This is a genomic window from Shimia aestuarii (assembly GCF_022814865.1).
GTDB classification, from domain to species: domain Bacteria; phylum Pseudomonadota; class Alphaproteobacteria; order Rhodobacterales; family Rhodobacteraceae; genus Shimia; species Shimia aestuarii_A.
The window spans coordinates 1-56,086 of the sequence record NZ_JAKVRD010000007.1; the positions used below are offsets into that span (position 1 = coordinate 1).

At 59.9% G+C, this 56,086-nt stretch carries 56 protein-coding genes (1 of these 56 cut by a window edge); 5 read left to right on the forward strand and 51 right to left on the reverse strand.

Annotation, left to right across the window (positions count from 1 at the left end):
- Positions 1-280: 280 nt before the first annotated feature.
- The 3 genes from MK745_RS08695 to MK745_RS08705 all read right to left on the reverse strand — a co-directional run bounded on the left by MK745_RS08695 (position 281) and on the right by MK745_RS08705 (position 5,927).
- A complete protein-coding gene (locus tag MK745_RS08695) occupies positions 281-2,443 on the reverse strand; it encodes a BapA/Bap/LapF family prefix-like domain-containing protein (protein ID WP_243612900.1) in 2,163 nt (720 codons plus the stop codon).
- Positions 2,444-2,772: 329 nt separating this feature from the next.
- Positions 2,773-3,765: a hypothetical protein gene (locus tag MK745_RS08700; RefSeq protein ID WP_243612901.1), complete on the reverse strand. Its 993-nt coding sequence runs from the start codon at positions 3,763-3,765 to the stop codon at positions 2,773-2,775.
- 296 nt (positions 3,766-4,061) lie between these two features.
- Entirely contained in the window at positions 4,062-5,927 is a 1,866-nt protein-coding gene (locus MK745_RS08705; protein WP_243612902.1) for a BapA/Bap/LapF family prefix-like domain-containing protein, read from the reverse strand.
- Positions 5,928-6,265: 338 nt separating this feature from the next.
- On the opposite strand from MK745_RS08705, the gene MK745_RS08710 reads away from it, so the two are divergent.
- Both MK745_RS08710 and MK745_RS08715 read left to right on the forward strand, forming a co-directional pair.
- Positions 6,266-8,215: a hybrid sensor histidine kinase/response regulator gene (locus MK745_RS08710; RefSeq protein WP_243612903.1), complete on the forward strand. Its 1,950-nt coding sequence runs from the start codon at positions 6,266-6,268 to the stop codon at positions 8,213-8,215.
- A gap of 148 nt (positions 8,216-8,363) precedes the next feature.
- Positions 8,364-9,005 carry a response regulator transcription factor gene (locus MK745_RS08715; RefSeq protein WP_243612904.1) on the forward strand — a complete coding sequence of 214 codons (642 nt, stop codon included), beginning with the start codon at positions 8,364-8,366 and terminating at the stop codon, positions 9,003-9,005.
- 26 nt (positions 9,006-9,031) lie between these two features.
- On the opposite strand, the gene MK745_RS08720 is transcribed toward MK745_RS08715, so the two are convergent.
- From MK745_RS08720 to MK745_RS08770, 11 genes are all read right to left on the reverse strand, one after another.
- On the reverse strand, positions 9,032-9,463 hold the full coding sequence (locus tag MK745_RS08720) for a hypothetical protein (protein WP_243612905.1): 432 nt from the start codon (positions 9,461-9,463) through the stop codon (positions 9,032-9,034).
- Between the two features lie 618 nt (positions 9,464-10,081).
- Entirely contained in the window at positions 10,082-11,416 is a 1,335-nt protein-coding gene (locus MK745_RS08725; RefSeq protein ID WP_243612906.1) for a BamA/TamA family outer membrane protein, read from the reverse strand.
- Between the two features lie 80 nt (positions 11,417-11,496).
- Positions 11,497-12,669: an HlyD family efflux transporter periplasmic adaptor subunit gene (locus MK745_RS08730; RefSeq protein ID WP_243612907.1), complete on the reverse strand. Its 1,173-nt coding sequence runs from the start codon at positions 12,667-12,669 to the stop codon at positions 11,497-11,499.
- A complete protein-coding gene (locus MK745_RS08735; protein ID WP_243612908.1) occupies positions 12,666-14,801 on the reverse strand; it encodes a type I secretion system permease/ATPase in 2,136 nt (711 codons plus the stop codon). The genes MK745_RS08730 and MK745_RS08735 overlap by 4 nt, the downstream gene beginning before the upstream one ends.
- A 17-nt stretch (positions 14,802-14,818) precedes the next feature.
- On the reverse strand, positions 14,819-16,117 hold the full coding sequence (locus MK745_RS08740; protein WP_243612909.1) for a TolC family protein: 1,299 nt from the start codon (positions 16,115-16,117) through the stop codon (positions 14,819-14,821).
- Positions 16,117-16,683 carry a hypothetical protein gene (locus tag MK745_RS08745; protein ID WP_243612910.1) on the reverse strand — a complete coding sequence of 189 codons (567 nt, stop codon included), beginning with the start codon at positions 16,681-16,683 and terminating at the stop codon, positions 16,117-16,119. Before MK745_RS08745 ends, MK745_RS08740 begins: the two co-directional genes overlap by 1 nt.
- Positions 16,684-17,041: 358 nt before the next feature.
- A complete protein-coding gene (locus tag MK745_RS08750) occupies positions 17,042-18,706 on the reverse strand; it encodes a hypothetical protein (protein WP_243612911.1) in 1,665 nt (554 codons plus the stop codon).
- A gap of 210 nt (positions 18,707-18,916) precedes the next feature.
- Positions 18,917-19,873 (reverse strand): Csu type fimbrial protein, encoded by a 957-nt coding sequence (locus MK745_RS08755; RefSeq protein WP_243612912.1) that lies wholly within the window; start codon positions 19,871-19,873, stop codon positions 18,917-18,919.
- Positions 19,870-22,206, reverse strand: a complete 2,337-nt coding sequence (locus MK745_RS08760) for a fimbria/pilus outer membrane usher protein (RefSeq protein WP_243612913.1) — start codon at positions 22,204-22,206, stop codon at positions 19,870-19,872. Before MK745_RS08760 ends, MK745_RS08755 begins: the two co-directional genes overlap by 4 nt.
- 67 nt (positions 22,207-22,273) lie before the next feature.
- Positions 22,274-22,726, reverse strand: coding sequence for a fimbrial biogenesis chaperone (locus MK745_RS08765; protein ID WP_243612914.1), 453 nt, complete (start codon positions 22,724-22,726; stop codon positions 22,274-22,276).
- Positions 22,723-23,217, reverse strand: coding sequence for a Csu type fimbrial protein (locus tag MK745_RS08770; protein ID WP_243612915.1), 495 nt, complete (start codon positions 23,215-23,217; stop codon positions 22,723-22,725). The genes MK745_RS08765 and MK745_RS08770 overlap by 4 nt, the downstream gene beginning before the upstream one ends.
- A gap of 637 nt (positions 23,218-23,854) precedes the next feature.
- Here MK745_RS08770 and MK745_RS08775 point away from each other — a divergent pair.
- Positions 23,855-24,529: a hypothetical protein gene (locus tag MK745_RS08775; protein ID WP_243612916.1), complete on the forward strand. Its 675-nt coding sequence runs from the start codon at positions 23,855-23,857 to the stop codon at positions 24,527-24,529.
- Between the two features lie 228 nt (positions 24,530-24,757).
- Here the strand turns inward: MK745_RS08775 and MK745_RS08780 are convergent, their stop codons facing one another.
- The 27 genes from MK745_RS08780 to MK745_RS08910 all read right to left on the reverse strand — a co-directional run bounded on the left by MK745_RS08780 (position 24,758) and on the right by MK745_RS08910 (position 47,740).
- On the reverse strand, positions 24,758-25,237 hold the full coding sequence (locus MK745_RS08780) for a hypothetical protein (RefSeq protein ID WP_243612917.1): 480 nt from the start codon (positions 25,235-25,237) through the stop codon (positions 24,758-24,760).
- A gap of 516 nt (positions 25,238-25,753) precedes the next feature.
- The gene (locus MK745_RS08785; RefSeq protein WP_243612918.1) at positions 25,754-26,008 is read right to left on the reverse strand and encodes a hypothetical protein; all 255 of its coding nucleotides are present in this window, start codon (positions 26,006-26,008) and stop codon (positions 25,754-25,756) included.
- A complete protein-coding gene (locus tag MK745_RS08790; protein ID WP_243612919.1) occupies positions 25,953-26,264 on the reverse strand; it encodes a hypothetical protein in 312 nt (103 codons plus the stop codon). Before MK745_RS08790 ends, MK745_RS08785 begins: the two co-directional genes overlap by 56 nt.
- Positions 26,264-26,560: a DUF6527 family protein gene (locus MK745_RS08795; protein ID WP_347813647.1), complete on the reverse strand. Its 297-nt coding sequence runs from the start codon at positions 26,558-26,560 to the stop codon at positions 26,264-26,266. The genes MK745_RS08790 and MK745_RS08795 overlap by 1 nt, the downstream gene beginning before the upstream one ends.
- Positions 26,557-27,108 (reverse strand): N-acetylmuramoyl-L-alanine amidase family protein, encoded by a 552-nt coding sequence (locus tag MK745_RS08800; protein WP_243612920.1) that lies wholly within the window; start codon positions 27,106-27,108, stop codon positions 26,557-26,559. Before MK745_RS08800 ends, MK745_RS08795 begins: the two co-directional genes overlap by 4 nt.
- A 215-nt stretch (positions 27,109-27,323) precedes the next feature.
- Positions 27,324-27,662, reverse strand: coding sequence for a hypothetical protein (locus tag MK745_RS08805; RefSeq protein WP_243612921.1), 339 nt, complete (start codon positions 27,660-27,662; stop codon positions 27,324-27,326).
- Positions 27,663-27,763: 101 nt separating this feature from the next.
- A complete protein-coding gene (locus tag MK745_RS08810) occupies positions 27,764-28,159 on the reverse strand; it encodes a hypothetical protein (protein WP_243612922.1) in 396 nt (131 codons plus the stop codon).
- Position 28,160: 1 nt separating this feature from the next.
- Complete coding sequence (locus MK745_RS08815) at positions 28,161-29,276, reverse strand: LamG domain-containing protein (protein ID WP_243612923.1); 1,116 nt, start codon at positions 29,274-29,276, stop codon at positions 28,161-28,163.
- A complete protein-coding gene (locus MK745_RS08820) occupies positions 29,273-29,575 on the reverse strand; it encodes a spike base protein, RCAP_Rcc01079 family (RefSeq protein ID WP_243612924.1) in 303 nt (100 codons plus the stop codon). The genes MK745_RS08815 and MK745_RS08820 overlap by 4 nt, the downstream gene beginning before the upstream one ends.
- 44 nt (positions 29,576-29,619) lie before the next feature.
- Positions 29,620-30,633 carry a hypothetical protein gene (locus tag MK745_RS19760; protein WP_279391773.1) on the reverse strand — a complete coding sequence of 338 codons (1,014 nt, stop codon included), beginning with the start codon at positions 30,631-30,633 and terminating at the stop codon, positions 29,620-29,622.
- Positions 30,630-33,857 carry a hypothetical protein gene (locus tag MK745_RS08830; RefSeq protein WP_243612925.1) on the reverse strand — a complete coding sequence of 1,076 codons (3,228 nt, stop codon included), beginning with the start codon at positions 33,855-33,857 and terminating at the stop codon, positions 30,630-30,632. The genes MK745_RS19760 and MK745_RS08830 overlap by 4 nt, the downstream gene beginning before the upstream one ends.
- Positions 33,854-34,255 (reverse strand): C40 family peptidase, encoded by a 402-nt coding sequence (locus tag MK745_RS08835; RefSeq protein ID WP_243612926.1) that lies wholly within the window; start codon positions 34,253-34,255, stop codon positions 33,854-33,856. Before MK745_RS08835 ends, MK745_RS08830 begins: the two co-directional genes overlap by 4 nt.
- Positions 34,255-34,764, reverse strand: coding sequence for a DUF1833 family protein (locus MK745_RS08840; protein ID WP_243612927.1), 510 nt, complete (start codon positions 34,762-34,764; stop codon positions 34,255-34,257). Before MK745_RS08840 ends, MK745_RS08835 begins: the two co-directional genes overlap by 1 nt.
- Complete coding sequence (locus MK745_RS08845; RefSeq protein WP_243612928.1) at positions 34,764-35,393, reverse strand: hypothetical protein; 630 nt, start codon at positions 35,391-35,393, stop codon at positions 34,764-34,766. The genes MK745_RS08840 and MK745_RS08845 overlap by 1 nt, the downstream gene beginning before the upstream one ends.
- Positions 35,390-37,651 (reverse strand): hypothetical protein, encoded by a 2,262-nt coding sequence (locus MK745_RS19875; protein WP_431978965.1) that lies wholly within the window; start codon positions 37,649-37,651, stop codon positions 35,390-35,392. The genes MK745_RS08845 and MK745_RS19875 overlap by 4 nt, the downstream gene beginning before the upstream one ends.
- Positions 37,652-37,789: 138 nt before the next feature.
- Positions 37,790-38,116 carry a hypothetical protein gene (locus MK745_RS08855; RefSeq protein ID WP_243612929.1) on the reverse strand — a complete coding sequence of 109 codons (327 nt, stop codon included), beginning with the start codon at positions 38,114-38,116 and terminating at the stop codon, positions 37,790-37,792.
- Positions 38,117-38,118: 2 nt separating this feature from the next.
- On the reverse strand, positions 38,119-38,505 hold the full coding sequence (locus MK745_RS08860) for a hypothetical protein (RefSeq protein WP_243612930.1): 387 nt from the start codon (positions 38,503-38,505) through the stop codon (positions 38,119-38,121).
- Positions 38,506-38,515: 10 nt separating this feature from the next.
- Positions 38,516-38,953, reverse strand: a complete 438-nt coding sequence (locus MK745_RS08865) for a hypothetical protein (protein WP_243612931.1) — start codon at positions 38,951-38,953, stop codon at positions 38,516-38,518.
- Positions 38,950-39,132 (reverse strand): hypothetical protein, encoded by a 183-nt coding sequence (locus MK745_RS08870; protein WP_243612932.1) that lies wholly within the window; start codon positions 39,130-39,132, stop codon positions 38,950-38,952. Before MK745_RS08870 ends, MK745_RS08865 begins: the two co-directional genes overlap by 4 nt.
- On the reverse strand, positions 39,132-39,455 hold the full coding sequence (locus MK745_RS08875) for a head-tail joining protein (RefSeq protein ID WP_243612933.1): 324 nt from the start codon (positions 39,453-39,455) through the stop codon (positions 39,132-39,134). Before MK745_RS08875 ends, MK745_RS08870 begins: the two co-directional genes overlap by 1 nt.
- Positions 39,452-39,802 (reverse strand): DUF2190 family protein, encoded by a 351-nt coding sequence (locus MK745_RS08880; RefSeq protein ID WP_243612934.1) that lies wholly within the window; start codon positions 39,800-39,802, stop codon positions 39,452-39,454. The genes MK745_RS08875 and MK745_RS08880 overlap by 4 nt, the downstream gene beginning before the upstream one ends.
- 103 nt (positions 39,803-39,905) lie before the next feature.
- A complete protein-coding gene (locus tag MK745_RS08885) occupies positions 39,906-42,470 on the reverse strand; it encodes a S49 family peptidase (protein ID WP_243612935.1) in 2,565 nt (854 codons plus the stop codon).
- The gene (locus tag MK745_RS08890; RefSeq protein ID WP_243612936.1) at positions 42,451-43,953 is read right to left on the reverse strand and encodes a phage portal protein; all 1,503 of its coding nucleotides are present in this window, start codon (positions 43,951-43,953) and stop codon (positions 42,451-42,453) included. The genes MK745_RS08885 and MK745_RS08890 overlap by 20 nt, the downstream gene beginning before the upstream one ends.
- Before the next feature lie 4 nt (positions 43,954-43,957).
- Positions 43,958-44,158, reverse strand: a complete 201-nt coding sequence (locus tag MK745_RS08895; protein ID WP_243612937.1) for a phage head-tail joining protein — start codon at positions 44,156-44,158, stop codon at positions 43,958-43,960.
- Positions 44,159-44,168: 10 nt separating this feature from the next.
- Positions 44,169-46,271, reverse strand: a complete 2,103-nt coding sequence (locus MK745_RS08900) for a phage terminase large subunit family protein (protein ID WP_243612938.1) — start codon at positions 46,269-46,271, stop codon at positions 44,169-44,171.
- Positions 46,271-46,960: a DUF1441 family protein gene (locus tag MK745_RS08905; RefSeq protein WP_243612939.1), complete on the reverse strand. Its 690-nt coding sequence runs from the start codon at positions 46,958-46,960 to the stop codon at positions 46,271-46,273. The genes MK745_RS08900 and MK745_RS08905 overlap by 1 nt, the downstream gene beginning before the upstream one ends.
- A 108-nt stretch (positions 46,961-47,068) precedes the next feature.
- Complete coding sequence (locus MK745_RS08910) at positions 47,069-47,740, reverse strand: hypothetical protein (protein WP_243612940.1); 672 nt, start codon at positions 47,738-47,740, stop codon at positions 47,069-47,071.
- 57 nt (positions 47,741-47,797) lie between these two features.
- On the opposite strand from MK745_RS08910, the gene MK745_RS08915 reads away from it, so the two are divergent.
- On the forward strand, positions 47,798-48,181 hold the full coding sequence (locus MK745_RS08915) for a hypothetical protein (protein ID WP_243612941.1): 384 nt from the start codon (positions 47,798-47,800) through the stop codon (positions 48,179-48,181).
- A gap of 208 nt (positions 48,182-48,389) precedes the next feature.
- On the opposite strand, the gene MK745_RS08920 is transcribed toward MK745_RS08915, so the two are convergent.
- The 10 genes from MK745_RS08920 to MK745_RS08965 all read right to left on the reverse strand — a co-directional run bounded on the left by MK745_RS08920 (position 48,390) and on the right by MK745_RS08965 (position 55,186).
- Positions 48,390-49,121: a DUF4637 domain-containing protein gene (locus MK745_RS08920; protein WP_243612942.1), complete on the reverse strand. Its 732-nt coding sequence runs from the start codon at positions 49,119-49,121 to the stop codon at positions 48,390-48,392.
- A 303-nt stretch (positions 49,122-49,424) separates the two neighbouring features.
- Complete coding sequence (locus MK745_RS08925) at positions 49,425-51,272, reverse strand: hypothetical protein (protein ID WP_243612943.1); 1,848 nt, start codon at positions 51,270-51,272, stop codon at positions 49,425-49,427.
- Entirely contained in the window at positions 51,262-52,473 is a 1,212-nt protein-coding gene (locus tag MK745_RS08930) for a DUF7146 domain-containing protein (RefSeq protein WP_243612944.1), read from the reverse strand. The genes MK745_RS08925 and MK745_RS08930 overlap by 11 nt, the downstream gene beginning before the upstream one ends.
- A gap of 277 nt (positions 52,474-52,750) precedes the next feature.
- Positions 52,751-53,068 (reverse strand): hypothetical protein, encoded by a 318-nt coding sequence (locus MK745_RS08935; RefSeq protein WP_243612945.1) that lies wholly within the window; start codon positions 53,066-53,068, stop codon positions 52,751-52,753.
- Positions 53,065-53,376, reverse strand: coding sequence for a hypothetical protein (locus MK745_RS08940; RefSeq protein ID WP_243612946.1), 312 nt, complete (start codon positions 53,374-53,376; stop codon positions 53,065-53,067). Before MK745_RS08940 ends, MK745_RS08935 begins: the two co-directional genes overlap by 4 nt.
- Positions 53,376-53,645 (reverse strand): hypothetical protein, encoded by a 270-nt coding sequence (locus MK745_RS08945; RefSeq protein WP_243612947.1) that lies wholly within the window; start codon positions 53,643-53,645, stop codon positions 53,376-53,378. Before MK745_RS08945 ends, MK745_RS08940 begins: the two co-directional genes overlap by 1 nt.
- Positions 53,642-53,950, reverse strand: a complete 309-nt coding sequence (locus tag MK745_RS08950; protein WP_243612948.1) for a hypothetical protein — start codon at positions 53,948-53,950, stop codon at positions 53,642-53,644. The genes MK745_RS08945 and MK745_RS08950 overlap by 4 nt, the downstream gene beginning before the upstream one ends.
- A gap of 81 nt (positions 53,951-54,031) precedes the next feature.
- A complete protein-coding gene (locus MK745_RS08955; RefSeq protein ID WP_243612949.1) occupies positions 54,032-54,451 on the reverse strand; it encodes a helix-turn-helix domain-containing protein in 420 nt (139 codons plus the stop codon).
- Positions 54,448-54,702 carry a hypothetical protein gene (locus MK745_RS08960; protein ID WP_243612950.1) on the reverse strand — a complete coding sequence of 85 codons (255 nt, stop codon included), beginning with the start codon at positions 54,700-54,702 and terminating at the stop codon, positions 54,448-54,450. Before MK745_RS08960 ends, MK745_RS08955 begins: the two co-directional genes overlap by 4 nt.
- A gap of 148 nt (positions 54,703-54,850) precedes the next feature.
- Entirely contained in the window at positions 54,851-55,186 is a 336-nt protein-coding gene (locus MK745_RS08965; RefSeq protein ID WP_243612951.1) for a hypothetical protein, read from the reverse strand.
- A 119-nt stretch (positions 55,187-55,305) separates the two neighbouring features.
- Between MK745_RS08965 and MK745_RS08970 the strand changes: the two genes are divergently transcribed.
- On the forward strand, positions 55,306-56,086 hold the 5' portion of the coding sequence (locus MK745_RS08970) for a hypothetical protein (RefSeq protein WP_243612952.1). It continues 44 nt past the right edge of the window; the window shows 781 of its 825 coding nt (coding positions 1-781); its start codon is at positions 55,306-55,308; its stop codon lies off the right edge, out of view.

The following is a 56,086-nucleotide window of genomic DNA, read 5'->3' on the forward strand; positions in this document are numbered from 1 at the left end:
TGCCCCGTCAGAACCTCAACCTGCCTTAACTTCGTGACAATCTCTTCCGGCTTCGGTCGCTTGTTGGCCATGTGTTTCCTCCGTTTTCCTAAACATAGCGGAGGACCACTTCAGTGGGGGAGGATCAAAGCCCTTCAGCCCTCCCTTATTTCGGTGGATCTGTATATCAGATCCATTTTGTTCTTGTCCCCCAGCGCCTCACATCTGAAGCGCTGGGTTTTTCGTTTCGGCGAAACTCGGGCCGTGGCCTTGATGAGTTTCGCCGGAGCCGGGTCCTGACTTACACCCCAGAGATGTCGTCAAGCAAACCGGTCAGCGGATCGCCACCGAGCAGGTCTCCGCCGAGCAGATCACCGCCACCGAGCAGACCACCGAGGAGGCCGCCACCCGCGTTCGGATCACCGTCACTGAGAAGGACAAGACCGGTCGCATCAGCGACGAGACCTTCGTCTCCGACAACCTCGCCCAGCACACCGTCATTGCCGGTTACATCGCCGAGGATCCCGGAGTTGCCGGTCACATCGCCGAGCAGCCCACCGTCCGCGAGGACCGGATCGAGAAGACCCTCACCTGCGCCAAGCAGACCTTCGAGCGGCGAACCGTCTCCGAGCAGGCCATCCAGCGGCGAGCTGTCACCCAGAAGGCCATCCAAGGGCGAGGTATCGCCAAGGAGACCATCCAGAGGCGACGTATCGCCAAGCAAACCGTCGAGCGGCGACGTGTCGCCAAGAAGGCCACCGAGGAGGCCACCGCCCGCGTTCGGATCGCCATCCGTGATCAGTGCGATACCTGCGGCTTGTTCAACGATACCGCCTTCTCCGATCACTTCGCCGAGCAGACCGTCATTGCCGGTCACATCGCCGAGAAGGCCGGAGTTGCCGGTCACGTCGCCAAGCAGGCCACCATCCGCGAGCACGGGATCAAGAAGACCCGCGCCAGAGCCGAGAAGACCTTCGAGCGGCGAACCGTCACCGAGCAAGCCTTCCAGTGGCGAGCCATCACCCAGCAGGCCATCCAGCGGCGAAGTATCACCAAGGAGACCGTCGAGCAGATCACCACCGAGCGGCGAGCCGTCGCCAAGGATGCCGTCGAGCAGACCGCCACCCGCGTTCGGATCGCCTTCACCAAGCAAGGTGATACCGGTCAGGCCTGCCACAAGGCCAGCCTCGCCCGCTACGACACCGAGAACTCCTGCAGAGCCAGTCACGGCGCCAAGAAGACCGTTGTTGCCGGTCAGATCGCCCAGAAGGCCACCATCCGCGAGCACCGGGTCAAGCAATCCGCCATCGGTGCCGAGCAGGTCACCATCCAGCAGACCACCAAGAATGCCACCGTCGCCCAGGACACCATCCAGCAGGCCATCGAGCGGTCCCTCGCTCGGTGTGCCGCCACCGGAACCTTCGCCCATGGCACCCGTACCGAGCAGCGAGCCGAGGAGACCGTCCGAACCAGTCACCGCGCCAAGCGCGCCGTCGTTGAGCAGCAGATCGCCTGCGAGTCCGTTCGAGCCGGTCACATCTCCCAGTACACCGCTGTTGCCGGTCAGGTCGCCAAGAAGGCCTTGGTCGGCAATCAGGCCGTCAAGAAGACCGATTTCGTCGCCTTGAACACCGTCACCGAGAATCGGCTGGCCGAGAAGCTGGTCGCCCAGATCGCCAAGCGCGCCTTCAGAGCCAACAAGATCACCAAGAACACCCTCGGAGCCTGTCAGATCGCCGAGCACACCGCCGTTGCCGGTCAGGTCGCCCAGCAGACCCCCTTCGCCGATCAGCGGATCAAGGAAGCCCTGCTCTTCGGCCGCGGGGCCGGTCGGACCGGTGGGACCAGTCGGGTTCGTCGGACCAGTGGGGCCGGTCGGATTGGTCGGGCCAGTCGGGCCAGTTGGGTTCGTCGGACCTGTCGGGCCGGTTGGGTTCGTCGGACCTGTCGGACCGGTCGGGTTTGTCGGACCGGTCGGACCGGTCGGCGACGTCGGACCCGTGGGGCCAGTCGGATTGGTCGGGCCAGTCGGACCGGTCGGGGTCGTGGGGCCAGTGGGGCCGGTCGGCGTTGTCGGACCGGTCGGGCCGGTCGGCGATGTCGGACCACTCGGACCCGTCGGGCCAGTCGGACCCGACGGGCCATTGCCGCCCCCTCCTCCGAGGCCGCCCAATAGACCCACGGCACCGAGTGCCAGAGCCGCAAGGCCGATACCTTCCATGTCATCGCCGAGACCACCAGCAGCGGGATCGCCGTTCATGGTGTCGCCATCGACGAACACGATGCTGTGCAACGAACCATCCGTGGTCGGCACATAGTAGTTCTCGATCACAATCATGTCGCCGTTCTTCATCTCGACGATCAGGTTGTTACCATCTTGGGAATATTTGACGACGTCGCCACGTTCGACATCGAGGCCGACCCGAATTTGGTCAGGCTTAGCTTGAATCACTCTATTAGCCATTTTTCCACTCCTTAACATCTAACTGGCCACCACAACAAAAGGTGGCATCAAAGGCCATAAAAATGACTATAAACAGTCTTTTGGTTAGTGCGCAATAATACTTTAGCGTGGGCTATGCGTTCTGTGGATAAAAATACACGGCTTTGTCTTGAGATAGCGCCCTTTGCATTCGCGCGCCTCTTGTCTGCCCACACGCAGGTTCCCGACGATCGTTGATCGACCGCCCCCATCGCACGCTGTCCTAGCGCAGGTGATCTGAAGGCGCGACGCCGGAAAAGGCGACGCACGCAAGCGCGAATGTTTTCTATTTAATCACAAGGGCTTAACGATCAGGCGCGGGCCATCTTATCAAGGCCAAGACGGCGCAACCGGGCCTTCACGTCTTCCAGGGAGGCGACGCAATATTCGCCATAGTACCACGCCAGCCAACGCGCCTGTTTTTCCCGATCAAACCACCGCAGGTCCATCGCCCGACGCACATCTGCGAGGTGGCGCAGATTGTAGGTAATCCAATGATATTCGGGACAACCCCATGAAATAATGGGTTTGTGATGCATCATTGCCTCAATGCCTGCTCCTGAATTGGCCAGAAAGACGGCTTTGGCGCGCGGCAGCATGGAATGGATATCGAGCTTGCCGTAATGCACATGCACCCCATCACGGGTCAGTTCCTTGGCGACCTGCTCGGAGTAGTCGGTGGTCGTTGCGTTGGTGCCATCCATATAGGGATGCAGCTTGACCACCACGGGGATCGACGACCAACGGCGGATCTCAGGCACGATCTGTAGCAATTTCCGGCGGTGATCGCCGAAATCATGCCGTGTCACGGTTTCATCCGCCACACATTGCCCAAGCACGAGCCAGTAGTCCTCTGGCAGATCCGACACTGCCTCAAGCTCGGCCGAGAACTTGTTCGTTCGCTCGGCTTTCCATTTGGCGACCTTTTCAGAAAAGAAAGGCTCTGGATTGGTCAGTTCATATTTTGGGCGCTCATAGGTGATCGCGGAATACGGCCCATACCCCATTTCATCGATGGTGAAGTGCTTCAAATCGGGAATCGTGGGTTTGAAGAACAAGGTCTTGGCGGCTTTGACGATATTCCCTTTCAAATGCGAGATATCGCAGTGGTTGTAGACCACCACATCGCACGGGTTGTCCGTTTTCGGATCAAATTCGCGCACATCCGTGAGCCCGTTGCATGTTAGGCCTTTCAGGACGACTTCATAACCGAGTTCCTGCAACCCTTTGACAAGTGTTTGCATCGCCGGCGCCCAGCTCGCCCGCATGTCGTCGTACTTGTAACCCCAGATGACTGCCTTCATGTGTTCCCCAAGTCATTTACGCGGCTTTGCCGAGCAGTTCGCGATATGCGTGCATGGCAAGAGCGTCTTTTCCAATCTTTGTCGTCCCGATCTTTGCACCTTATTGCGCGCGGGCAAATCGCCGGTCGTGAGACAACCATAGGGCTGTTGCAGCCCAAGCACTACCCTGCCGAAATATCACCAATCATTTCTCGGAAGGGTCAAAAGGCGTTTTCCGGGCCGGCGAAAAGAAAGAGAGCCTTGCTATAAGAACAAGGCTCTCTTCTAACCGTTTCGCTCGTTAGGCGTCAGCCGGATCAGATCAGGCTGTCATCGGAGTCGAGACCACCGAGGAGATCACCGCCGAGCACACCGTCGAGAAGACCGCCGGAGGCATCAGGGTTGCCATCGCCCAGAAGGACAAGGCCGGTGACATCCGCGACAAGGCCATCGTCGCCCGCCACTTCACCAAGCAGACCGTCCGACCCAGTCACATCGCCGAGCAGGCCGGAGTTGCCAGTGACGTCGCCCAGAAGGCCGCCATCTGCCAGAACCGGATCGAGGAGGCCTTCGCCTTCCCCAAGGATGCCGCCGACAAGACCATCGTCGCCAGTCAGGCCGCCCAGTAGACCATCGTCACCGCCGAGCAGACCACCGACAAGGCCATCGTCCCCGACGAGACCGCCGACCAGGCCGTCTTCACCGGTCACACCACCAAGGAGGCCATCGTCGCCACCAAGGACGCCACCGACAAGACCATCATCGCCAGTCAGACCACCAAGAAGACCATCGTCACCGCCGAGCAGACCACCGACAAGGCCATCGTCCCCGACGAGACCGCCGACCAGGCCGTCATCGCCGGTCAGACCGCCAAGGAGACCATCGTCACCACCAAGCAGACCGCCAACAAGGCCATCATCACCAGTCAGACCGCCAAGCAGGCCATCCTCGCCGCCAAGCAGACCACCGACAAGACCATCGTCGCCAGTCAGACCGCCAAGCAGGCCCTCTTCTCCGCCTAGCAGACCGCCAACAAGGCCATCATCACCAGTCAGACCGCCAAGCAGGCCATCTTCTCCGCCAAGCAGACCACCGACGAGACCATCGTCGCCAGTCAATCCGCCAAGAAGCCCATCGTCGCCGGTCACACCGCCGAGGAGACCGCCGACAAGGCCGTCAGGTCCGAGCAGACCACCGACAAGGCCATCTTCACCGGTCACACCACCAAGGAGGCCGCCAACAAGACCGTCTTCAGTCAGCAGACCGCCGACCAGACCATCCTCGCCGAGCAACAAGCCGCCCACGAGACCATCCTGACCAAGCAGGCCGCCGACGAGGCTATCGCCGCCAAGAAGGCTATCGACGACACCACCGGTTGCGAAAAGGCCACCGATCAAACCGTCTTCGGTCAGCAGGCCACCGATCAGACCATCAGAGGTCAGCAGGCCGCCAATGAGCCCGTTCGGGCCAAGAAGGCCAGAGGTCAGACCCGTGGTGCCGAGCAGGCCACCCACGATGCTTCCCTCGCCCAGAAGGCCTTCGGTCACGCTGGAGAGCGGATCATCAGAATTGCCGCCTGCCCCCACAAGGCCGGTGCCGAGCAGCGAGCCAACAAGCCCGTTTTCCCCGGTGATCCCGCCAAGCGCGCCATCGTCGCCGACAAGCGTCCCAAGAAGACCGTCTTCGCCGGTGATCGCGCCAAGCGCGCCATCGTCACCGGTCACCGGGCCAAGCAGGCCTTCGTCGCCGATGACGGAATCGAGGACACCCGCTTCTTCGTCAGGAGTGGTCGGGCCCGTGGGGCCAGTCGGTCCAGTCGGACCCGAAGGACCATCCGGCGCGCCATCATCGCCGCCACCGAAGGAGGATGCCACCGCGATACCGGCCAGCGCCGCCACACCGGCGCCAACCTGATCAAGCGAGAAGCCCGCGCCAAGACCGGCTTCCACCATGTCATCGGTCGGAATTTCACTCGCAGAGAGGGTCATGCCATCGCTGAAGATGAGGCGATGCTCTTGGCCGTTTGCCGCAGGCTTGTAGAAATCGACAACACGGATTTCGTCGCCATTCGCCAGCGACAGCATCAAATCTTCACCCGATTGTTGGAAACCTACAACCGCATCGCGGTTCACATCCAAATAAACTTCCACAGGATCACCTGTGATAATTCCACTCGTAGCCATTTACGCTATCCCTTCCATCGCCACCATACAACCGAGCGGTGACATACTTTAGATACATACGCCCTAGCATTACCCCCATACCTTTTCAACCTTTTTGATAGTTCTTTACCACCTTCTTTCAACAGGTATTAGCCTCACCTGCCCGTGCCGGAAGGTCTTTGCTGGGTATCTTGCCCCCCGCAACAGCCAGCACTATTCCCAATCCCCGCCCACTACAGTAACCTCGAAAGTATGCATTGCGGGTGCCGTCAGAAGCGCTCCGTCGCCAATATGGTAGAGATTGGTGCCCTCGTGGCAGGCTGATTTTACCAATGACGAAGTAGGAAAAGACGCAATCTATGACGACCGGTGACACCAAGCGCATGAGCCAATCCCTTCTCGGCACGATTGCCCGCATGATCGCAACCGATCGCCGTGCGGTGCTTCTCGCCTCTCCGAACGGGAGCGCCCTTCTGGCGAATTCGGCGGCGCAGCGACTTGGCCTTGATGAGATGGGCATCACCGAGATGCTCGATTGGCCCTCAATCACCAAACAGGCAAAGCGCGCGACAAGCCTTGGCGTGTCCGTGCCGACACCGCATGGCGACCTCGAGGGCGAAATCGTGTTTCTACCGCTCCTTCACATGGAGTCCTTCCTCGTCCGACTGACCGAAAATGACGTCGAGACCGCGTTGCTGCGCAACAAGGCCCGCGCGGCGACTCTGATGCGTGTGGCGCACGATCTGCGCACCCCGATCCAATCCTTGTTGGCCTCTGCCGAAGAAGCCCTCAGCGCGACCGGAACGACGGAGAAGGATACAGACGAGCTTCGCAATCAGCTCCAAAGAACGGCGGATATCGCCCTCGAGCATATCAGCAATGTCCTTGCTGTGATCCGGGGCGAGCAGAACGCGGCGGGCCTGAAGGCGGATGAGGACTTTAATATCAACGATGAGTTGCGCTCTTTGTTGTCGTTGCTTGGTCCGATCGCACATGCGCAACAGACCGAATTAAAGGTCTCCATCGAACCTATGGATGACACATGGGTGCATGGGCCGGTACGCTTCGTCAGGGCTTTGTTCCAGAACATGACCGACAACGCCGTCAAATACGGTGGCCGCGAGGTCCATATCCGGCTGCGTTGTATCCCGATCCCTCTCGATCAGGGCGATGAACCCGCACTGTCGATCGTCCTTGAAGTCTGTGACACCGGCGGCGGCCTCCCCGATGACCAGAAAGACCGCTTGACCCGCGCGCTCCGACAAACCCCGCAAAGCCCTTCCGGCCCCAAGGAAAGCGGCCAAGCCGGGCAACAAGGGCGCACCTCTGCCGGATTGAACGTGCTGGCGCATTCGCTACACCAACTTGGCGGCAAGATGGATGTGATCGATCGCCATGATGATGAAAACGCACACATCATCGGGACCTGCTTGCGCGCGTCCTTTACCCTTCCGGCCGGCGCCCCGCCAAGCCATGGCAACGCCCCGGTCACACAGTCTGCAACCGCCGGCACTTTGGATGGCGCGCGTATCCTGCTTGTCGAGGACAGCCCTTCAAGTCGCGACTGGATCAGGCATACCCTGCAAAGTGCCGGGGCCTCAGTGTCTGCAACGGGCACAGGGATCGAGGCCTTGTCCCTGCTCGAAGACACCACATTCCTGAGCGACCTCGACCTGATCCTGACGGATATGACCCTGCCCTATATGAACGGTGTGCAATTCGCGACGAAAGTGCTTCAGCCCGGCACGGACGGAGAGCCGCCGCTTTGGGCCGGACCGATCATCGGTTTGACCGCACATAGCGATGACCGGATTGTCGACGCCTGCATGAAGGCGGGGATCCGGCGCGTGTTGGAAAAGCCGATCCGTCCGAAAGACCTCTGCCAAGCCATTTCCGAGGCCCTCAACCGAGGCGAAACAGGGAAAGACCCCATGCCAGACCCCCAAAGCCCCCCCGAACAACCGGCCCGTGAGATGTGTGAAGACGTTTTCCGCAGCAAAACCGTCAGCGAAATCATCGAGCAGTTTGGCCGGGATGGCGCGATCACTTTCATCCGCAGATCGCAGAAAGAAGCACGGGACGCGCTCGCGATTATCCGTCAGTCGGACCTGCCGCCCGATATCGGGCGCATCCTTCATGCCGCGACCGGAGCAAGTAGCCTGACCGGTCTTGCCGGGGTCGAGAAACACCTGCGTGAACTCGAACTCGCCGTGGAGAAGAACACCAAAGACCTCGGCCCGATCGCTGACGCGCTTGAAAACGCCTTGACCCGCGTGGACGAGGAAGTCGCGCACCTGCCCGGCGACTGACCATCGAAATTGCCACACACAGCCGAATTCGCGTATTATCACGCAACATTCGGGCCCCACATAGGGCACAAGACCATCATTCACTAGATTTCAGACCGCATATGGCACTAAGAACAAACCATAGAAATTCAAAGGACCGCATCAACCGATGAACGTTAGCTCCGCACCCAACAGTCTCCGCGTCCTCATTGCAGATGACCACGCGATGGTCGTCGAGATGTTCGAACACTTCCTGTCCTCCCTGCCCGACATCGAAGTCGAGACTGCGCCCGACCTCTTTATCGCGCTTGAGAAGATCGAAGCACACGGGCCGTTCGACCTTGTTCTTGTCGATCTCAACATGCCGGGCATGAATGGCGTGACGGGGATGGAGAAGGCGCTTCAGGCGAATGGCGGCAAGCCGACCGGTATCCTGACCAGCGCCCCGAGCCCGACCGTCGTAAGCCAGATCTTCCAACTCGGTGGATCAGGTGTGGTGCTGAAAACAGCTTCGCTGAAAGATCTCGCCAATGAGATTCGCTTTATGGCCGCGGGCGGGCGCTATGTGCCGGTCGAACTCATCAGCCATCAGCGTATGAAAACCCAGGAACGCAACCAATCGCCGCTCTCAGACCGGGAAATGGAAGTTCTGTTGCTGTTGGCCGAGGGACGCTCGAACAAGGATATCGCGGCCAATCTTGGCCTCGCCGAAGCGACCGTCAAGATGCACGTGAAATCAGTCAGCTCCAAACTCGGCGCTGGCAACCGCACACAAGCGGTTATTCTCGCGAAAGAAAAGGGATATATCTGAACCGTTTAGACGAAAGTCTTCACGGTTCAGTGCAGGTTCCTCAGAGCATCAAGCACGACATCCGCGCTGGGGTTGCTCGGGAGTGTTTTGTGGCAAGCACCAAGCGTTTCCAGAATGCACTCGTCTTCCCACATCTCGCTCTTGACGCCAAGAACCTGAACACCGGGATGCATGCGCTGAAACTGGAACGCCGCATCCGCGGTTTCTTCGGGCGAACCGAAAAAGTCTTCATCGATGATGATGTAGCTGAGTTCGCGATGGAACCGCTGCACGACCGAGCGCGCATCTTCCGGCGTGTCGGGCAACATCGAGACCACGTGAAATTCACTGTCCTTGCGGCAAAGATCAACCGCGAGCTTGTCCTGCTCGAGAAGCACGGCAACGGAGAGTCTCTCTTGGAACGCCTGGGGAACAGGGTTGGCGCGAACTTGTGCTTCGCCGAAAACGCTATGTAACATAATAAGCCGTCCTCTTCCGTAGCTCGTTCAGGCGCGTCTGATCGAGCAAATTCTCTGCGCGCCTGAGATCAAAGATCTTTCTTATTGGCGGCAGAGACGTGATGCGCGGATCCGGCGGTTCACGCGCAGGAAGTCATTGAGACTGCGACGCGTGCTTTCGGATTCGCTCAAGCGCACATCGAGGCTCTCAAAGAGAGCGTCTTCAAGAGTCCCAACACCCTTGGCGTGTCTTGCGTTCTGTGAGCGGTATTCTCCCCCTTTGGAGGAGCTGGCTGCGTATGAGAAAGAGAGGTTCATGATCGAGTCCCCTTAGTAAATCTAATACTTAGGTATACACCCTTACGAACCTTTAGGATAGTCCTTTTTCTCACATCACTGTTAGGCCGCGTGATTTCCCTTCCTTAAGGGAAAGAGGACACGCAATTTGAATGGATTATGTTTTATATCAATGACTTATGTGGTATGCATGTGCGGCTCCCGCACGCCCGCAGACGGGTCATGAAAAGTGTCGCAAACCCAAACCCATACTAAGGTATGTATCTCTGGTCGCGCGCCTCGGCCCCTTGCCCACCAAGAAATCAATGATTCCGGGCGGGCGGACCGAGGGCTTTTCCGGAGTCAGAATCGCGCGGTGAAGCTTAGGCCAAAGGCCTGTTCCTGATCGCCCGCTTCCTTCTCGATCGGCTTGGCGACATACAGGGACACCGGCGTATTCGCCACGTTGAAGGTCAACGAGAGGCCCACCGAACTGCGCCGCCGTTGGCTGTCATCGATCACTCCGCCGAGCGTGTCATCGAGGCTCCACGCGGCACCTGTGTCGACGAATATGCCGCCATAGACGGGCGCCTTGAACATGGTGTCGAGTTTCTTCTGCACCTCGAAGGACGCGACAGCATACTTGTTGCCGCCCAGAGCATCACCTGCGTGTCTCGGCCCAAGCCCACGCGGCGAGAACCCGCGCAGGTCTGTCGGACCAGGAAAGAAGCGGTCGATTGCCCGCGTGGCGTTCCCGTCGAGGCCATTGACATACCCGGCGCTCACCGAGACGAGAAAACGGAAGTCATTCCCAAGTGGCACATAAGAGCTCATCGCGACGCGCGAATCCGTCAGTTGGTCATTTGTGCCGAGGTTCCAGAAGAACTGGTCGAACTTGAACTGAAACCCCGCCGCGTCCCACGCATCGTCGAGAACCGCGTCAGAGCTATGGTTGAACCCAAACCGAAGGTAAGGCGCAGAAATGCCGTTGGTCTGTTCCTTGACCACGAGCGCGCTCGCACCGGCGCCAATATCGGATTGCCGATGCCCCCGATAGCCCAGCCCCACCTCGACGCGTGTATTCCGGTTCAGGGACCAAGCAAGATAGGGTTCAAGTCGCGCATATTCATGTGTGTAAGACGTGTCGTCGTAATTCAGGCTGGCCAGATGCATATCAAAGCCAATGCCGAAACCCGGAGCCGGAAGGTTGTTGCGGTAAAGGCTCGCGGTGGCGCGCTTGATCTCGGTGTTAAAGTCGAGCCGCAAAGACCCGAAGGTCTGGGGAAACAGGTTGTAGCGTTCGAAATAGAGGCTCCCGATCACGCCATCGACGGATGCATACGCCAGTGATGCCTCAAGCCGGCCAGGCCGTGTGTTCAGCTCCTGAACTTCTACGACAAGCGTGCGATCCTCGGTGCGCACATCGACCTCTTCAAAGACGCTGGTCATCATCAGGCAATCTTCAATCGCCGCAAGATCGTAGTCCTGATACGGGAAATTCGGGATGATGTCGCAGGCCTGTAGGATATCCGCCTCGGAGATGAACTCGGCACCGCGCACCTCGACATCCGTCAAGTAGACCGCCTGAGCCTTGACCGCGTCTGTGAAACTCGCCGCAAGCATCCCTGCCCCGACAGCGATCAAACTGGATTGGCGCAAGAACTTGTAAAAGCTCTTCCGGTTCATCTTCGGCAGCATAAATCGTCCCTTTCCATCACCCTCGAAGAGAGTGTTCCGTGAGTCGAGGAGCGCCCCCACGCGCCTCTTAGGCCATTGTTCTATCTAAGTTTGGCGCGCAGTAGAGGACGCGTCAGGTAACTCAGAATCGATCTTTCTCCACTCTCGATATCAACCTGGGCAACCATGCCCGGTCTAATCGCAAACTCTTTGCCGAACCGCTCGAGATAGCTTTTCTCGGTGCGCACCATTACCCGGTAGAAGTCTTTCGGCCCTTGCGGCGTGTCTTCTTCCACGGTGTCTTCGGAAATCTGTGTGACCACGCCCCGCAGGTCGCCATAGGTGGCAAAGTCATAGGCCGTGATCTTGACGCTCGCCGGCATGCCGGGCGCCACAAAGGCCACGTCCTGCGGCAAGACCTGCGTCTCGATCAGAAGCTGGTCATCGGTCGGCGTGATCTCCATGATCGCTTCGCCGGGCTGCACCACGCCACCCAAGGTCGTGATCTTGATGTTGTTGACACGGCCAGCCACCGGAGAGAGCACTTCGGTGCGTTTGAACTCATCCTGCTTCTGGATCAGATCCTGCTGCAGCGTGGTAAGCTTGGCGCGTCGCTGGGCAAGATCCTTGTAGGCGTCCTGCACATAGGCATTGCGCACCTCGTTGATCTTGCCGTCCAACTCGGCCTTTTGCTGACGCAGTTGCAGCAAGTCAATCTGGCTCACCGAGCCGGTTTCGACCAACGGGCTGGTGATTTCGATCTGGTTCTGAATCGCGAGCCGCTCTTCACTCAGCGAAGCAAGCGACGCTTCGAGCTTCTTCTTGCGTGCCTTAAAGAGCCGTAGCTCGGTCGCCTCAGAGGCATTTGGCTCTGCACCGAAATCCACCTCGGGCAGCTCGAGCACCTCGGCCTCAAGCCGCGCCACCTCGGCGGACAGGGCTTCGATCTCGGCTTGTGTCGCCTTGAATGCGGTTTCCGAACGCGTCGGATCAAGCCGGGCAATCAGTTCACCTTCGTCAACGATGTCGCCCTCTGAGACGTAAAGCTCGGCGAGGATCCCGCCTTCCAAACTCTGGATCGTCTGCAAGCGGCGGAGCGGAACGACCCGACCATCGCCGCGAGTGATCTCACTGATCTCCGCGATACTGGCCCAGCCAATCGCGATGATAAGCGACAAGACGACCGTCTGAATCACCAACCTTGCCTTCTTCAAGGTGTGGCGGCGATAACTTCCGTCGATATGGCTCGTGGTTATGAGATCCGGGTTCGTCATGTGACCGCTTGCACAGGTTTCTTCGAGCTCGAATTGGCCCGTGCCGCGTTGAGGATCTGAAGCAGATCACCATCGCGCGCCACACGACCATCCTTCAGGACAATCGCGCGATCTGTCAGCCCGAGAAGCTCGCGTTTATGAGTCGCGATGACAACGGTGCGGCCCTTTAGCCACTCTTTGAGGAAGGCAATCACATTGGCCTCGGTGATGTGGTCAAAGGCCGAGGTCGGCTCGTCGAGGAGCACGATCTTGGGATCCTGAAGGATGACCCTTGCAAGCCCAATCGACTGGCGTTGGCCGCCCGAGACGTTGGCGTTGCTCTGGATATTAAGATCGAGGCCGCGCACGTGTTGACGCACAAACTTGCCAAGCCCCACCGCATCCAGCGCCTTCAATAGCTCTTCATCCGAATGCAGCCCGTGATCGAGCAGCAGGTTCTCCCGAAGCGTTCCCTGAAACAGCGCGACACTCTGCGGCAGATACCCGATCTGCCTGCGCCGGTCGATGGGATCGATCTGTCCAAGAGACAGGTCGTCCAGCAGGACAGAGCCCGCCTGCGGGTCCGTAAGCCCCGCGATGAGGCGTAGGAAGGTCGACTTCCCTGCCCCGTTCCCACCCAGGAGCGAAACACGTTCACCCGCAGCTAGGTTCAGGCTTTGGATATTGACCACTGGCGGCGCGCTCGGGTCGTGCCGAAAGACGACATCCTGAAGGGTATATTTACCCTCGAGGTTCTCGGCGCGCACAAAGTGGCGATCCGACGGCCGTTCCACCGGCAATTTCATGATCTCGTTGAGACCTTCCAGCGCGGCGCGCACATGCTGCCAGCGTGCAAGAAGCCCCGCCACCTGCCCCATCGGCGACATGGCACGCGTCGACAGGAGCGTACAGGCGATCAGACTACCGACGGTCAATTCGCCCATGCTGATGAGGTACACCCCGGCAATCACCACCCCAGCATAGGCAAGCTTTTGCACCGTGCTCACAAGCTGGGTCATCAGGTTGGTGATGTTTCGGGTGCGCACGGCGGTCGTCGCCATGGTCGCCGTAAGCTGGGCATGTGCACGCTGCACGCGCCCTTCGGCCCGTGCCGCCTTGACGGTTTCGAGATTGGAAATCGTCTCAAGCAGCAACCCGTTTAGCGCCGCAGCCTCCCGCGTGTTTTCCCGCGAGGCGCTCGCCAGTTTCTTCTGCATCAGGATTCCCGGCAGCACCGACAAAAGCACACCGGCGGCAACCACAAAGGCAACAGGCCCACCAATGAACCAGATCACCCCGATAAAGACGAATACGAAGGGCAGATCGCAAAGCGCCGTCACCGTGCCGGAGGTAAAGAATTCACGCACCGTGCCGAAATCGCGCACTTGGTTGGCGAATACACCGGTCGAGGCGGGTTGATGCGCAAGGCGCATATTCGCCACCTTATCAAAGAGTTGGGCCGAAAGCCTCAAGTCAAGGTCGCGACCTGAGACATCAACAAGCGAGGCCCGCATCAACCTCAGCACCAGCTCAAGAACGATCGCAATCGCGACGCCGCTGGCCAGAATCCAAAGCGTATCGAATGCGTTGTTGGGCACCACGCGGTCATACACCTGCATCGAGAAAAGCGCCGTCGCCACCGCAAGAATGTTGGCCGCGAAAGAGGCCACCATGACATCGCGATAAATCCACCAATTCTCGATCAGTGGGCCACGCAGCCAATGGCGCGGATCGCCCTTCTTGCCGTCAAGACGATCCGACACGATGTCGATCGGCTTGGCAAAAAGCACGCGCCCATCATGGCGTTTCTGCAATTCCTCACCGGACCAGACCGCGCGGCCACCGCCGGATTCGGGCAGGATCACTTTCGCTTTTCCGCCCTCGAAGGTCTCGATGACGGCAGTGCGTCCATCCTTGAGGAAAACGAGAACCGGGAAACTATGCTCTGGGAGCGTGCTGATCGCTTCCCGGCTCACCCGGCAACTCATGTTGGCGCGGCGCAATGCCAGCGGAGCAAGATCAGCGGTCAGCCGATCTTCTGCCTCTCTTGGCAAGCCATCCGTCAATTGCAAGCTCGATGTAGACACGCCTTGCACACGGCAAAGCTCAATCAACCCTAAAACGAGCGGATCATGCTGTGGTACATTTCCCATTTTCGATCCCCTTTGCACTAGTTCTGTCTACTTGTACGTTTCGACAGAAGTAGCGTTCCAAGAACCCCCAGGTCTTTAGCCGCTTCGTACTCCGTTCGCTTCCGCTCATCGTACGTGTCTATTTCGTCAATCTGTGCATCGTACAGATCGCGGCCGGTCGTAAGAATATCTAACAACTCTTTTCTACCAGCTACAAACTGCTTTTCATATGTTTCCAAAACTTTTTCTGCGTCGATGAGTTGAATTGACCTCGATTTCTCACTGCGACGCAGCAAACCAAGGCGTTTCAACGCGCTTTGGCCGGAATTCAATAGGTTTCTTTCGACCGCTGCTACTTCTGATTGTGCGCCTTTTAGCTCGAGTTGAGCCGCTTGAATACGCCGCTGACCAAATCCGCGAGAACTCAGATCGACACCCGCCGTGAGGCCAAGCGCGGTTTGCGTGCGTCCACCGTTGAGATCCACACGGCCCTGCGCCTGCAACTCGATCTTGGGGAAACGGGCGACTTTGGCCTGTTTCACACCGGCTTCGGCCTCTGCCACGGCAGATTTCGCAGCAAGGTAGTCAGGAGACGCGTAGATGGCAGTTCTGATCTGGTCGGCAGTGTTGAAACGGCGATCAAAGCGCAGTTCCGGCGGCGTGAGCGTGCCACCAAGCCGTTGACCGACAAGAAATTCCAATTGCGCCAGAGCGATTTCCCGGTTGGCGAGCAATTGCGAAAGCTGATCTTCGGCGCGCGTGATCTCGAGCCGCGCGCGCGCCACCTCGCTCACGTCGCTCAGGCGGGCTTTTGACCGCTCTTCGGCTTGCTCCGCGATACGATACGCAAAGGTCATATAGGTCTTGGTGCGACGTATCTTCTGCGCCATGACTTCCACGTCGAGGAAATAGCCCGCAACCTCAAAGGTCAGCTCTTCGATCGCCTGTTTGAGATCGGCCATCGCCTGTATACGGATCTGCGTCTTGGCGGCGATCTCATGGCGGATCTGGCCCCAATCGAACAACACCTGAGAAACAGTCAGCGTCACACCGGGACCGTTGCTATTTGTGGTGCTGGTTTCGCCAGAAAGGCCGATCGTCGGGAAATAGGCATCTCGCGCCGCTTCGATATCGACGGCCTTGACCGCGACTTCCTGGCGCAGGGCTTCGATACCGGGTTCGCGTGCGATTGCCTTGAGAACGGCTTCCTGCAGGGACATCTGCGCCTGTGCGGTGGCCGGTGCCAGAACCGCAAAGATGAAGAAACCAAAGAAAACCCGTTTGACCAGCAAAGCGATATGGATCGCGGAATTGCGCATGCTTGTACTGGCCCCCATCACAGCCCCTCTCCCATCTCGGAAATCAATGGAAAGGCGCTCTCTTGGAAGAGCACGGTGCCGAGAGCGTTGTCCCCAAGGAAGCAATCCACCACATCGCCCAGATCGAGACCGTCTTGCGGCGCCGCGTCTGGGGTCGCACCCGCCTGACCTATGGCAGCCGCGTTTTCGGCAGGTGCTTCGGTTTCGGATGAGGCAAGCTCTTGGGCACCAATCAAAACCGCCCCACCGGCCGCCGCCCAGAGCGGAACCTCGGTCGTGCCGCCTGTCAGACCTGCGTCAGGATCGCTCGACTGCTGTGCGACCGCATCGGTCTGTCCAACCTCGTCAGCGTAGATAAGGGTTTCGGCGCGCGCGACGCGATCCACGACAGGAGCCGAAAGCCCCGACGCGACGGGTTGGCCCGTGGTGTCAAGAAGCAGGCTGTATTCGCCGGAATCGCCAAGAAGATAGAAGTCCTGCAGGACAAGCGTCTCGCCATCCTCGAACCCCATATGCAGATCGTGATCGACCTTTGCAACGCTTCCGGGGATCAATCCCGGCTTCTCGAGGCTTAGAATATTCACACCATCTACAACTCTTGCTTGCAGATGTGCCGCATCGATTTGGCGGGATTTCGTGGCCGCGTTATTCACAGGCGCCCCACCGGATTCTCTGCCGCGTTCCTCGCAATAAATTCCACTGACATTACGTTCCCATTCTTCATACCGAGGAATTGCATTTCTTCCCGACGACCCAGAAGAGAAACGGTCTCAATTTGCAGCCAGAGACGGTTCTTCTATCGCTCGATACACCCCAGTATCATCGAGCTTATGAAAGTCTTATGTCGGACAATTCCTGCCGCGGCACACCAATCCTTGCACAGGGTGCATTTAAAGTAATGCCAATTTTCCCCCAAATAATTCAAGTATTAAAGACACACCTTTAAGCTTGATCCGTCTCGTCACTGAACAACCCATCAATAAGTTGCACACCTTCGTCTAGGGCGCCATCAAGAACCGCCGCCGGTGCGTCGTCAAGAAGCCCGTCTTCGTTCAACCCGAAGATGTTCGCAGCGCCGTCCTCGGAGGTTGATTCCCCCTCTTCCGCGATATCCGACAGCAGAATGGCAAGCGCATCGCCGCCCGCGACCGCATCCGCAGTGGAGGGGCCAAGAATATCGCTCAGAAGGGCATCGACTTCGGCATCGTCGACCTCGACCTGACCAGACAGCAAACCGCTATCCACGACCGCCCCCGTCAGACCGCCATCCCCGGTAAGACCGGCATAAAGATCGTCCACCGCGTCGCCGACAACGTCAAACGGTGCGACTTCAAAACCAAAGACATCTTCCTCGCCAAGCAGCCCGTCGAGGACCAGACCTTCTGCGCCGGGATCCTCGTTTGTCGGCATCGCAAGAAGGCTTTCGAGGAAAGCATCATCGTCGCCCGCACCGTCTGTGCTTTCGCCTTGTGCCGCTTTCTGCGGATCTTCCGGAGCACCGCCACCAAGAAGACCGCCGACAACCGTGCCGATTAGCCCGTCTTCGACATCAAGCACCTGACCGACAAGACCATCCGAGCCAAGCAAAGGATCAAGCAGCGGCACATCGGCCACCAACTCGTCGATAATTCCGTCTTCGCCGATGAGATTACCGACGGCATCATCCAAAAGACCATCCGCGCCAAGCACCGGCTCGAGCAGATGACCAACAAGACCATCCTCACCCACCAACGGATCAAGAACACCGATCTCGCTAATGAGGCCATCTTCACCAAGCACAACGTCGATCACGCCGCCCAAAAGGCCGCCGTCGCCAAGAATGTCCCCGACGATATCGGTCAGAATGCCATCCTCGCCGAGAAGCTCGTCAACGACCGCGTCGACATCGAGCAAACCGTCTTCGCCGACCAATCCGTCAAGGATTCCGTCCGTGCCGAGGATCGTATCAATCACCGTATCCACAAGACCGTCATCGCCGAGGATCGAGTCCAAAAGCCCTCCCTCGTCGAGCAGAAGGTCGAGGAGATCATCAAGAAGCCCGTCTTCGCCTAGGATCGGCTGCAACAAGCCATCCGCGCCGGCAATAATATCGACTGTCGGCGCCTCGGTGGCCTCTTCGTTCGATGCCTCGGAATCTTCCTCTTTCGCGGCTTGTTCTTCGAAAATCTGTCCAGACACGAGACCGGCATTGCGCACATTGGCCGTCATGCCACCTGCTGCAGTCCCGCCAGAGGGAGGCGGCAGATCCGAAAGCTGCTCTTGTTCGCCCTCTTCGCCTTCCGGAGCCTCGTTGTCGTTCGCACCCTGCTGGCCTTCCGGAGCGCCATTCGCGCCCGGTTCACCCGTTGCAGGGGTTACGCCGTTTTGCGCGGCACGATCCGTTCCTTCGGTTTCAGCCTCTTCAGAGACCTCGGAGGGTGTCGACGCAGCCGCACTGCGCGCGCCGCCATTCAGGACGAGCCCCATCCCAATTGCCGACGCAGCAAAATCACTCAGACCCGCCCCTCGGGACGTGCGTTGCTCGCGAGGAACCGATGCGGAGACATCCCGCTCGGCGCCCTGGCCGCCAGTGTCAGTGATATTTCGCGGATCCGTTTTCTCAGCCACGTGCTTCCACCCTATCAATCTCTTATGCCAGCAATCCTGTTTACGACTCGCATAGCTAAAGACCCCTGAACGGGGCTAGCGCTTTAGTATAGCACGATCCGCGTCTGACGCAATCATCATGCAAGGTAGGCATACCCCCTAATCTTATGACTTGCTCCTTTCGGTGGCGCCACCCCTCCTCGCGGACATTTCTCTGCCCGACACCCCCGATCAATTATATTCAACCGTAATAAGAACTGTGTCCGAATAGCTTCCGGCAAGAACGCTCTGGCCACTGTGAATCCGGCCATAAACCGGGAACAATTGGTTCGATCCCGTCCCCGTCGCCGTCACATCGTTTGAAGAACTATTTCCCCAAACCTGAGTCCGCGCCGAATCCTGATAAAGCCCATAGCGCAGACTATCCAAAAGAGAGGTCATTTTGCGCTGTGCGGGATCAGTCACGAGAAGCCCATTGCCAAGGCTCAGGCGCACATCATAGCTCGTCCCCGACGTACAACGCACTGCGATCTGCGTGTCGGCGTCAATAGGCGAAGAAATAACGCCAGAGATCGATCCGAAATTCAACGTCGCTGAATCGACCTCACAGGCCGAGGTGACATTCGCACTTACGGAGAAACTCGGGATAGGTGCAGTTGGCCCGGACAGGCTACAATTCGATACATCATATGTGATCTGGGCATCTGATCCTGCGCTGAATTGCGAACTATAAAGGCCAATCGGGGAATCGACGCCGGTCGTGCTGATATCCGCATAGATAGTGATCGGGATGAGCGTGCTGCCACTGCCAAGGACGATGGGAATACTGACAAAGACATCCTCCCAGACCGGGTTCGCCGAGCCGTAGCCGCCCGAGCGCAGTTGATAATCGACTGAATTGCCAAAGCCATCTTGCAAATACCGCGGCGAGTTCGACGCCCCGGCCCCACCAGACCCGCTTCCAAGCTCGACACAGACCCCGATCGCATTGAGCAACCCCGCCTCGGAACAGTTGATCTGCAAGGATCCGGTCGTGCGATTGACCTGCCCCGCCTTGAGGCTGACATTGCCAAAATCGATGTCAGTGATGGAGGCACTACAGGTCACGGCCTGTGCTGGCGCGCTCCAGGACAAAAGAAAAAGCGCCGAGAAGACCGCGATCAGAGAGGGAACAATCACACGTTTCATTGGCACACCACCGGTCCTATCTGGCTGAATATCTCGTTCGAATTGGCAAGCCGGAAGCTGGCATTGCAGACCCCGTTGCCAGTATCGATCCGCACGGAGTTGGTCGCAGAGAGGCCTTCGATATAGGCTTCGCCGTCATATCCAACGATGAATGTCTCGCCACGAAGATGCGCAATGGCGCCCATCTCGAGAGGTTTGCCGCGCGGATCCACGAAAGACACAAGCGCGTTGTTTGCGGTGTTGGAGGTGCCGAAATCCACCACCACGCCACTATTGCGGCCCGGCGCGACCTCAGCCGCCGTGGTCTCAGGCACCACATCAAGCGGCAGTTCTTCCACGTTGAGCGCGACGCGATTGGGCCGGTAGCTCGAGAGGCCAGAGACGACCGCGTTGCCAAAACGATTGGCCCGCGCCGCTTCCCGGTTGTCGAGATAGACCGACGCCCCCGGCACCCCAACCTTCACCACCGCGAAGGCATCGCGCACCTGATTGCCTGCCACGATCGTGCCACCGGACCAGATCAGCGATCCCGCGAAACGGCCGCTCACAAGCGCCGTATCGCCGACCTTCTGCACTTCCATCTCGGCCCGGCCGACGCGCGTCCGTTTCTTCACAGAGCCGCGGATATCAAGACGGTCCTGCTGATACTTCAGCTGTGCATCGAAACCGGTATCCCCGATTGCCTGGCCAAGTGCCTGCGCGACATAGATGGATTGCGAGACCTTACCGTTGTGACCAACCTCGGTGCCGAACTGAGAGGTTCTCTTCTTGCCGATGGGGATGGACACGAATAGCCCGACCCGCGACGTCTTGTCTTCGAAATCCCGCGACGCAGACAAGCTAAGCGTGCCGTTGTTCCACTTCATGCCCTGCGTATAGCTTACCGAGGCGATCTCGTCCCGGACCGAGCCGCGCTTGGATCGCAGGTAGCTGACCCCAAGGCTCGCCCGCTTTCTACGAAGCGGGAACGAGGCGCTGATGATATCGCGCGACGCCGGATAGTCATTGTCCGTCAACAACGACCCGATGCTCGCGTGATAGTCCTCGGACGCCAAGAGCGAGAGATCCGCGAAATCGCTATCGGCACGCAGCGTGCTGGCTTCGATCTTGTTATTGCCAAAGAAGGTGCGGAACGCGCCGTAGAAAAGCTGACCCGTCTGGTTCTTATACTGGCTCGTCGAGGCCGAGAACGACACCTCCGCCCGATTGGCGATGACAAACGCCGCACCAAGACCGAACAGCTTGAGGTTATCGGCCCCTTCGAAATGCGCTTCTGTGGTAATGCGGTCGGTGAGACCATATCGCATGCTACCGGAATAAAGCAGCCGGTCGCCATAATGGCTATCCGGGCGCCCATACAAAACCCGCGCCTTGCCAATCTCGAGGCTATAGTCAAAAACGCCTTTCTTCAGAAGATAGCTCGACTGAAAAAAGGACACCTCTTTGCGCACTGTCTGGCCGTTGATATCCTGCACATAGATCACCGCATCACCACTGCCGTTGATCGTCGGGATATCCTCAAACACATACGGGCCTACCCCGGTCGATCCGGAATAAACGCGGTTGTTTTCAATAAAGACATCGACGGTTGTCGGGGCATTCGCGACCCCTCCGAACGACAAAAGCGGTTCGGTAATGATATCGCTGCGCAATGAAAAGTCGCGCTTGATCTGAATGCCGCCCATGCGGATGGGACGGCCCCAGGACGGCGCCGAAGATATCGTATCCCCAATGCGAAGCGACACGGCCTTTCCCGGAAAGTTGGATTCAAACGTCGTCGAAAGGCGCGTGTAGCTCGAATTTCCAAGGCGGCTGTCGAGGATATAAGCCGAATGAGAAAGCGTGCCGAACTTGGAGAAAAGCCGCGCGTCGGCCGAAAGCGAAACCTGCTGAAGCCCTTCGGCGCCCGGCCCCGCGACCTGATACTGCCCGAATACATCATAGTTCAGGGCAAGACCGAATGAGGTATCCGTCTCTGGCGAAAGCTCGTATTTGTAGGCGGCAGAGGTGACCACCGGCCGAAGCCTGTGGATCGGGATCAGGAAATCGATCGTCTGTGCAAGCGTATCGAAATTATAGGTAATCTCGGGCAGCTCTTCCAAGATGACCGTGCTATTGCGACCGGCGCCCGGCGGAACCACGATCCCAAGCTCGCGCATCTCTCCGGCGGTGACAGACATCGTGCCATCCGGCCGCAGCGCGAATTCACCGATAAGCTCGGTGGTTTCTCCGTTGATAAAGACCTCGAGATAGAGCGGCAGCTCTTCACCGCCCGTCTCAAATATCGCTGTTGTGTTGTCCGTCGCCTGCGCCCCGGATTGAATCGGGAACAAGCAAATCGCTAGGAGAAGAGATCCTGCCCGCAGTCTGCTTGCCCATTCATGCATTTCTCAACCAAACTCATTTCCCGGTAAAACAAAGGGGGACAGAATGCCTCACACGCAAGTTCACCAATTGGTCTTCAGCTTTCGGGTGCAAAGTATCGACAAGCACCCGGTAACATTCACGCCCGCGAACAGGTTTCTTGGCCACACGCACCACGCGCACCGTAAGTTCCTGTCTGGGCTTTAACTTCGTGATCGGCGGACTGGCGACGACATCGCGGGTCTTGCTCAGGCGATCCGCAGGTGTGCCATACTTCCAGCTCATCACCCGAACCTGAACCGATGCGCGGCGCTCAAGCTGTTTTGCCGATACCGTCAGCGCCGCCTGCTTGGCTCCGGGCGGCAACATGAGCCGCGTCGGAGACACCGAAACGCTCTCAGCGCTTAGAGCAACCGGACACAAACAGACAAGCAACGCAGCAGCAAAAACGCTGCGCTGCCTGGTCCTTGAACCCATTCCAAAGATCATGGGTAGTCGACGGTGATCGTGACTGTATCGCCATAGAGCAGATCCGCCCCATAGGCACCCGAGGGAATCTGGCCATAGACCGTGATGATTTCCGGGATCACGGCGGGGATATCGCCGTTGAAGATCTCTCCACCAACTGCGACTTCGGCAGTGTGACCCGAGTCAGTGTAGATGTTGTAAGGAAGATCGGTCGTGGTGTTGATGCTGGTCATATTGCGCTGACCGGTGTCTTCATTCAAACCACCATCAAGCGTGATCGTGACGCCGGTCTTGGCCGAGGTACAAGTTACGGTAATCACACCGGGGGTTGTCTGGTTGGTGGCGGCACTGCCATCGATGTCAATGAATGCCATCGGCGTGGCGGCGACGATACAAGCATCGACGACAATCGCCGTGACACCCAAGGTGCCTGTTGAAGTGGCGGCGAAGGTTGCACTGGCGCCAATGGTGAGGGCACTCGCAATCCCAACAATACTGTGCTTTTTAAGCATACTAACTTCCCTATTTTTGCAACGTTCTGCGTTACGCGCTTCAAGACAACGCCATCAGCACTGAGGATATGGCCCCTTGGAAAAAGGCACCTGTTTCTGAAAGATACCTATTTGGAATAAGTACCCGACTGCTCGAGAATCCTATTTTGAAAAGGATCCTGTTTTTAGAATACGCGGGCCTTGAAATCTGAGAACTCAAAAGATGCGGAAAAAGATATAGATATCGCGCATTTTTACCTTTTCCCACACTTTCGTATCGGCTTTAGGTTTGGCTAAGAGTCTGACCTATCACTTCGATTAGTTCCGTATAATCTTTCGGAGTATTCACGGTGTTCCGCAGCCTTCGAAGCCGCAGGCTCTGAGGTCTTTCGTCAATCTCCGCCCTGCCCTTGCCTGCGCCTTTGACAGCCAAACCTGCTGTGCTGCCAGGGTCTCATGTCGCGCTTCTCGCACCGGTTCGTCTGTGCGAGCGACACGCGGAGTTTCGAAGACAGATGCCTTCCCCCACGACACACTTGATTCTTGCATACATCTTTTTGGATACAACCTTAGGTATTGCAATACATACGAATAGATGTAGTGATCGGCTTGCGTGCCCTTAGGTCACGCTGAACCTATCTCAACTTTGGAGAGCTCAATGCTTGAAAACATCACCGTTCCAGACCTCACTTCGCCTCTCGACACGCTGGACCTGTCGATTCCCCCGCTGTCGACCGGCCTGCTCGACAGCGTCACCGGCAGCCTGGACACCTCCGCTGTTGACGGCCTTCTCGAAGGTCTGACCGCGGGTCTCGATACCTCTCCGGTCGATGGCCTGATTGACGGTCTCACCGGTGGCCTCGACACCTCCCCGGTCGATGGTCTCATCGACGGGCTCACCGGCGGCCTCGACACTTCCCCGGTTGACGGCCTGATTGACGGGCTCACCGGTGGCCTCGACACCTCTCCGGTCGATGGTCTGATTGACGGCCTGACCGGCGGCCTCGACACCTCCCCGGTTGAAGGTCTCATCGACGGGCTCACCGGCGGTCTCGACACCTCTGCGCTTGACGGCCTCATCGACGGTCTCACCGGTGGCCTCGACACTTCCCCCATCGACGGTCTCATTGAGGGACTGACAGGTGGTCTGGATCTGCCTGTCGTGGACGAAGTTCTGTCCCTCGTTGATGATCTCACCGGTCAGGTGGATACCGGGATCGTCGGCGGCCTTCTCGAGACCGTGGGCGAAACCGTCGAGACCCTGACCATGACGGCGACCGAGCTTGTCGACGATCTGCTTGGTGGTCTGGGCGATCTGGACATGGTGGCCTAACCAAGCCGAAAACCAAAGAAAGCCCCGCGCAAGCAGGGCTTTCGCAGGCGCAAAGACACAGATACGCGCGCCGCAAGACATTTCATCTCACGTTGCATCTATTGGATAATCTGGCGCGGTAACTTGGTGCCCAAGGTGGGCGGCCATTTAATGTTCAATTTCAATAATGTATACGATTGATGCGGGATTTATGAGGAGATGGCGAATTCTTCGCACTTAACCTCAGCCTCAAACTGCCAAGACAACCCGGCCGATCATGCAAACGCCAAAAGCAAACATCGACAGTGACCCAACGGAGAGAATGACGGCCAGGATATGAAACCACTTGTATAGCCTGACGATCTTCGATGTCCGCTCACCCTCAGCGAAAAAAGGGTGTTCCCAAATACGCTGATAGGAGAAGTTCAAGGTAGCCTGCAAGAACATGACAACATAACAGAAACCTGCACAAAGGACTGCAGTCCCTGCTCCCGCGGCGAACCACTGAAGTGATGAAACCACACCGCCGAGGTCAATGCCTTCTGAAAACGAAGAACCAGAAGAGATGCTGCCGACGAAAGCGAGCATAGACACTGCCGCGCCACCGTTTAACAAAAGCAACGACTTCACCGTAACTTCAGCATACTGAACCGCAGCTGCATTCATGCTGCCTGCCTCAGCGTTCCACCTCGCATGCTCCTTTAGAGCATATTCCCGTTCGTCGATCATCAAGCGCCTCTATCGATACTCTTCAGCACTATACAGGGATGTTACCGAAAAGCACATAGCGACCAAGACAGGCAAGCGCGCGGTGATTGTTTGGGGGGGTTCAAGTCCTGCCGGGCCTACCACGACAAATCTATCGCGTTGATTTCATTTGGTTTATCCGAGCTTTTTTCCCACTAGATCAGGGTGGGAAAAATGAGGTGGGAAAAGTACAAGGAGAATCGCGGATTTGAGCGCGGGCCGGGCGCTACTCCGGCTTATGCTTGGCATAGCCCCTAATTATTTTTCCAAGCTGTCCGTCGACTTAAGGCTACCGCGTGTCTCCGCTGGTCTCACAGTGAAATCTGGCCGAAATCTACTGCGCTACCCTCCACGCCGCCGCGCTCCTGTATAAATTACCACGTCCGCTGAAACGAGAAAACCCCCGCCGATTTCTCGGCGAGGGTCGAGGCAGGGACAGTGCCTCTTGGGTAACGCTGAGTTCCCTTCGTTATGACGGACTAACGCGCCGCCGTGCTTCTATCGGGGCTTGTAAGGCTTCGAGGAAAGCGTTTCGCCTATCGTCTCGAGCTTGCCGTTTGCCCGGATTCGCCCTGCCCGTTCGGCCGCGACCGCCAGCGCGAAATCGCGCTCTGTGCGCGGCGCTCCGCCCGTCCAGCCCGGCTCGGGCTGAAGGAGGTCGGCCGAGATCGGCGGAGCCGTGACACGCACGGCCGGATCATTGTCCCCACAGGCGCTCACCAGCGCCGCGCAGGTAATCAGAAAGCGCTTCATCGCCCCCCTCCATGTTTATGAGATCGCGCCGCAGCGCCTCGTATTCGGCCCGTTCGTCCTCGAGCCGGCGCAGCCATGCGCGATGCACCCGCGCGGCCTCCTCTGCGTCCTTTAGCGCGGTTTGTGCCGCGATCCGCTCGCGCTTCTCGATCGTCAGATCCGCGCGCAGCTCCGCGCGCTCCTGGACAACAGAGACCAGCCACCAGATCGCGAGGCCGGCCGCACCCGCGACCAGCAGGGATGGAATCCAGCGCATCACGTCGACTCCGCGATATCGGGCAGGTCAACCGTCTTACCCTTCAGGTCGTGTGTGCAGTCCCCTAGAAAACGGATTGTCCCATCCGTCACGAAAGAGTGGCAGCGCTCTGTTTCGCGACTCCCACCGTACTCTCGCCAAGCATTGATTGACGGGGTTATGGTCGGTTTCTCAACGTCACCGTTGAAGCCCCAGCACGGTTTCGACTCTCGGTCGATATTTACAGAATGAACCCAACCGCAACCGGGACACTTGAACTCGACCATATCGCCGTTCAGGCGCACTCGAGCACTCATGTCGCCCGCTCGATGCCACGGAGCACGGCCAGCGCGAGCGCGCGCTTCTCAGACGCCTCATCGCTTGCCGCCTGCCCTTTCGCAGACGACCCGAAGAACGGCTCGATCAGGATTGCAGGAGCGCGGCCGGAGATCAGGCTTGCGTATCCACGACCCGAGCGCCGCGTCTTGACGCCCCGATCCTTCAGCCCGAGCGCTTCGACCATCTCCTCTTGCACGGCGCGCGCAATGCGGAGAGACGCCGGCGAGCCGCTCGAAAGGGTCTCGGTGCCGGTCGCGGCCGGGTTGTCATGGCTGTTGAAGTGCAGCTCGACGGTGACGTCCGCGCCCCAGGCATCGGTGGCGCCATAGACCGCCTCTATCTCGTCGAGGTAGCCGCCGTGGCCGGCCTCGCGAAAGAACACCTCCGCATCGAGGCCGAAGCGCCTGGCCTCTTTGCGCATGATCTCGGCCAGCCCCTTGTTCCAGGACCATTCGGTCACGCCAGTATCAGGACGCACTGCGCCCTGCGCTCGGGCGTTATGCCCGACCACGATTGCCAGTTTCATGGCTCGTCTCCTATGTGAGAAAGCCCCGCGATCCGGCGCAGATCACGAGGCGAGTAAAGCTCCAGTGTGACCAGCGCGCCGGCCAGAGCGATGCAGAGAGTGCTAGAAGAACAGCGGCAGGATCAGAAAAAGCAGGAGCCCGATCGGCAGGCCGATCTTGAGCGTGTGCCACATGTCCTCGTTTGGGGCGCCCTTATCGCGCCGGATCTTCTTGCTCACGCGTCGTCCTCCACAAGCTTGCGGCCTGCGAGGAACCTTTCGACCAAGGTGACCCCGACCAAGCCAACGATGAATGCGCCGGCACAAAGCGTCCCGAGCGCCGAATGCATCCCCTCGGGAAGCTCACCCACCCAAGGCCGCACTAGAAACGGCGACAGGACACCAACCCCGAACGCCATCGCGGATCCGATAAAGGTCACCCGGATGCCTTCGATGACGCCGGTCTTGATCGTCGCGGATCGGACCAACCCGCCGAGCGCCCCGAAGAAAGCGAGCAAGGCGCCCTGTTCGTTGAAAATCTGCCCAAAGAGGCTCGGATCGGGTCCGTTGTCCATCTGTCTCTCTTTCCTTCTTGTCATTTGCCGCCAGACTTTGCGCCTATCGCTCCGGGCGGCTCGGGGGTGCTCAGGCCGGGAGGCCGTGTTGCGTTGGGTGCTTAGAGCTCCGGCTCCGGCTCGAACTCGTAGCCGTGGCCTGCGAGGACGGATGCAGTCCAATTGCTTGGGACGGTGCCTGCGACGGAATGAACAGTCAGGCCCGCGCTTGCCGCCTGTGCATCGCCAGAGGAAATCACTCCGTTCTCGCCCCACACATTGTTGCCAATGTCGGGAAGGTCTGCGCTGTCCGCAAAGGCGCGCCATGCGGCTTCAAGCTCGGCTGTCGCACTCATATCCTGTGCCAAGTAGGCGACAACCGGACCCGTGGTGCCTTCGGCCACGAGGCGGCGTCCGCTGGTGAAGGTGCCGGGGCCGCGCCCTTGGGCCTCGAGAACGGCGCTCAGGTCGGCCGCTTGAGCGGCAGTTGCGATAAGGATGCAGGGAACAGTAGCCATGTCAGGCACTCCATTTGTTGTGTAGTTTGAGGGCTTCGGAAGCGGTGATCACATCGTCGGTGACGATCAGGTTGGACACATCGCCGTCAAAATGCGCCGCGCTCGATCCGTCGAAGTTGAGGGAGCCGAAAAAGTGAGGGTTGGCGGTATCAACTGCACCAGACTGCGCAGCGGAATAGACCGACACGCCGTCCTCATATAGCGTGACGGTAGTGCCGTCCCACGTGAGTATTGCCGTGACGAACACCCCGAGTTTGTCTGTGCTGCCCTTGATTTGCCCTGCGCCATCATCACCGACGCCGCCCGCAATAGAACCGTCTGAAGCTAACGAGACATAGCATTTTCCGGTGGTCCCGCTCGGACGCGCGCCAAACACGACGCAATTCCCAACATTGGCCTTAAACCGCACGGCGATACTGCCTGCGGTGGTAGGCTTGAGCGTCATAGGCAGTCGATCATCCACACCATCAAAGCGCAGGATATTCGGGGCGTACCATTTCGGCTTGTAGGAGGTCGTGGACTGCGAAGCGTGGTTGCCGGGGATCCCGCGGACGGAGATGCTATCGTACAATGCAGTTAGCCCTGCGGAAGTGTATGGATACACCCGCATCACACCTTGCGTGATGGTTACGATTACATCTGATACTGAACCGATCTGGTTGCTGATTATAGTTGATACGCCATCGTAGATGCCAAACCTAGGGGACGATCCACCAACGCCCCCAATTGGAACCAGGTATGTTCCGTTCTGAAGCGAAATGTCTTGGCGAACCCCGGTATTGCTCACTGCTCCGCCAGTGATGGACAAGCTGCCCGAGACGGACACCGCCGAGCCATCGCCAACAATATCCCAGCCACTCAAGTCAGTATCAAACCCACCATTCGTCACCAACTCCGGCCCAAGGTTGCCAAGCCCGCCTTGCGATTGGTCGATCATCAACCCCACAACATCGGCGTCAGACGCAACCGGCGTTGCCCCCGCTTCATCCTGAAACAGCGTCGAGAGGTCGGAGAGGTCAGGCATCGTGCCGGACACCCCGCCTGCGAAGAGGGAGGCCGGTGACCAGCCGCCTCCCCGCACCGCGAGTTCCGGCAGGGAAACACCAACTCCGATCATGGCGCGATTGCCACTTTGACGCCGGTCGCGGCCGTGCCTGTCGCAAGGATGCGCTTGACGGAGGTCGGCAAAGGCTGGCCTGCGATCAGATAATCGGTGCGAACGTTCTCGTGACGGTCGTGATAGACCACATCCCCGTCCTCTGCGACTTTGATCGAGACGCCGATCGACGCCACCCCGTCCTTGTCGAGCACGTTGTCCTCATCATCGTCTGGCGTCGGCTCGACCCAATAGTCGACCATCCCGCTCAGGGCGATCGAGGCGGTGCCTTTCGCATGGTTCACAAATGGATTGCTCATGTCTTTCTCCTGTCTTGAAACCTGATCCATGGCCCGTGCGGACCTTAGAGAAGCGTGATGATTGCCTTGCCGTTCCCGCCGGACGCCTTGAAGCCGCCGCCGCCGCCCGGCACAGACCCGGCACTGTTTGCATCTCCGCCGTTGCCGCCGTCGATACTGCCGCCGCCATTGCCAGAAGAGACACCGTATTCGTATCCACCGCCGCCACCGCCGCCATTGATCGATCGACCGCCATCATCGCCTTGATTGCCGCCAGCACCGCCGGCCCCATCATTCGAAGCGTCGCCGCCGTTTCCGGTTCCGCCGCCGGGCCAGCCGCCCGCCGCACCAGACTCACCAAGTCCAGCACCAGCACCACCTGATGTTTCGCCACCGGCCTCGCCACCGTAGGCCGTCAGAAGCGTCCCGAATGTTGTGGATCCGCCGTTGTTCCCCGGTGCGCCGCCCTGCCCGATTGTAACTGCGATACTCGAGGCGAGGTCGCCCAGTCGGAACAGCTTCCAGCGATAGGCGCCACCACCGCCACCGGCGCCAGAAATCTGGGCGCCGCCATAGCCGCCGCCGCCGGGGCCCCATAGTTCGACGAGAACCAGACGGTCATCATCGAGGCCGAGCGGCTTGATCCATGTGTCGTCCGCAAGATATTCCCAGCGGCCATAGGTGGCGCCCGCCCCACCCCCTGCGCCGCTCAGGCGAATGAAATTGCCGCCGACATATTCCAGCAAGTCTCGCAGCCCGTCCTCGAGCGCCCCGGCCACGAGCGCGGAACCGTCAGAGGACAGCACAGGCACCGCGCCGGTCGCATCAATGTTGAGCGTCACGCCGCCGGTGTTCACCGCCGCCCATGTGATCGTGAACTTCATCCCGTCCTTCAGACCAGCGCCAGGCAGCGCAGGATCTACCGAGGCCGTCACAACATCGCCTGTCCCGGCGACCGAGGTCAGGGGCAGGCAGGAAGCGTCATAGAGCGCGCCGATGTGGCCGGCATATTCGTCGAGGAAGTCTGGCCCGTCCGGTTTCGGTGTGGTTGCGCTGTTCGTGGTATCGCGGGTGCTCATGCCCAAATCTCCGGTGCTTCTTGAACCATGGTGATTGACCAGGTGAACTGACTGCGCGGCTCCATGCCCGCGACGATCATTCGCCTGTATTCCGTGCCGAGCACGCCGACCGCGACCAAGATGTCCAGCTCGAGGCCGGTCGCGCTCACAGGCGATGCGAAGGTGAGCGTGGCAGTCTCTGCCGAAACCCCGCTCAGCTCGTGAACTGTGATCGTGCCATCCGTCCGGCGCAGCACGACACCCGTGCGCGCACCGATCAGGCCCATGTCCGCGACTTCGCCCATATCGGTGATCTCGTCGAACCCATCCTCGGAGAAGATTGGCGCATCCTCGTCGATCGTGATCGAGATAACATCGCCACTGGCATCAAACGCCATATCGGCCACACGGCCAGTCCCGGCGCGCCTCGTCAGCATGTCGTGCTGCACCCCGACCAAAGAGCCGCGACGGCAGACAATGGCCTCTGCGGGCGCGTCCAGCGTGTAGAAGGCGCTGCGCAGCTCTGCGGTGAGGAAGTCATACTCAGCCCGCGCCCTAACCTCTGCCTCGGTCACGAGCGCGTCATAAGTCACTTGCTCGGTCAGCCCGCCGCGCTCCTGATCCGGGTTGCGGTACGCCGTGATCTGGTGTGCCTCATAGTCCCGCGACTTGTCCGGGAAGGTGATCCGGAATCCGTCCGGCAGTTTGGCAAAGCCCTTCGACCACCGGAAGCTTGAAGAGTTGCGTGGCGTGAAGATCTGCACCGGCCCTTCGCCACTGCGATCATAGTCCCGCGTCACGCCCCAAATGTCGCTCATGTAGGGCCGGGCATAGCCCGCCGCCGCGACGATCCGCGCAGCCTCATCGACGCTCTGCCCCTCATGCAGCGCGTTGACCTCGTATCCCGCCGCATCGCAAGCCGTGCGCCATGCGAGAAGGCCATCGTCATCGATGATGTCTTCTGGCACCGGATCGAAGTTCAGCCGCCCGAGGAGCATGTCTCGCAAATGCGGTGCCGGGTTCGAACTGGTGCGCCAGACCGACCAGGAGGCTGCGCCGGGTGCGGTGATCTCGTCAGGCGCGGCAGTCGCATCCCAGAACCGGGCCGAATGGATCGTGCCGTTGAAGTCCGAGTCGTCCTCGCCGTTGACCATATTGCCGACATAGGCGCCAACCCCGCCAAGGTTCGTCCCCGCCCACTCCCCACTGGGGAAGCCACTGGCCGCGCTCGCCGTGCCGAGATCCGTGACCTCAAGCGCCGCGTGGTCATAGGCCCAGAGCGAGACGGACGCCGCGACCGGATCAAATTCAGTGTAAAAGGTCATGCGCTTGCCCGCGAAGGCCGAGACGTCCATCGACAGCCTCGCCATGTCCGTCTGGGGCGGTGCTGCACCATTCCCGGCGCGAAGGACCAGCTGACCCGACGAGACGCCCAGATATGAGCCGAGCGCTCCGCCACCTTGCTCCCAGATCACGCCGACCGGGCTTTCCGGCATGGTCACGTCCAAGGCCGCAAAGACCACATCCGTCCGCGTGAACTCCGACTCGTCGATCTCCGTGAGCTGATCCCGCTCGAAGGTCGGCTCAGGCAGGACCGGTTCCGGCTGGCCATAGTCCGACACATATCCGGAGGCCATCGCAGACACCTGCTCGACCCGCCGGTTGCGCGCCTTGATCGCGATCAGAGCGAGATCACCCGCCGGAACCGGGTGCTCATTCCAGACCGAAACGCAGCGCAGGATATAAACCGCATCCGCGATACTGTCCTTGCTCTGATTGATCTTCGGGCTGGCCGCGCCCTCGTATGTGAACGGATCACGCACCGAGCCGTTGATCGTGTAGCCGTCCGGATCATAGGCCGTCTCGCGGATCGCATAGCCGCGCACCGCCTCGATTTCGTAGCGCCCCTTCGGAAAGGTGGCCTCATCAAGCACAAACTCCGCGACATGCCGCCCGAGCGTCACATGCTCGACGCCCGTGGTGCCGAGGTTGTTCGCGTCCATGTAGTCATCGCCGACACCATCGGTGAAGTAGCTATGAGCCTCGCGATCATCGGTTGCCGGAGTGATCGACTGCCCTGTCGACGAACTGCGCGCCTCGACCCACCCCTTGCTCGACGCAGCGCCGGGATAGGACGTGGCATCATCGGTCCAGCGCAGCCGGATCGTTGCCCGCTGTTGCCCGATATCCGCCGCCGCGTAGTGGATCTCGGGAAGGTTGATCCAAGCCTCGGTGCTGATCTCACGCATCCGAAGGCGCAGCGGCACCCGCAAGAACACATCGTCCTCGCCCTTGTAGTGCAGCCCTTGCGGGAAGGCGACGTGAAGCAGCACCTCGTCAGGCTCTTGCCGGGTCGAGGCGGTGATCGCCATCGGCAGCGCATCGCCAATATCGCCGGTCTCGGTCTCGAGGCGCGTTCCGTCATCTCCCGACACCGCATGGCCGCGCATTTCGTTTTGCAGCGTGACCGTGAAGCTCTGGCGCTCGACCAGCTCGAGCGGCATATCACCGGGCCAGCCCTCGCGGATCTCGTATTCGATACCCTCGGCCTCGGCCAAAGGCGCGCCCGCAATCCGGATATCCTCGAGTTGATGCGGCCCGGCCAGCACATAGACAGCCTCGACCACCTCGTCCTCACCCTCGAAATAGGTGAACGGTTGCACCGCCATCGGCGGGAAGATCTTACGGGAGCCGGTCACGCGCGGGATCGGCCCGTTCGGCTCGAGCACGTTGCCCTGCGCGCTGGCCGCGCCCTTGTTGCGCACGGCGGAATCGTCAACCGAGACCGCAGGCGGCGGCGCAAGCGCAGAGATCAGCAAGCCACCGACCAGCGACACGCCCCCGGAGATAGCCAGTGCGCCGACACCGCCTGCCGCAAATGTCGACCCGCTCAGGAGGCCCGACGAGACCAAACCGCCCCCTGCGATCCACCCCGTCGCCGCCGTGAGCGCGATCGCGGCGATCAGAGCGAGCGGGTTCTTCCCGTCATCACCGCCCCCCCGGATTGCGGCATGGAACGTCACCTCGACAGGCACCCCGTTTGCCGCGGCCTTTGGCCGGATGTTTGCCCACTGCTCGCGCGGCACCTGAAAGCCGTTGATGCAAATCGCACCATGATCCGCGAAATCCGGCGGCAGGCACCCCATCCGACCGGCGAGCTGCGCGAGGGACAGCCCCTCCGGCAGATATGAGACCTCCGGCGCGAGGCTGAACGGCTCGCGGTAAACGGACGTGATCCGGCTCATTTGTGCTGAAACCTCCTGATACCGATCACCCGCGACCGGATCAAAACGTGTGTGAGCGGCACGATCACCGCATGAGACGCCGCCTCGATGTGCAGCATGTTCTTTGCATCGACCATCACCCCGACATGGCCGGGGAAACTCCGCGTAGTGAGGCGCATGACCACCACGTCGAACTCTCGCGGATCGTTGACAGGACGCCAGCACTCGGCCTCCTGCCCCGCCTGCATAGCCCGTGTGACGCGCATCAGGTCACGCGCGCTGATCTCGCCATAGGTCGGCAGCTCGATGCCCAACTCCGAGCGGTAGACTGAGACCACAACGCCCCAACAGTCGAACGCCTCCGGCCCCCGCCCTCCATCTTCGAAAGGCAGGCCGACATACGCGGAACTCCAGTGCATCAGCGGAACAGACCTGGAAGGCGTTCTTCCGTCGCCGCGATACCCGGCCACGGCTCTTGGCTATAGTCGCGCAGCATGAGACGCCCGGTAATCTCGATTGGGTTCACGTCCACGTCGACCAGGTCGAAATGCTGGAAGCTGTAAATATCCTCCGGCGTCCCAGGCGCCACGCGCGGATCCTGCGTCAGGTCAAAATCGCTCGACGAAATCACCCGGAGCGCCGCCTGCGCCCGCCCCTCGGCCCGCTCAAGCGCCTCACCGATCCGACGATCGACGTTCTGCACCCGCAGCTCTGTCACTGGCGCGGCATCCGTATCGGTCAGCGGCTTGGCGTCAAAGACGATCCCCTTATAGGTCTCGCCCTCGAGCACATAGTCGAACACGTCCGAGACGATCCGGATCGGCTCCGAGAGGTTCTGGTGCGTGACCGTCAGGAAGGCGAGCAGCACATCGGGCGAACCCTCACGCTCCGCCGCCTGCCGCGCACTGGCTGGAATGTCGCGCTGCATCAGACCGAGAATCCCACGTAGCGATTGACGTCCACCGGCTGCGCCTCGGTAATATCACCGGCTGTCAGAACTTCTGAAGCGTCGAAGGTCTCAACGTCCGAGCCGTCCACCGTGTAGAGCTCATAGGTGCCCTCAATGCCCGGCAGGCTCGATGCCGGCACCTTGGCCCCGTCGATCCCATAGACCCCGGCGTCATAGTCAGCGACGAAGGCGGGTGGCACAGAGGTGATTGGGCGGACGTAGGGGGCGAACCAGGGTGCTGCAGGAAGAATAATAACCTTGAAGGAAATCCTGGCCTTCGCCGGGTCTACGCGACGAACCGAATAGGCCTGCTGGCCCACGACAATCCGCATCGAAACAACATTTCCCTTCATCGGGTGTCGCCACACGAACTGGGAAGTGCCTTTAGCGAGATCCTCGTCAAACCAATCCTCAAAATCAGCGAGCAAGTCGAACGAGATCTGCGGCAAGACGATGTCGAATAGCTCGATACGCCCTGTCATCATAGGACGCGTGATCGATGGGCCGCGATCGGGCTTGAAAGCAATACGCGGATCCTGCCTTTGCCCTGCGACAGTGTCTCGCGCGGGCTTTTGCGGAAGGCCAATTGGCCAATGCGCCTGCGTCATCGTTTAATCGTCCCCGGTTTTACCTTGAAGCGCCCCATGGGACCATCAAAGCCACCGCGCGCCATTTCCTGTTTGGTCCGCTCGAGGACGAACCGCTCGACTTGCTGGCCATCGGAGTTCGTGTCGCTTTCCTGGCGCACACCGACGCCGACCTGATCAACAATCTGCACAACGACCTGCGAACCACCTCCGCCGCCACCACCAGAGGCGCGGACCCCGAGCCGACCATTGACGCGTGTCAACGGCATGATCGCCTCCGGACCAGCCTCGCCCATCAACCCCGCGCCGCCCTGCATCGGAAATAATGTCGGAGAGGAAACTATTCCGCCGGTTGCAAATGCCTGGATACGCCCTCCGGAGAACACGTTGCCATTCGCATTTGCAGTGAGGTCCATGAAGCCGCCCTTCCCGAATGTGCCGGGCAACAAGGACGCCAGGAGCCCGTAGACCGATCTCTGCAGCGTCATTGCGACAAGCTTTTTGCCAAGCCCCTCAATGGCGAGGCCGGCGCGATCTCCACCTTCGACGATTGCATCAAAGAGACCGTCAAATGTCCCCTTGATCGAACTCGCCACCCCCTTCGAGAACTCCAGAGACTTCGCCAGCTCTGACGTCTTGTCTTTCGCCTTGGCCGCAGATCCGCCCACCTTGCCGAGGCCGGTGTCGATCTCCTCAAGCGAGCGTCGGGACCCAGGCTCGATTGCGACAATCGCATTGCCAAAGGTCACGACCCCATCTTCTGCGTTCGCGATGCCCTTTTCGAGTTCGGCGATGTTCTTGCGGATGCCGTCGACCGCTTCTCGATGCTCATCATTGAAGATCGGCGCCACGATACCGCTCTTTGTGACCCTGCCTTCATAGGCCGCCTGCGCGCGCGGGTCGAAATAGTCAGAGCCATCCGGCATCGGCTGGCCTGTCGGACCGACCGCTTTTCCGAGGCGGGTCTGTGCGTCGATGGCTGCCGCGCGTGGAGAGGTCACGCTCGCAGCCCCGACGCCTACCCGGCCCGCCTCTGCAAGTCCAAGCGCGCGCTGCTCCTCATAGATTGCCTGCACGTTCTTCAGCCGTGCGCGCGCCTCTTCGAGCTTCTTCTGCGCAGCATCAACGGACATCGCTGTTCCTGCCTGCATCGCCTGCCCGAGAAGATTGGACTGCCGGATCTCGTCACCGAGAGAGCGAGTCACCTCGTCATTCGCTTGCATGTGAACAAAACCGCCCGCCGCGGCCTCGCGATATTTCCGGTTCGCCGCGTTAAGGGCAATCGCAAGCCCACCAAGCGCAATCACGACTGCGCCAATCGGATTGAGCGCAATCGCTGTTGAAAGCGCACCGAACGCGGTCGCCAGCCCGCTGACCCCGATCGTCGCGAGACCAAGCGTTGCCACCACTGGTCCGATTGCGGCCGCCAAGCCACCGAAGACGACGATGTTCGACTTAATCTGAGGCGAAAGCGAACCGAACCAGTCGACAGCCGCCTCGACCTTTTTCGAGAGCGGCACGAGGAAAGGCACAACCTCTCGCCCCAACTCTTCTTTGACGTCGCCAATCGCATTCGACAGCTGTGTCCAGTGCCCCATCGGTGTATTGGCCGCAGCTGCAGCCTGCCCTTGGAACTGCGACTCGAGTTCTTCAAGTATCAAGCCTTGTGCAGAGGCAACCCTGCCGGTCTCAACAAGGGATTCGATGACCGCTTTCTGCGAGTCTGTAAACGTGACCCCAGACCGCCCGAGAGCTGAAAGGCCCTTGATCGGATCGTTGAGAGCCTTACCCACGAGGATCGACGCGCTTTTCAGGTCCATCTTGAGCATAGTGGCCATGTCGAGCACATTCGCTTGCGCCCGATCGAATACGTCGCCCTGGATCTTCTTGAAGGTCAAAAGTGGCGCAGTAACATCTCGGAGAATGCCCTCGTCACCAAATGTCGTCACGTCTTGGAGCCCGGAAGCAAGCGACTTCAGGTCTTGAAGTGAGCGCTGCGCAGCTCCGCCGGTGGACTTGATAACCTGGTCAACAGCGGCCTCTGCCTTCGCTTGCGTGTCGTAGAGCTCGACAGACGCCTTAGCGAGCATCGCGATGGGTGCCGTCAATGCGACAGACATCCCAGCACCAATATTACGCATCGAACGGCCGGCGCGCATGGCCTTGTCGTTGACGCTCACCAGCGCCCCACGCACACCGCCCAGCTCGCGCTTGAGCGAGGCAAAACTACTCGCGGTGCGATCCTTCGCCGTGATGTCAAATTTCACTGCATCAAGCATTTTCTGCCTCGTCGATCATGTCGAGATATTCCGCGAATGCCACGAACTCGACCGAGCCCATGTGCTCGATCACTTCGTGTGGAAACTTCCCTAGTGCATGGGCAACCCGGCAGACATACTGTGCTACCGGGTCACCCTTCAGGCTTTTTTTGCCTTGGCTTGAAAGTCGTGGCTGCTCTCAAGATCGATGTAGGTCAGCACGTCCCACGGAACCTCGTGCAGCGCTGCGCGCATGGCCGGCGTGTCCTCGAAGAAGTTCGAGCCATCCTCCTTCTTCGCCATGTGCATGATCCCAGAGATGATGACTTCGGCATCATCGTTGAGATCAATACCGGAGCGGATGGCCGCACGGTCCTTCAGGCTCATCGGAGGGAAATAGAGATCCCAACCGTAGAGATCGACATGGACCTTCTTCATTTCGATCTTGGCATTCGCGGCGCGCATCTGTGCAATAAGATCGCTCATGGTCAGGCCACCACACTCGTCGACAGGGCGCCCTTGCCCTTGATCGAATACTCACGCGCGGCAACACCATCATATGCGGCGTCCCAGCTGTTGTCCGTCACCGTCGCGGTGCCATGGACATAGGTCTTCCCGGTGCCATCGCCCTCGGTGTAGCCTTGAACAACGATCTCATCCCCCGCGCGGAGGTCCTGTCCGTCTGCGCCGTGGTCGAGCCGCATAGCGATCGTGCCGCCCCAGTTGCCAATGCCGGTGTCGTGGTCCTCCCAGGAATCACCGGCGGCAGTCAGGTCATGTGTCGGGACCTGCTCGTTGAATTTGAAGTTCACACACCCGTCGATGAACGTCCCACCGACGCTCACTTTCAGGTTCTTGCCAGAATGCCGTCCCATTGGGGTCTCCTTACTCTGATTGGCCTTCTTTGGTCATCCGGAACACCCGGAAATCCATCATCAGTTTCCCGATGCGCTTTGCACCGGCCCCCTCGATCTCGAGGGTCGTGTTGGCGAGGTGGAAGCTATCGATGATCTCACCCGGGAACTCTGCAAGCACGCCGATCACAATGCCGTCGATCCGATCGCTGTCATCGTCGAGCAGGTCCTCGAGGTCGTCACCGCCCTCTCGCTTCAGCTGGATGACCAGCACCGTCTCGCGGTATAGGTCATCGGTAGAACTCAGCCGGGAAGGCTCGCTCGGGGTGAAAACCCCTGCCGCCGGCAAGGCTTTGTCATCGACATCCTGCCCCCAGCTCTTCAGAACCGTAAGCCCGCCAAAACTGGCGGACTCCGCCTCAAGCGCAGACCGGATTGCAGCCCGCAACCGCCCGCGGAAATGAGTCACGAAGCGGCTTTCTTCGTAGCAGCCACTGGCTCCTTGGAGACGCGCTCGGCCCGTTCCATACGCTCAAGGTCACGAGCTTCCTGTGCTGTCGCGTCGAAGTTCTCGCCGCGCTTCACTGCATCCCGGCCCTCGGCCATCGGAAGCGACATCAACGCTTTCATCTTTACATTCCGTTCCATCACGAAATCCTTTCCAGTTGAAATAAGACGAACGCATCAGCTGCGGGCGAGCCGCTCGTCAATGCATTCAACACGCGGTAGCTCTCTCCGTCGCCCGGCTCGATGACATCATCGCGAGAAACCCCATCCGCTACGGGCCGTTGTACGCGCAAGACAGGGGCGACCGTCAGAATGTTGCGCCCATCTTCATCGGGTACTTCGATCGGTTGCTCACGAAAGATCGCGCGGATCTCGACAGCCTCGCCGCCGGATGGGGTGTGCTGGACCAGGGCGCCAAACGTAGCGTTAAGCGCCCCGGCCATGCCATCGAAGACCGAGGTCACGAGGTCGCGGCCGCCGGCATCGAGCCATTCAGGCGCACAACGCCCGTAGCCGAGGGGTTTGCAGCCGCCTCGACGGCAACACCAATGAAGATGTTGCCTGCCGTGGTGGCCGTGGTGCAAACCTTGTTGCTGTTGTCCCAGTAGATCGCGGCGCCGACCGTCCAGGCCTGCGCGTTGGTCTTCGGAAGCGTAAAGACGCCCTCGGTCACGATTTCGACTTCGGCACCGTTCTCGGCGGCACCTTGGGCGACACCGAACAGCATGCCGACCTTGACACCTGCGCCAGAGGCCACCGCCGCCGGCGCGGTAACGGTAAGAATCTTACCGTGCTGCACGTAGTTCTTCATTTCTCTCTTCCTTCTCGTGTGAGGCCGGACTCTCCAAGACCTCTGAAAAGACGAAGGGCGACCCTCATGGCCGCCCCTTCGTCATGTCAGTTTCGATCGAGGATCAGGATCCCGGTGTCTTTGTCAGGGCCTGATAGGACAGCGGCGTCGCGGCCGCGTCGATCCGCACCTTGAACTCGGTGCCATCAACACCCCAACCTTCCTGCTGGTCCAGGAAGGGCTCCGAGATGCCGTCGAGATAGGAGACCTCGATGCCGTCATAGACCATCGGGTCTGCCGCCGTGAACCAGTCGTTCCCGGTTAGGCGCGAGTCGAAGATCGGCTCGGCCGCATCCTTGACGGTGTTGTAGGCCCGGCCCTGCTTCGTGGTGCCGGCCTTCTGCGTATCATCAGGTGCGTATTCCGAATTGAGCGCCTGGAGAACCGTTGCGCGAAGCGACGGCGGCGCGAGAAGGAACTTCGTCGGGATATTGAGCTTGACCTTGCCGTCATTCGACTTCTGTGTCGCCATCGCCGTGATCGCAGCATTGATCCCTGCTTCGGACGGAAGGCCCGCCGAGAGCAGGTTATTGTGATCCGCATGGAATAGCGCCTTGCTATCCGACATGTTCGGGTTGCTGGTCAGGATGGCAAAGACCAGGTCGCCAACCGTGCGGCGAGCCGCACGCCCCATCAACGCCGGGATCTTGGTGAAGGCGCTGAGATTATCATCGATGATGGTCTGACGGCTGATCGTGAACAGCTCACCGTAGGTCGCCAGGATTGCGGTCTCACCATGATCGCCGATGGTGCCGTATTTGAACTCGGCCCCTTGCTTGACCTTGCGAAGCGAGGCGAAGTGCCCAAGGCCGACACGGCTGGTTTCCTTGAAGTCGGTCAGGGTGCCCACCGTGGTGAAGCGATCGAAGGTCTCCGGCGCTTCAGCATAGCCCTTGAGCATCGACTTATTCGCGACATTCGCCAGGATATTGGTGAAATCGCTCGTCGAATGCATGCCGCCCGAAGCCACTGCCGGCGAGAACGCTGCGGCGGCGAGCTGCATCACGCCACCCGAAGGGATCGAGATCCCCTGCGACTGAAGCGACGCGCGGGCCATTTCGCGCAGGCTCATCGAAGTGAACTCGTTGCGCTCTCCGCCTTCGAGACCAGCTTTGGCAAGAATGGCCTTGGTCATACCTTCGCGGGTGCGATCACGCACATCTCCGGTCACACGTGCCGGCGCATGGTTAAGGATCTCGCCGCCATCGGCAGATGCTTCGGCCTTCTTGTCGAGGATTTTCTCATAGGCCTCGGCCAATGGTGTCCCATTTTCGATCAGCTCCTCTGCAAAGCTCGCCGGAAGGCCTGCTTTGGCAACCTTTGCGTTGATCTTCGAGGCGCGCTGGCGCTCTTCGGCCACTGCAGTCGCGGTGGCCTTGGTGTCAGCGCCACCGTTCGGGGCCTCCACCTTGGTTTCCGGCTTCTTCTGGGCCGCCGGGGTCTTGTCGGTGTCACTCATGACAACCTCCTTCTTAATGGGGGCCTCTGCCCCGGTTTCACCGCTTGCGCGGCGTGGATTCAATGCTTCGATATCAAACGGGAGGTCCGTACCCTTGGCTGTCGTAGCGCCGGCGAGCCGCACATCTCCATGCGCAACCACATCGACGACGACTGTCTTCCCGCTCTCAGCCGCAGCAAGAAGCGCTGCTGAAGAAGAAGGCAACGCCGCTACTGAGGAAGGCAGTGTCGCACTCGCCGGAGGGTTCATCTCCGCCACGAGCGCGTTGAAAGCCGCGCGCGCTGGTGCAACCTGGTCGGCAAGGCCAGCCTTGACCGCCGGCGCTCCGCGAAGGACCCGCGCTTCGAGCTTTAGTGCATCTGCCGCACTGATCCGGCCTTTTCGGCCGAGCTCGACTTCTTGTGCGAACTGCGCCCACATCTCGTCATTCGACGCCTGCAGCTCCGCGAGAACCTCTTTGGCAAGCGGCTCGAACGGGTTGCCATCAACCTTGTGCGCGCCGGAGTACACGAGCGTGACCTTCCGCCCCTGCTGCTCGAGCATCTTCGAGTGATCGACATGCATGCAAACGACGCCAATCGACCCAGCCTCACCATAAGGCGGGATCGTGATTGTGTCCGCCTGCGCCGCGATCCCATATCCTGCGGAAAGCGCGTACTCGGCCAGGAACGCATGAACCGGCTTCACCGAGCGCGCCTCACGGATCTGCGCGCAGAGATCGAACATCCCCGCCGCCTCACCGCCGAAGCTGTCGATCTCCAGCGCGATCGCGCGGACCTCATCATCCTCGGCGGCCGCGCGGATCTGCGCGCTGATCCCCTCGTAGCTTGTCACGCCCGAGCTTTCCCCGACATAGGAACCGCGTCGTACCAGCGTCCCGGTGATCTTGAGAACAGCGATACCGAAGATATTTGAGTATCCGCCGCCACGCTTTTTCACGCTGCGATAGAGCTCGTCACCGATCATCGACGCCGCCAGAGGCGGACGCACGCCTTGCACGGCGGCATCTCCTTCAAGCGGGTTCACCACCTCGAGCTGCCCACCCTCGAGGCCGAGGAAACGGTTCCCGAGCTGTTGTGCGATGACCGTCGCCTTGCGAGGGTCGAGCAGAAGCGGAGTATTGAACGCCCGCGTAGCGATGTTGATCATGTCACCCGTTTGCATTGCCATCTTTCCCTTCCGCTGTTTTCTTCGCCGACGCTCCGGCATTGCTGGTGAGCACGATGCTTCCTGAGCTTTCCCAAGTGCGCTCTTCCATGATTTCTTTCTCCACTGCCTCTGGATCGCCGCCGCTTTCCTTGATCACCTGTCGGCGGGACTTCTGGCCCGACCGCATGGCTGTCTCATTGGCCTTGTAGTCCTTGGTCGGATCGACCACCGGACGGACCGGCGGGGTCCAGTCGATCTCGTATTCCTCCGGCGAAATGTCGGCGACGTCTTCAACCGCCTCTTGCATCCAGAGACCGAGCCCATGGCAAATCTGTTCAATCATCAGATTTTGCTGCCAGTCTCTCACGTTGGGATCGGTGTCCATCCGCCCCATCCGCGCCGAGCTGTAGTTCACCCCGGTGTAGTCGCCCGTGTAGCCCTCGTATGTGAGGCCCACGCCGGCCGCGATCACCCGATCTGTGACCCGCATGAAAGTCTCATAGCCATCGACAGACGGGGGATCTGTGAAGTCCATCTCCTCATCGTTGCCAATCTTCATCACCGAGCCTGACGACAACTCCCCGATATCGTCTTCCAGCTGACTACCATCCTCATGGCTTTTGAAGATCGCCGCGAACATCGATGCGATCTCTTGGCGTTTCACTTGCCCATCCTGGTACTTCTGTAACTCGTGCAAGAGCGTGATGATCGGCGCAAACCAGCTGACCCCTCGCTGCTGACCTGGGCGCGTTACGTCGAACGCATGGATCACATTCCGCGCGTCGATCCGCACCGAGCTTTGATATAGGTGTCTGCGGCTGCCCGGATGCGCTCGGTAGAGATGATAGGCGACGCGCTTTCCGATCTTATTGAACTCGACACCTCGCACCGCGACATTGCCATTCGCCAGTTCGCCATCGATCCGCTCGTCGAGGTAGTCCGCCTCCAGGATCTGCACCTGAAAATTCAGCGGGTGACCATCGGAAATCTTTCGATAACGGCGACGCAGAAGAACTTCGCCATCCGAGACAATGCTGCCGAAGGACAATCCTTGAATGCCTGCCAATCCGAGAAGCCCTTCCGCGTCGAAGTGACGTGCAAGGCTGTGAGAACGGATCAGACGCTCGACCCGCGCCTTGCGCTTCAGCGCCGCTTCATCCCCTCCTCCAAGCCACTTGATCGACGGTCGGATACCGCTGCCCACAACGGTGTTTCGCAATTGGCGTCGCAGTTTCACCGCGCGCGGGTTATTGCGGATCATGTCCCGCGCGATGAAGCTCATCCGCGTGGCATCCGCACGCGAGGCCTCAACTGCATCTGCCCGATTGACCCGGAAGTCCTTGCCTCGCGCCGTGCGACCGGCTCCCTGGTAGTTACCCATTGTCGCCGAAAGCAAGCGGCGCTGCACCATTGCCTTTTCCCGCGAAAGAGCAATTGAGGGGGCCAGCGGCTCAATCATTTTCGTGAGAAGCCGCCCAAGGCGGCCTTCGTGAATCCTGCTCAAGAGATCACCTCCAACCCGTCGAGGTCTGCGGCCGGATCACCCGGCTCGCGTTTGCCTGCCCAAGATCCTGCTTGATCCGGGATTCGAGGCGCATCATCTCGTCGAGGCTGCGAAACTCGACTTCCTCACCGTCCATCTTGAGACGTCGCGCGCCGCGCGCCATCGCCGACTGAAGCGCATCCAAGTCGCTTTGCGTGTAGGCCATGAGACCTCCCTCAGAAGAGTTTTTTCGGGATTCGCCGCGCATGACGCGGACGTTCAATTTCTTGCGGCTCGGCCTCTGAACCGATCACATCGCGCGCCTCGAGAGAAACGGCATTTATGTTGTCAATTCCCGCCCTCGCCCAAGGCTGCGGCGAGGACCAATCGATCTTCTCCCCGCCAATCTGGATATGCAGGGCCCTTGCCTGCACCAAGTGGTCCAAGCTTTCGTTACGCACCATGCCGGCTCGCTTTTCCCAGCCCTTATCGGTGCGGCGCTCAGCCGTGAGCTGCAAAAGTTGAGGTTCCGGGAACCACTCTGGGATCAGGCATTGATTTTGCCCTGACTCGACCATCAGCAGCGATGTTGCGACCGCATCCTTCAGGCGATCCGTCGCCATGTTCAGGATCTCTATGTCCTTCGCCACACGACGTCCCCGCACGGCCTTCGAGACACGCTCCGGAGCGCGAAGCCAGACACGGTCCTGATGACGGCCACCGTGGCCGCGCGTCAGATACCAAAGACGCGATTGCCCCGCTTTGCGGCGCCCACGATAGAAGGCGTAGGCATTCTCTGTTGTGGACCCGCCGCCATGCAAGTCGACCGCGATAGCCTTAGCTCGCAGCCCAATCGAAGCTCCTTCAATCGGCCAGACCATGTTTGCCAGAGGCTCGAGCGCCGCCCAATCCTCGGCATGTTCGAAGGGTTTTACGGATCTGTCTCCTGCGTCCATAGGAGCACCCTCTGGCGGATCGATGATCTCGAAACGATCGATCATTTGATGCCGCCCATCTTCGCCCCAGGCGGTCGCGCCGACATCCCAGCTGGTGCCCTGCGTATCTACGGATACAGTGATGTATCTTGCCCATTCAGGTGCGACGCCCTTCGGTGTTTCGACCCCTTTTGCTTTGTCCTTCAACCCCTGAATCGTGATCTCGTTTTCACTCGAGATGCTGCGCGGCAAGTATGGCTGCGCTTGTCCGGTATTCGCTGCAGTCTTCAGCGCCTCTTCATCACCCGTCCGCTCGAACTGTGCCCGCGCTTGCAACTCTTGCTCGACGAGCTCGGACCAGCTTGCGAAGGCCGCGGAGGCACCATCGAGCCAGTAGCTGAGCATATCTGTGCGCCGCACACGACCGCTCTCGATCGTAGCAACCCCACCGTCCGAGGTCTCGTGGAACCACTCACCACCGTCATTGAGCTCGCGCTTTAGATGATGACCGAATAGGCCACCACAATGCGGGCACGCCATCTCCGCAGCTTCTCCTGCCTCTGCAGGGTCGGCACTATCCGGCCAACGTAGGCGCTTGAAGCTCGGCTCAAAAAGCTCCTCGCAATGTGGACAGGGCCAATACCACCGCCCGCGCGTTCCCTCTGGGTAGAGCGAGAGCACGCCGTATTTGACTGGCGGACAATCATGAGGCGACTGTGGCCGCCAACTCTCATCCGTGATCGGCGCGCCGGGGCTGGATTCAACAACCACCATACCGCGCGACCTGAACGTCCGGATCCGCGCACGCATCAGGCTATAGGCATCGCCCTCTCCCTCGATCGACGCCGGAAAGTGATCGTAATCGGTCCCGAGTACCAGCCGGATCGTAGCGCTCGAAAGCTTGGTGATCGTCGGCCAGTCGATCGTCATATGCGTCCCGCCGGTGAACAGCTTCTGATAGACTGTGTCCGCACCACGTCCCTTAGCCCGCCGGCTGTTGAGCTCAGGACTATTACGGATCATCGGCGAGAGCTTGTTTTGTTCAAACTCTTGCGCCGCGTCTCTCGTCATCTGATAGACTGCGATCCGGCCCGGGTTGGACGCGATCGTGTAGGCAGCCGCTGACATCAGCATCATCGTCTTGCCGGATTGCGAAGGGCCACAGAACACAAGGCCTCGGTAGGCACGGCTCGCAATCATGTCTGTCGGCTCGACCATGTAAGGTGCAACATCCCGCCGGAACTGCTGCCACTGGTCTCCGACCTTGACCTTCATGTATTTCTCTGCGGCCTCGGTCACTGAAAGCGCTTCGGCCGGGCGCAAGGCTGGAAGGGCCTTCTTCAGTGCTACACGCGGATCTGTGTAAGGTGGCAATGGCTCAAAGCCCGGCTCCATCATCCCCATCAGATCAACAACCTCGAACCAATCTCAACATCTGCGAGGTCGCGCTCCTCAAGCTCCGCCTCTTCGATCTTCTGCGCGATCTCGGAGAGAATATCGGAGCCGATCCTTTGGGCCATCGCCACCTCTTCCGGCTTCAGGTCGAGCTCGCGCTCAAGCCGATCCGGCATTCCCTCGACACCGTTACGGACCGCGGCGAAAACACTCTCGAGCAGGTCGGTCATTTCGTCGAGTGGGACCAACTGCCTGCGCATCTGCGCCGCGCGCGAATGATGAAAGTCCGCTTCGGCGAGTGCCTTGCGTTCTTTTGCGCTCAAGACCTGCCCGTCCTGGTCAACGTCGAGGCCGAGGAACTGAGCCTGCATCCGCTCGATCTGCGTCTGTGCGTGACGGTCACGTTCTGCCGATGCAACGTCCCGGGCTTGCTTCCAAGCGAAGACGTGGCTTAGGCGCAGCACGTAGGACTTGCCCATGCCACCCTGCTCGACGACCGGGAAGGCCTCGACACCCGGCTCGCGTTGCCTGATCCACTTGCTCACGGTGTTTACGGAGACGTTGAGCGCCTGCGCTGCGCCTTCGATCGTCACGTCCGCATCTTCGACGCCATCGGGCAGCGGATATCGCTCGATCATCTTGCGCATCGCGCCCGAGACTTCGACCTCCGCCAACTCGATGTTCGTCTGATCCGTCATGACAACCCCAACAACAACCCCCTCTCACAGCTCAGAAAAATCAAAAAACCCTCACAACCCGGGGTGCGAATTACCCGCGTGTCGCGTGCGCCCAGGAAGGACCCAAAGCTATCTCGCGGTCGCAAGCGCTGCTTTGAACCGGCGAGAGAAGTGCGCCGGAAACACATCGCGCGCGGTGCTTGCTGACCGCTTGTCGAGAACCAGCCGCTTTTGATAACGCGCCTTGTCCTCGAAAGAGACGAGCAGCTGCGGCCCTTTCAATTTGCCCACATTCTTGTTCCCGACCTTGCCCTTGGCGAATACCGACTTAGTCCGGTACGCGCTCCGGCGTGGCCGTTTGTAGATGCCCGGCGCAAGATGGCGCGTTGCTTTGCTACCCTTCGAGGCGACAAAGACATCAGGCTTGGCGAGCAAACGTTGGACAGCGCCCTTCGGCATATTGCCGTATTTGTTTTTCCTCTGCCCAACAGGCACCAAGATGGCGCGCCGCGCTGGCCTCCGAACGCCGCCCCTGACCTGTATCTTCAGGTATTCCGCCTGGATCGTCTTGAGCGTGACCGTCGCAACCTGCCTCCGCTTGGTTGCACGGATGCGCCGGGTCCCCCTTTTGGAGAAGGGCGTCGGGCGATCAAGCTGTCTCTCGATCTCTTCCTGCCAGACCTTATCGACATCCTCTGCTGTGTCATTGAGCGCCTGCGCTACCGCGAACGGCAGCTGCCGGGCTGCGAAATCCGTGAGGCTGCGTTCGAACTCGTCGATGTTGTCTTGAAACGAGATCATTGCCCTGCCCTTCAAGAACCAGCATCATCGGGCCGACTAAAAGATAGGAGACCAACCATGCGCCCCATTGCACCACTCATCACGACGATCGCTCTCTGCGCCTGCATCGGTGGTGATCCCTTTTCTCAGATCGGCTATTTCAAAGACGACAACCGCAATCGCGTGTTCATGCTCTACGCCGAGAACCCGACCGAGGAGCAGGCCATCGAAGCCGCGAGGTCCTCCATGCACACCAGCGGGCGTTTCACGGTCACCTATATCTTCGTCGGACGAAACAAACCTAAAGACATCGCCACGCTGGCCGACAACTATGTCGCGGCAAACGACGCCGTCTATGCCGCTGGCAAGAAATGGCGTTGGCGCTACATCGCATCGCCGAACGGAAAGACCATCCTGATCGACTGCTATACGAAATCGCCGGATCCAGATCACTGTAATTGAGGCCAGCCGCCCCGCCGCTGCAGCTGGCCAATCACATCGCGCCAGTCGGCGGGCGCGCCCGAGGTAACCCTCAGAACCCGGCTTTCACCAGGCAAGTTGCATCTTCTCTACTCCAACGGGGGAAGCCCTAAACGAAGAAGCGCCCGAAGCGGGATTCGCTTGGGCGCAACTGTGACACCTGCTTTATGGCAAGAGGGGCAGAATTTCGTCAAGAACTTTTTTCTTGCCCTCGCGCCCATGGCCGCATCGGCGGCATCGCCTTGGTGACCTCGAAAGCGGTGAGCCCACCATAGATGCGGAAGGTATCGCGCAGCTCGAGCATCGCACCCCACCAGCCGAGATACTGACGACGCGCGGCGGCGATCTCGTCAGCTGACGGCCGCAGCCGCACCGGGCAATAGGCCACCGCATCATGCACGATCGCGCCCTTGCGGTTGCGCCGCGCAACGGGCTGCCATCCAGTCGCGCCGAGATGCGCGGCATCCTCGGTCACCGCTCGCACACCGTGCTGATTTGATCGCGTCTCCAGTGGGACAATGCGCGGCTTCACATGCGCCATGCAATCGGGCACACCGCCGGCGCGGGCAAGTTCGGCAATCCAGATCGCCATGCGGCGACCACCATGGCCCTCGGGAAGATTGGCGAGAGCATCAGCCACCTGGTCTGCATCTGGGTGCGGCTCCGAGCTACCGCCGCCTTCGATGCGGCAGCCCAAGCGCTCATGCTCGGCGATCAAAGCGCAAGACGAGCGCGTCTGCGCCTTCACGCCGCGGATCGAGTTGATCGGATCGAAGTTGAGCGACGCCTTCTCTCGCTGGAACGCCCAGCCCACCAGCTCGAGGATCGAGACCTGCGTCTTCAAACCGCCTCGACCCGGACGGATTGCCGACCGCGCGACCATTGCGCCGGCCCCAACACTGCTTTCCATCGCAATTCCCATGCTTTTCTCCTTGCCCATCTTGCCCGTTACGATTTCGCGATGACCGTAACGCAGGTGTAACGCCAGCCGTTGCGCCTCAACACACTGTTATTATTATATCTTTTTTGAAATAAAGAGTTATGTAACGGCGTAACGCTCATTTCTTAAATCCCCTTCACGCGCGCACAGCTACAGGGGGCGTCGCCAGAAGCGTAACACCGTAACTTTGAACACTTTTTTCTGATATTGCCTATCCAGATCAATCACTTACCCCCGCTACACCCATCGTTACACTTGCGTTACGCTGAGCCTCAAAGCGTAACGCTATATGTCATCCCCTTCCCTTCTCGCCCCTTCGGGCTCACTTTCTGCACCCGGAAGGAACCGCGCGGGAATGATGAGGCCGCGTCTGGGGCGCCCCTGGACGCGCACAGGCTTAGGAGAGGCCACAACCCCGTCCAATGTGTCGAGAGCGGCCCTGTGGCCACCCGCTCGCCAGCTCGATCCCGATAGAGCTCGGTCTAGAAGCGAGTTCTGTCCATTAGCGATAAACATCTCATGACGTCCTCGCGCTCCATCGAGCAGTCGTATCCCCAAGCGTCCCAAAAGGCGGTTGTCATAGACGTCGGAATCGCTCCCGCCTTCTTGCATGCGCTCTATGATCTCGGCCGCGGTAATTATGCCCCCGTGATCCTTGTGAAGGATGGCCGAGAAGATCATCCTGAGACAGCGCTCACCTTCGCTTTCCTCATCGGCCTCTCGCGCCTTATCGACGAGAGGCCGCGCAATAGCCGTTGCCCTCTCCATACGATCGACATCGGCGCAACCGGTATCCGGGTGAATGAGAGGATCCTCGAACAACATCAAATCCCAACCCGCAAGCACGGCGCCAACAGTATCGCCAACCCTTGGTGGAGCACCGAGACTCTGTACCAGGCTGTTATAGACGCGAAACGTGCGAGCCCACCTGGACGGTGCGAGATCGATCATGCGACGCCAGATCTTGGCCCCAAGCTCTTCTGCATCACACTGAAGCTCTTCCAACCGCGCCGCCTGATCGCCTGGATTGTCCACCTCGCCGCGCTTCCCAAGCTTTAGGACGATGAACCTCGTTCGATCAGCGCTGGTCATTGGCGCTGGGATCACGGATGCGAGAAATCCTGCCCCATACAGCTCAAACCTGACGCCGGAATGATCAGACGTACCACGCTCAACCTGCGCTCCGACCTGATCCGACATGAGACGAAACAGAGCGATCACGTCGCTCACGGCGCCGCTCTCATCTGCTTCCGCTTCGTCGAATATCCGGGCGATCGCCATCCGGTTCGTCGTCTGACGGATCGCGGCGGCAGAGCTTGAGTTCTTCACGCCAGTCGACATGCCACCAAGAAGAGACGAGACGATATGAGTCAGTGTAGTTTTGCCGGAACCTGGCCGACCCCGCACATACATATGCGTGCGCCAGACGGGGTACTGACCGAGAGCAGCTTGCCCTACCCACCCCATGAGGACGTCTGCATCGATGTCGCTACCCCAAGACCAGAACCGAAAGAGCCGATCACGCACCCATCCCAAATCCGCAGCGCATGCTTTCTCATTCGATGGGACCGCGCGCGAAGGCACGGCCGGATAAAGCGCGCGCGAGATCATTCGCCCTCTTGCGTCCTCTTCGTCCGAGTGAAGAACCCTTTCTCCGAGGTGGACAACCGGCGTATCTGTCGCGCCCTTCCATGTCCCGAAATGCCGCATCGAGGTCGAAGGGTCATAGAGCGGCAACACACTACAGGCCTGCATGAGGCGATCAGCAGCCTTCGCCGGATTGAAATCTTGATCGCGACGGCTTGCAGGCGGAGCAAGCTCACCCAAGTGTTCTAGCGGATCTTTGCACCCCGCTAGAAGGGAGACGAGGCTGCTCCTCTGCGCCAACGCGCCGGCGGTTAGTTCAGCAAGCTCGCCACGTGCGGTCAGAAACCGGAATTTACCGCCGGACATGCCGAGAGGCTGAACCGGGAACCCTCTCGGGAGCCCCGTGTCTGCGCTATCACTTCCGGCACCGCCATCATCCCCATCATCGATCATGTCGGGGCCGTCATCTTCTCCGACCGAGGCGTCTGGAGCGATGTCTTCGGCCGCATCGAATTTCGATCGAATTGCCTCTGTGCTATCTGTCATCCTGCCCCTCATCATTATCATTGTTGTTCTTGCCATTGGCGCCGATCAGGACGTCATTCAGATCGACGCCATCTCCGGCCTGCACGATCTGCGCCTTGAGACCCGGCCGCAGCGCCATCGCGCGCTTGAGACCGGCCTCGAGCTTGGCGCGTGTCGCCTTTGGGTGGCTGTCACCGTCCTGAATGAAGATCAGCCTCTTGACCCATGGCGGGGGCACGAAGGCCTCCTCGTCGCCCATGTCCGGCTGCCCTGACCATTTCACGCCCTCGACACGCTTCATCTTGCCGGCCATATTTCCGAGATCGACGCCAGTCCAATAGGCCGCACCAGGACATGCGCCGGCTGCGCATGCGGAAAGCGTGGTCTCGATCCCCTCGCCCATCACCAGCGTGTCGGCCCCCTCCGGCGTGATAAGACGGATTGCGTTGCCCTTCTTCGAGCCACGCACCATCTTCGCGGGCTGCGCCTCGCCATCGAGAAGGACAACCGCCTTCTTGCCGGGGCGCGCGGGATCGATCCATGTTTGATGCACGGCGCCGCCTGCACCGTTCGGCTTCTGGATCACCGCGATCATGCAAGGGCCGCGATGCAGCGTTTCGAGCTGCGATCCAACCTTCTTCACATACGGATGATCTGGCAGGAACCGCAGCACCTGGGGAAACGGAGACAAGGCGAAAGCAAGGCCGCGACCTTCAAGATAGGCCCGCAGCACAGGGCTATCCCACCCCGGCTTTGCCGCCTTCCAGATGCGCTGCGCGTCCTTGCGCGCTCTCGCGCGAGCCTTCGCCGCGTAAGCATCATCTTCCTTTCGCCTCGCCTCGGCGCGCAGCCGCGCTTCTTGCTGACGTCTCTCGCGCTCTTTCCGCTGTTCTGGCGTCTCGTTCTTAGCGACATCACCACAAAGGATCGTTAGAGCCTCTGAGAAGCTGCATCCCTCGACGTCACGCACCAACGCGATCACATCTCCGCCCCTCATATCGCAGCGCCGGCAGAAATAGGCGCCAGTCGCAAGGTTGATGTTGAAGCGGTCAGGTGGCCCAGACTTGGGATTGCGCCCTACCTCACCACATGCCGGGCACGGTCCAAACATCTCGCGCTGGTTCGGTGTGGCAGTGAGGTTGTAGATCTTAAGGAGCGAAAGCACCTCGCGCACGCCCTTATCCTTGGCATCCTTCAAACGTGGATCTTCTGCGTAGCTCATAGCGGTCTCAAGCTAGCTCCCACTCGAAGCCGAAGCCCAACCATGAAAGCGGTGTCGATACCGGCTTCGCTCCTTGAGTTGAGGTCCACTGCAGCTGACCGTAGACTTGCAAACGGCCATTGATGAGGTGCGCGGTGTAGGTTTTTCCCACGACGAACCGCCCTGGCAAACCCGTCTCCAGAATGCCCACGCACCTGACTGCCCCCCCCCGCCTCGACGCCGGTTTCTTCGATACTCGTCGCTTTTGATGACGTCATTTGAGCCTCTCCTATTGATCTCATTTCAGGTCTGCCCGCTCCTGCCAGGAATAGTCCGGCGCGGTGGCCGCCTCGAGCGCGGCAAGGTCCACCGGAGCGATCTCGTGTGCATAGGCGCGCACCCATGCCTCGAGCGCGAGGCCCGCCGCATCCGGATCTTCCGGCGCCAGCGTCAGGAAGTCCGCGACCGCATCCCGCGCACCCGTGTCCTCGCGCATCCAGGCGAAGAAATGCATGGCAAGGCGCAGTTGATCCGCCTGCCGCAGCTGACCCGTGCGCGCCTTGAGCGCGATGGTCTGGGCCGAAAGGCCGAAGGCAACGCGGGGATTCTGCGTCATGCCGGCACCTCGACAGGCTTCGGCGCGTCGATCTGTTCGAGCAGACCCTCAAGGATCTGCATTCCGCGCGGCTTGCGGATGCGGTAGCGGGTTACGTGCTCATACTTTCTAAGATAAATGGCGGGCCAGAACGACCAATGCCAAGCGGTTGTCGCGCCGGAAGGAATGTCCGCGTTCGTGTCGCGGATGATATCCATGATATCGCTGCCATGACTGCCCAGGACGTTCACGACCGTGCCAACAGGCACCGGAATGCCTCTCCCGTCATGCTCAATCCACGGGCCCCATTCTTCGTCGCGCGCAACCATCACTTCCCCTCCCCGAGCTTGTCCTCGAGCGCGTCCAGCCGATCTGCCAGCCGGCGCAGATCGCCCGCCATACGCCGCGACACATGCCCTGAGAAAAGCGGCCGCCGGTCCTTGGCCGAGACCGCCCGCCCCGCGATGAGCGCAAAGGTCACGCCATGATCCGGGTGATCGCAGATCTCGAAGGTGATGAGATCGACCTCGAATTGCTCGCGCTCATAGGTCGTCGGCACCGGATGGCGCGCGAGGGTCTTTGCCGAATGCGCGCTCATAGTTCGATCCAAACAGCTTCGTCGCCAAAGACCTGTTGCCGTTGCTTGAGAATGGCGCGCAGGCTTCCCTCCCCGCCAACATCGCGGTTTAAATCGACACCAGGCAGAACCGTAATCTTGGCCGCCTGCACACCGATGATCTGAGACATGATCGGCCAAACCACTTTAACATCTCGGCGCAAGCCGATCTGCCGTCGCACGAAGCTCGCTTGCAAATTGTCGCCACAAACAATCATCTCAGGCCGAAACCTTTCAACGATCTCTGGCCTTCCCCACCCAAAATAGAACTTCCCAATCCGAAACATGCCTCTCTCCTCACAATTCCAAGGCTGCAGTTTTCGTAAGACGGCGCTCCACCAAGCCCATGAGGTCGCTTTCCCGACCGCTCATGCCTGCCTCCTCAGCACATGCCAGTGCGCGATGATCCTGGTCGAGGGAATGCCCCAGGCATCGGCCAGCTTGCCGATCTCGGCATAGCGCCCTTCCGACGCACGGATCGCGGCCTCCTGCTCGACACTCCAATTTGGATGCGCGACGGGGGCCGAGACGACCTCCGCAACCGGCGGCGCGGCAACGACGCGCGCAACTGGTGGGACCACGGATTTAAGGGCCGGCTTTGCCTTCGGCGTCTCGACCACCGCAGACTCCGCGCGCGGCGGCAGCTTGACGTGTGGATGCCGAACAGCCCGCAAAAGCTCCGCGACCGTGAGCCCCATCTCGCGCGCGATCTGAAGCCTCGGCATCCCGGCCTCCCAAAAACTCTTGAGCCGCCGGATTTCATCTTTGCTTAGAACCGGGGCGCTCATGACGCATCCTCCCCGGCCTCGGCGAAACTCGCATCGAGCAGCTCGAGCGCGCGCTCACAGGCCTTGAGCGTGCCGGCGTAGAAATGGCCGGTTTTCGGCTTTTCGGTGAGCTTGCGATAGAACTTGATCCGGCTGACCACGTCCTCGCGCGCCATGGCCTCGCCATGATGCTTGCCGGACACCGTCACCAGGAAACCGCGCACCTGAATCGTGAACCGGCCGCAAGTCTCTGTCGCAACCCGCGCGCTCATGCATCTACCCCGCCGGAAAAAGGCGGACGGGACGGACACACCGATCCCGCCCGCAAGTCCAACAGGGAGCTTGGGGGCTTTCGCAGGCGCACCTGCCCCCGGTCGGTGTGCGACGGGGTGGCCACCACCCCCTCACCCGCGAAATCCATTACGCCGCCCTCTGCCCAAGGTAAGGCGCGCGGAAATGCGCCTCGAACCCGTCCGGATCGGCCAGCGCGGCCAGAAGCAACTTGTCTGCTGACGGGCGGTGCAACCCCTCGAACCAGTTGAGCGCGGTCTGTCCGGTCACGCCAAAGAAGGTGGCGGCAACCTCATAAGAGCCAAACCGCTCGCTTACATATGCGCGCCACCGCTCGGGCAGATCGACGCGCAGCGCGTAAGGATCAAGCGTTCTTCCCAAGGACGTTTCATCCCGGCCCGTGCGAGGCTCGGCGCATGACAGATCATTTGAGACAACAAGGGTCAGGTGGGGATGCTTGCTCATGCGGCGTCCTCCTCGGATTTGGATGAGTTGGCGGCCATGTCGTGAGCCAGGTTCTTTACAGGTGATCCGAAACGTGGTCCTCTCCCCGCGATTTGAGCACAACCAAAGCGGGATATTTCATGAGCTTCTTCGACTGGATCAGGGGTAAGAGCGAGCGCTCTGAGAATAGCGTCGTCGAGGCACCCGTCGCTAAAACTAGACCGAACGTGCCGCCACCGGAGATCGACGCGATTGATGTCGAGGAGCTGCAGCAACCCGATGAACATGGCGAGCTTCAGCTCGACGAGCTTTTCATCACCATCGATTACAAGGACGCCAGCGGAAAAGAGAGCCGCCGCCGGATCACCCTCCTCAAGGCGGCCCGAGGGCCGCAGGCCCCCATCCTCACCGCAATCTGCCACGAGCGCCACGCGCTTCGACATTTCCGGGTCGATCGCATCGAGTGCTTTATCGACATGGACGGCGAGGTCTTCGAAACGAAGAGCTTCATCCAGGAAACACTCCTGATCGACCTCAACGCCTTCACCTCGACCGCTTCCGCCAAGAAGGCGAAGAAGGGCATAGACCCTGGACTGCAAAGAGCGCGCGAGATACGAGAAATCCTGCGCGCGCCGCTCTCCCTTCTGGTTCTTGCGGCCCTCGCCGACGACGAGTTTCACATCTGCGAGCTCGAGGTCATCTGCTGCTACATCGAAGACGAGCTTTGGGCGCGCGACATTGACGTGACGGCCGACGAGCTGAACGCCCTGACAGGACTGGTAAGGAAGATGCACCCGACTTCCCGCAGTATCGGCACGCACTACGACAAAGTCCTGCGCCTCGACGATGACGGGTTCAGAAGGTTTCAGAGTGCCCTGCGTGAACTGATCGCGGCGGACGGCATCATTTCCTCGACGGAAG

What these genes read in the sequence shown, in the direction of transcription:
- MK745_RS08705 (WP_243612902.1), bottom strand. Translation starts at nt 5,927, where the DNA reads ATGGCTACGAGTGGAATTATCACAGGTGATCCTGTGGAAGTTTATTTG.
- MK745_RS08770 (WP_243612915.1), bottom strand. Translation starts at nt 23,217, where the DNA reads ATGCTTAAAAAGCACAGTATTGTTGGGATTGCGAGTGCCCTCACCATT.
- MK745_RS08880 (WP_243612934.1), bottom strand. Translation starts at nt 39,802, where the DNA reads ATGAAGAACTACGTGCAGCACGGTAAGATTCTTACCGTTACCGCGCCG.
- MK745_RS08855 (WP_243612929.1), bottom strand. Translation starts at nt 38,116, where the DNA reads ATGAGCGATCTTATTGCACAGATGCGCGCCGCGAATGCCAAGATCGAA.
- MK745_RS08810 (WP_243612922.1), bottom strand. Translation starts at nt 28,159, where the DNA reads ATGGCTACTGTTCCCTGCATCCTTATCGCAACTGCCGCTCAAGCGGCC.
- MK745_RS08945 (WP_243612947.1), bottom strand. Translation starts at nt 53,645, where the DNA reads ATGAGCGCGCATTCGGCAAAGACCCTCGCGCGCCATCCGGTGCCGACG.
- MK745_RS08730 (WP_243612907.1), bottom strand. Translation starts at nt 12,669, where the DNA reads ATGACGAACCCGGATCTCATAACCACGAGCCATATCGACGGAAGTTAT.
- MK745_RS08795 (WP_347813647.1), bottom strand. Translation starts at nt 26,560, where the DNA reads ATGAGTGCTCGAGTGCGCCTGAACGGCGATATGGTCGAGTTCAAGTGT.
- MK745_RS08900 (WP_243612938.1), bottom strand. Translation starts at nt 46,271, where the DNA reads ATGGGGATGATGGAGCCGGGCTTTGAGCCATTGCCACCTTACACAGAT.
- MK745_RS08805 (WP_243612921.1), bottom strand. Translation starts at nt 27,662, where the DNA reads ATGGACAACGGACCCGATCCGAGCCTCTTTGGGCAGATTTTCAACGAA.
- MK745_RS08740 (WP_243612909.1), bottom strand. Translation starts at nt 16,117, where the DNA reads ATGGGGGCCAGTACAAGCATGCGCAATTCCGCGATCCATATCGCTTTG.
- MK745_RS08910 (WP_243612940.1), bottom strand. Translation starts at nt 47,740, where the DNA reads ATGATCTCGTTTCAAGACAACATCGACGAGTTCGAACGCAGCCTCACG.
- MK745_RS08870 (WP_243612932.1), bottom strand. Translation starts at nt 39,132, where the DNA reads ATGGAACGGAATGTAAAGATGAAAGCGTTGATGTCGCTTCCGATGGCC.
- MK745_RS08720 (WP_243612905.1), bottom strand. Translation starts at nt 9,463, where the DNA reads ATGTTACATAGCGTTTTCGGCGAAGCACAAGTTCGCGCCAACCCTGTT.
- MK745_RS08840 (WP_243612927.1), bottom strand. Translation starts at nt 34,764, where the DNA reads ATGCAGCGCGACATTCCAGCCAGTGCGCGGCAGGCGGCGGAGCGTGAG.
- MK745_RS08695 (WP_243612900.1), bottom strand. Translation starts at nt 2,443, where the DNA reads ATGGCTAATAGAGTGATTCAAGCTAAGCCTGACCAAATTCGGGTCGGC.
- MK745_RS08775 (WP_243612916.1), top strand. Translation starts at nt 23,855, where the DNA reads ATGCTTGAAAACATCACCGTTCCAGACCTCACTTCGCCTCTCGACACG.
- MK745_RS08935 (WP_243612945.1), bottom strand. Translation starts at nt 53,068, where the DNA reads ATGACGCAGAATCCCCGCGTTGCCTTCGGCCTTTCGGCCCAGACCATC.
- MK745_RS08895 (WP_243612937.1), bottom strand. Translation starts at nt 44,158, where the DNA reads ATGGCCTACACGCAAAGCGACTTGGATGCGCTTCAGTCGGCGATGGCG.
- MK745_RS08725 (WP_243612906.1), bottom strand. Translation starts at nt 11,416, where the DNA reads ATGCTGCCGAAGATGAACCGGAAGAGCTTTTACAAGTTCTTGCGCCAA.
- MK745_RS08755 (WP_243612912.1), bottom strand. Translation starts at nt 19,873, where the DNA reads ATGAAACGTGTGATTGTTCCCTCTCTGATCGCGGTCTTCTCGGCGCTT.
- MK745_RS08930 (WP_243612944.1), bottom strand. Translation starts at nt 52,473, where the DNA reads ATGAGCTACGCAGAAGATCCACGTTTGAAGGATGCCAAGGATAAGGGC.
- MK745_RS08790 (WP_243612919.1), bottom strand. Translation starts at nt 26,264, where the DNA reads ATGCGCTGGATTCCATCCCTGCTGGTCGCGGGTGCGGCCGGCCTCGCG.
- MK745_RS08835 (WP_243612926.1), bottom strand. Translation starts at nt 34,255, where the DNA reads ATGCACTGGAGTTCCGCGTATGTCGGCCTGCCTTTCGAAGATGGAGGG.
- MK745_RS19760 (WP_279391773.1), bottom strand. Translation starts at nt 30,633, where the DNA reads ATGAGCACCCGCGATACCACGAACAGCGCAACCACACCGAAACCGGAC.
- MK745_RS08885 (WP_243612935.1), bottom strand. Translation starts at nt 42,470, where the DNA reads ATGGCAATGCAAACGGGTGACATGATCAACATCGCTACGCGGGCGTTC.
- MK745_RS08960 (WP_243612950.1), bottom strand. Translation starts at nt 54,702, where the DNA reads ATGAGCGCGCGGGTTGCGACAGAGACTTGCGGCCGGTTCACGATTCAG.
- MK745_RS08765 (WP_243612914.1), bottom strand. Translation starts at nt 22,726, where the DNA reads ATGATCTTTGGAATGGGTTCAAGGACCAGGCAGCGCAGCGTTTTTGCT.
- MK745_RS08950 (WP_243612948.1), bottom strand. Translation starts at nt 53,950, where the DNA reads ATGTTTCGGATTGGGAAGTTCTATTTTGGGTGGGGAAGGCCAGAGATC.
- MK745_RS08785 (WP_243612918.1), bottom strand. Translation starts at nt 26,008, where the DNA reads ATGAAGCGCTTTCTGATTACCTGCGCGGCGCTGGTGAGCGCCTGTGGG.
- MK745_RS08700 (WP_243612901.1), bottom strand. Translation starts at nt 3,765, where the DNA reads ATGAAGGCAGTCATCTGGGGTTACAAGTACGACGACATGCGGGCGAGC.
- MK745_RS19875 (WP_431978965.1), bottom strand. Translation starts at nt 37,651, where the DNA reads ATGCTTGATGCAGTGAAATTTGACATCACGGCGAAGGATCGCACCGCG.
- MK745_RS08925 (WP_243612943.1), bottom strand. Translation starts at nt 51,272, where the DNA reads ATGACAGATAGCACAGAGGCAATTCGATCGAAATTCGATGCGGCCGAA.
- MK745_RS08800 (WP_243612920.1), bottom strand. Translation starts at nt 27,108, where the DNA reads ATGAAACTGGCAATCGTGGTCGGGCATAACGCCCGAGCGCAGGGCGCA.
- MK745_RS08710 (WP_243612903.1), top strand. Translation starts at nt 6,266, where the DNA reads ATGACGACCGGTGACACCAAGCGCATGAGCCAATCCCTTCTCGGCACG.
- MK745_RS08915 (WP_243612941.1), top strand. Translation starts at nt 47,798, where the DNA reads ATGCGCCCCATTGCACCACTCATCACGACGATCGCTCTCTGCGCCTGC.
- MK745_RS08735 (WP_243612908.1), bottom strand. Translation starts at nt 14,801, where the DNA reads ATGGGAAATGTACCACAGCATGATCCGCTCGTTTTAGGGTTGATTGAG.
- MK745_RS08830 (WP_243612925.1), bottom strand. Translation starts at nt 33,857, where the DNA reads ATGAGCCGGATCACGTCCGTTTACCGCGAGCCGTTCAGCCTCGCGCCG.
- MK745_RS08820 (WP_243612924.1), bottom strand. Translation starts at nt 29,575, where the DNA reads ATGAGCAATCCATTTGTGAACCATGCGAAAGGCACCGCCTCGATCGCC.
- MK745_RS08965 (WP_243612951.1), bottom strand. Translation starts at nt 55,186, where the DNA reads ATGAGCAAGCATCCCCACCTGACCCTTGTTGTCTCAAATGATCTGTCA.
- MK745_RS08780 (WP_243612917.1), bottom strand. Translation starts at nt 25,237, where the DNA reads ATGATCGACGAACGGGAATATGCTCTAAAGGAGCATGCGAGGTGGAAC.
- MK745_RS08905 (WP_243612939.1), bottom strand. Translation starts at nt 46,960, where the DNA reads ATGACGGATCAGACGAACATCGAGTTGGCGGAGGTCGAAGTCTCGGGC.
- MK745_RS08815 (WP_243612923.1), bottom strand. Translation starts at nt 29,276, where the DNA reads ATGATCGGAGTTGGTGTTTCCCTGCCGGAACTCGCGGTGCGGGGAGGC.
- MK745_RS08845 (WP_243612928.1), bottom strand. Translation starts at nt 35,393, where the DNA reads ATGACGCAGGCGCATTGGCCAATTGGCCTTCCGCAAAAGCCCGCGCGA.
- MK745_RS08715 (WP_243612904.1), top strand. Translation starts at nt 8,364, where the DNA reads ATGAACGTTAGCTCCGCACCCAACAGTCTCCGCGTCCTCATTGCAGAT.
- MK745_RS08940 (WP_243612946.1), bottom strand. Translation starts at nt 53,376, where the DNA reads ATGGTTGCGCGCGACGAAGAATGGGGCCCGTGGATTGAGCATGACGGG.
- MK745_RS08955 (WP_243612949.1), bottom strand. Translation starts at nt 54,451, where the DNA reads ATGAGCGCCCCGGTTCTAAGCAAAGATGAAATCCGGCGGCTCAAGAGT.
- MK745_RS08920 (WP_243612942.1), bottom strand. Translation starts at nt 49,121, where the DNA reads ATGGGAATTGCGATGGAAAGCAGTGTTGGGGCCGGCGCAATGGTCGCG.
- MK745_RS08860 (WP_243612930.1), bottom strand. Translation starts at nt 38,505, where the DNA reads ATGGGACGGCATTCTGGCAAGAACCTGAAAGTGAGCGTCGGTGGGACG.